Below are 57,671 nucleotides of genomic sequence, written 5' to 3' on the forward strand. Positions count from 1 at the left end.
AGCCCGGATAAGGCCGCAGGCCGCATCCGGGGTCGAGGCGCGTGCGATGCGGTTGCGAGGTGGTCCCCGGGTGCGCTGCGCTTACCCGGGCTACGTGGGTGAACGAGCGCGGGAGGCGTAGCCCGGATAAGGCCGACGGCCGCATCCGGGGTCGAGGCGCGTGCGATGCGGTGGCGAGGTGATCGCGGGTGCGCTGCGCTTGCCCGGGCTACGGATGAGGCAAGGTCATCGTAGTGGCCGCAGGCGTCAGCCGCGGCGGCGCACGCGGATACGGTCGGCGGGGAAGCTGGCCAGCTCACCGCCGGCATCGCGGATCGGCGCGCCGGGCTCCGGGGTCCAGGCCAGCGCCGTGATCACTTCCCAGCTCGCCGGCAGCAGCGCCGCCTGCGCGTCGGGCAGGCCGGCACCGCGGAGCGGTTCGTAGGCGGCGGCCGCCGCGGCGAAGCGCGAGCGGCCGGTGAGCGTATGCCGACGCGCGTGCAGCGCATTGGTGGCGCCGATCGCGCGCAGCTCGCGCATCAGCGCCGGCAGGTCGGGATGGCCGCGCATCAGCAGGTCGCGGTCGAGCACCGGATCGCGGAACCCCGCGTGCATGAGCGCGTCGCCGAACTGCGCGATCGAGGCGAACGGGCTCACGTGCGGCACCGCGTCGTCGGCGCGGGCGAAGGCCTCGCGCAGCTCCCACAGCGTGTCGGGGCCGAAGGTCGAGCACAGCAGCAGCCCGCCGGGGCGCAGCACGCGGCGGAAGCCGGCGAACGCGGCCGGCAGGTCGTCGATCCACTGCAGGCACAGGTTGGAGAACAGCACGTCGACGCTGGCATCGGCCAGCGGCAGCGCGCGCAGGTCGGCGCAGACGCGGTCGACGGGACGCCGCCGCGCGAGCGTGTCGCGCAGGCCGACGCGGTCGGGCAACTGGCGCAGCATCGCCTGCGACAGGTCCAGCGCCACCACCTGCGCCTTCGGCCAGCGCTTGCGCATCCCCTGCGCGGCGTGGCCGGGGCCGCTGCCGACGTCGAGCACCACGCCCGGCGACCAGTCGTGGCCGCGGCCCGGCACGAGCGCGAGCAGGTCCAGCGATTCGAGCAGCCGGGCCTCGACCTCGCGCTGCAGCGCCGCGGCCGACCCGTAGCCAGCGGACGCGCGCGAGAACGACCGCCGCACCTGGCGCGCATCGAACATGGGCTGCGGCGCGCGGCTCATCGCGGCGCCTGCCCCGCGTCGCGTGCGAACGCATCGAGCGCGGCGGCGACCTCGTCGGCATGGGTGAGGAACGGCGCGTGCCCGGCGTGTTCGACCACCACCACCTCCGCGCGCGGCACCTGCGCGGCCGCCTCGCGCATCGCGCGCGGATCGACCAGGCGGTCGCGGCGGCCGGCCAGCCACAGCGTCGGCATCGCCAGCGTCTGCAGCGCGGGGCGCAGGTCCGCGGTCTCGAGTAGTTCGAGGCCGTCGGCCAGCACGTGCGCCGCCGGCTGCCCGCGGGCGAACACTTCCTCGCGCAGCACCCGCATCTCGTGGCGCGCATCGTCCGAACCGAACGCCTCCAGCGCGATGAAGCGGTCCAGCGTCGCGCGCCAGTCCTGGCGCAGGCCCAGCGCGAAACCGCGGAAGATCTCCGGCGACATCCCCAGCCGCCAGTCCTCCCCGCGCACGAAGCGCGGGCTGGCGCACAGCATCGCCAGGCGGGCGACCGCGTGCGGGCGCGTGGCCGCCGCGTGCAGCGCGAACAGCCCGCCCAGCGACCAGCCCGCCCACAGCGCACGCGGCACGCGCGCCACCAGCGCCTCGACCACCGGCTCCAGCGCCAGCGGCACGGTGCTGTCGCGGCCATGGCCGTGCCCGGGCAGGTCGACCAGGTGCAGGGTGTAGCGCGACGCCAGCCGCTGCGCGAGCGCCTCGAACACGCCCGAGTGCATGGCCCAGCCGTGCAGCAGCACCAGGTCCGGACCCGCGCCGCGGGTCTCGATGTGCAGCCCGCCGCTCATGCGCCCTTGTCCGTGGGCAGCGCGGCCACATCGCCGCCGGCGCCCGGGCGCGCGACCACCCAGGCGAACGCGGCGATGCCCGCGACCACGATCGCGGCGCCGGCGAGCGTGCTGCCGGTCGGCCAGGCCTCGCCGAGCAGCAGCACGCCCAGCAGCACCGCGAACACCACCTCGCCGCCCTGCATCGCTTCCACCGCGCCCAGCGCCAGCGGCTGGTCGCGGACCATGCCGGTGGCCTGGAAGAACAGGATCGTGGCGATCACGCCCGCCGACAGCGCCACGCCCGCGGCCAGCCACACCTGCGCCGCGCTCGGCGGCCCGGCGGCGAACGCGGCGTACGCCGCCACCAGCAGCCACATCGGCTGGCTGGCGAGGGTGAGGCCGAACACGCGCTGGGTCGCGCTGAGGGCTTCGCCGCTGCGCTCCAGGTGCAGCAGCAGCAGGCGGTTGCCGAGCGGATAGGCCACCGCCGAGACCAGCACGCAGCCCAGCGCGATCCAGGCCGCGCGGTCGAGCGCGCCGCTGGCGTGGCCGAACTGCATCAGCAGCACGCCGGCGATGATCAGGGCCGCGACCGCGATCCCCGCCGCCGGAATGCGCCGCCGCGCGTCGCGGTACAGCAGCGGCGCGCACAGCATCCCGGCGATCACCGTGAACTGGAAGGAGCCGGCCACCAGCCACGACGGCCCGCTCGATGCGGCGAACGAGAGCAGCACATAGAACAGCACGAAGCCGATCCCGGCGCAGCGCAGCCAGGCCCACGGGTGCGCGGCGATCGAGCGCAGCACCGGGCGCATGCCGCCCTGGAAGCGCATCAGCGGCAGCATCAGCGGCAGCGTGATCAGGTAGCGCAGCGACGCCAGCCACGCCCAGTGCCCGCCGCCCGACGCGCTGGCGCGGTTGAGCACGTAGGTCATGGTAAAGAACAGCGCCGACAGCAGCGCCAGGCCGACCGCCGCGAGCGCGACGCGGCCATGTGCGCGGGCCGCGGTCATGCGGCGTGGCTGGGCGCGGTGTGCGCCGCGCGGTCGCGTGCGACCGCCAGCGCATCGGCCAGCGCGTCGACCTGCACCGGCTCGTGCGCCGCGGTGACGGTGACGCGCAGCCGCGCCTGGCCCTCGGGCACGGTCGGCGGGCGGATCGCGGCGACCCAGTAGCCGTCGCGCTCGAGCGAGTCCGCCATCGCCAGCGCGTTGGCATTGCTGCCGCACAGCACCGGCTGGATCGGCGTGTCGGAGGGCATCAGCGACAGCCCGTGGCCCTCGGCGCGCACGCGGAAGCGCTGCACCAGGTCCTGCAGGCGCTCGCGCCGCCAGTGGTCGCGCCGCGCCAGCTTCACCGCCGCCAGCGCCGCGGCCGCCTGCGCCGGCGGCAGCGCGGTGGTGTAGAGATACGGTCGCGCGGTCTCGGCCAGATGGTCGACCAGGTCGGCGTCGCCGGCGACCACGGCGCCGTGGCTGCCCAGCGCCTTGCCCAGCGTGACCAGGCGCAGCGGGACCGCCTTCGCGTCCAGCCCGGCTGCGGCCACCGAGCCGCGCCCGTCCGGCCCCAGCACGCCCGCGCCGTGCGCATCGTCGACGTACAGCAGCGCGTTCTGCACCCGCGCGGCGATCGCCAGCTCGCGCAGCGGGGCGAGGTCGCCGTCCATGCTGAACACGCCATCGGTGGCGAGCATCGCCGCGGATTCGGCCATGCTGCGCAGCTGGCGCAGCGCGCCTTCCACGTCGCCGTGCGGATAGCGGCGCAGGCGACAGCCGGCCAGGCGCGCGGCGTCGATCAGGCTGGCGTGGTTGAGCCGGTCCTGCACGCACAGGTCGTCGTCACCCAGCAGCGACTGCAGCACCGCCAGGTTGGCCGCGTAGCCGCTGTCGAACAGCAGCGCGCGCGGCACCTCGAGCCACTCGGCGATCTCGCGTTCGAGCGCGCCGTGCAGCGCGTGGTGGCCGCACACCAGGTGCGACCCGGTGCCGCCGGCGCCGTCGCGCGCGGCCGCGTCCTGCAGCGCGTTCACCACCGCAAAATGCTGCGACAGGCCGAGGTAGTCGTTGCTGCAGAAGTTCAGCAGCGTGCGGGGGCTGACGTCGGCGCCGGCGACCTCGCAGCGCACGCCGTCGCGGCGCAGCACCTCGCGCCGCGTGCGGCGGGCGGACGCCGCGGCACGCTGTTCGCGCTGCGCGGCCACGCGGGCATGCAGGTCGGGACGATCCACTGGCATGGCTTGGCTCCCCTCAACCGCGGCCCCCTGCCGCGCAGGCATCCGGCTCCGGGGCGGCCTCGCGCCCGGCCGAGATGTCGGCATGTACGGTACCACCGTGGTCGTGGCCGTCGGCATCCACCGCCACGTGCATCGCGCGCAGGCCCAGGCGTTCGAACAGGGCCTGGTCGTGGTCCACGTCCGGGTTGGGCGTGGTCAGCAGCTTCTCGCCGTGGAAGATCGAGTTGGCGCCGGCGCTGAAGCACAGCGCCTGCAGTTCGTCGGACATCGTCTCGCGCCCGGCCGACAGCCGCACCATCGAGCGCGGCATCACGATCCGCGCCACCGCGATCGTGCGCACGAACTCGAACGGATCCAGCTCGGCGCTGCCGTGCAGCGGCGTGCCCTGCACCTGCACCAGGCGGTTGATCGGCACCGAGTCCGGGTGCGCGGGCAGGGTGGCCAGCGCGCGCAGGAAGCCGGCGCGCTGGGCGCGGGTCTCGCCCATGCCGACGATGCCGCCGCAGCAGGTCTTCATGCCGGCGTCGCGCACGTGTTCGAGGGTGTCGAGCCGGTCCTGGAAACCGCGGGTGTGGATGATGTCGCCGTAGTAGCCGGGGTCGGTATCGAGGTTGTGGTTGTAGTAGTCCAGCCCGGCCTCGCGCAGCGCATGCGCCTGCGCGCCGCTGAGCATGCCGAGCGTGGCGCAGGTCTCCAGCCCCAGCGCCTTGACCTCGCGGATCATGGCCGCGACCTTGGGGATGTCGCGGTCCTTGGGCGAGCGCCAGGCCGCGCCCATGCAGAAGCGCGAGGCGCCGGCATCGCGCGCGCGCCGCGCCTGTTCGACCACCGCCTCGGTCGACATCAGCTTGGTCGCCTCGACCCCGGTGTGGTAGCGCTGGGCCTGCGGGCAGTAGCCGCAATCCTCCGGGCAGCCGCCGGTCTTGATCGACAGCAGGGTGCTGACCTGGACCTCGGCCGGGTCGAAGTGGCGCCGGTGCACGCCGGCGGCGCGGTACAGCAGCTCGGGGAACGGCAGGTCGAACAGGGCCTCGATCTCGTCCTGGCGCCAGTCGTGGCGGACGGCATCGGCGGGCGGCTCGGCCGCGGGGCGGAGCGGGCTGACGGCAGGCATCGGGGTTTCCTGACAGACGGACGCGGGCTGGCCGTTCAGTCTGGAAAGCATGCCCGGGCCTGTCAACCGAATCGAGCGCGCGCCGGTTGACGGCTGGTGGCGCAGGCTGGGCGCCCGGCTGTGCCCGCCGCGCTGCCTGGCCTGCGGCGAAGCCGCCGCGCCGGGCACCGACCTGTGCCCGGCCTGCGCGGCCGGCCTGCCGTGGAACGCGGCGGCCTGCCCGCGCTGCGCGATGCCGCTGCCGGGCGCGTCCTCGCCGGTGCCGCCGTGCGGCGCCTGCCAGCGAAGGCCGCCGCCGCTGGATGCCGCCCACGCCGCCTTCGTCTACCGCGCCCCGCTCGACCGCCTGCTGCCGCGCTTCAAGTTCCATCGCGACCTCGCCGCCGGCCGGCTGCTGGCCGACGCCATGGCCGCGCGCTTCGCGTCCCTGCCGCGCCCGGACGCGCTGCTGCCGGTGCCGCTGCATCCGGGCCGCCTGCGCCGCCGTGGCTACGACCAGGCGCTGGAACTGGCGCGGCCGCTGGCGCGCGCGCTGCGCCTGCCGCTGCTGGACGGCGTGCTGGTGCGCACCCGTGCCACCACGCCACAGTCCGAACTCGACGCAAGCGGGCGCCGGCGCAACCTGCGCGACGCGTTCGCGGTGCGGGGCGAGGCGCGGCTGCCGGCGCACGTGGCGCTGGTCGACGACGTGATGACCACCGGCGCCACCCTGCACGCGGCCGCCCGCAGCCTGCGCCGCGCGGGCGTGACGCGGATCGACGCCTGGGTATGCGCGCGGGTGCCGTGAGCCGCGCGGGAACCGCGCGAGATCACCCGGTCGCGGGTGCGTCCGCAGCGCAAAGCCCTTCGCCCGGGTCAGCACAGCGCAGCCGGGACCGCCAGTGCATCAGGGGGCCGCGGGCGCAACGGCGGGACGCGCCATCCCCGTAGCCCGGGTAAGCGCAGCGCACCCGGGACCGCGGGCGCATCCGGGGCCGCCGGCGCAATGGCGTCCTGCGCACGGGGTGAACGCCAAGGGCGGCGATGTGGCCGGCGGACGTGGGCGACGTGTCCCCGGATGCGCTTCGCTTATCCGGGCTACGACCGCACCAGCGGGACGCGCCATCCCGTAGCCCGGGTAAGCGCAGCGCACCCGGGGCCGCTGGCGCATCCGGGATCGCGAGCGCACCCGGGACCGCTGGCGCGACCGCCTCCTGCCCGCGGGGTGAACGCCAAGGTCGGCGGATGTGGTCCGCGGACGCGGGCAACGTTTTCCCGGATGCGCTGCGCTTACCCGGGCTACGACCGCCCCGGCGGGACGCGCCATCCGCGTAGCCCGGTTAAGCGCAGCGCACCCGGGGCGGCCGGCGCTGCGACGTCCTGTGGGAAGCCGCTGCGGGAACGCGGTCCCGCCCCCCGCGACCCGCGCTCACCGCAGCGCGAAGTCCAGCGCGATGCCCGCGAAGATCGTCGCCCCCACCCAGTGGTTGTGCAGGAAGGCGCGGAAGCAGGCCGCGCGGTCGCGATAGCGCGCGATGCCGAACTCCCATGCCACCAGCAGCGCCGCCAGCCCCAGGCCGGTCCAGTACGCCGTGCCCAGCCCGGCCTCGCGCCCGACCAGCGCCAGAGCCGCGAACGCCAGCGCGTACAGCACGCCCTGCGCCACCAGGTCGAGTTCGCCGAACAGGATCGCGGTGGACTTGGCGCCCATGCGGATGTCGTCGTCGCGGTCGACCATCGCGTACCAGGTGTCGTAGGCGGTGGCCCAGAAGATGTTGGCCACGTACAGCACCCAGGCCACCGGCGGCACCGTGCCCTGCACCGCGGCGAAGCCCATCGGGATCGCCCAGCCGAACGCCAGCCCCAGGTACACCTGCGGCAGGTAGGTGTAGCGCTTGAGGTAGGGATAGCTGGCGGCCAGGAACAGGCCGACCACGCTCATCCACACCGTCAGCCGGTTGAGCGTCAGCACCAGCGCGAACGCGGCCAGCATCAGCACCAAGAACACCGCCAGCGCCTCGCGCCCGGAGACCGCGCCGGTGGCCAGCGGCCGGTCCCTGGTGCGCTCGACGCTGCCGTCCAGCCAGCGGTCGGCATAGTCGTTGACCACGCACCCGGCCGAGCGCGTCAGCCACACGCCCGCGGTGAACACGAACAGGATCCACGGCGGCGGGACGCCGCCGGCGGCGAGCCACAGCCCCCACCAGGTGGGCCAGAGCAGCAGCAGCCAGCCGATCGGCCGGTCGCCGCGGATCAGGGTCCAGTACAGCGGCAGGCGCTCGCGCCAGTGCGGCCGCGACGGCACCGGCGGCGAATAGCGTTCGTACGACATGGACGCAGGTTACCAGCGGCGCACGTGGCTGCCTGCGCGCCGCACCTCGCCGGCTTCGGCCGGCCACGCCGGCTGGCCGCATCCCCCGGATGGGTGACATAATCGCCGGCCGGCCGCCGTTCGTAGTGCGGCCGCGCGACACGGCGCCCGCGGGCACCGACGCCGCACAACGCGCCTGTAGCTCAGCCGGATAGAGTAGTGGCTTCCGAAGCCATTGGTCGGGGGTTCGAATCCCTCCAGGCGCGCCATTTCCCCGTCCGTGCATGGTTCACGTGCCCGTCGCGGCTGCGCCGGGCAAGCTGTGGCCATGGCAGCGCCCCGCACCCCGCCCTGGAAGAAGCGCAACCCGGTGAAGCCGGCCGCGCGCACGGCCCTGACCGAGCTGCAGAAGGAGCTGGCGCGCGACCGCGCCGAAGCGGCCGGGCGCCGCTATCCCAACCTCATCGACAACATGTGGGCGGCGCAGCAGGCGAAGGCCGCGGCGCAGCAGTCGCCCGCCCACGCGCGCGGCCCGGACGAAGATGCGGACGACGACGGGGACGCGGACCGCTGACGCGGGGCGTCGCCGTCTCAGCGATCGCCGAACCACAGCGCCAGAGCCCAGACGAGCATCGCGAGTTCCACCGCGCCCAGCACCAGCGTCGGGCGGCCCACCGGGCCGAACGCGGCGATGCCGATCCAGCGGAACGGCACGACCGAGGCGTAGAGCACCAGCGCCACCAGCAGCCCGGTGCGGTGCTGCTCCGGACGCAGCGCGAACAGCGCGAACACGATCGCCAGCGCCAGCTGCAGGCCGCCGTAGATGCTCAGGTATTCCGAGCGGCCGCCGCCGTCGAGCTGGACGTAGCCGATCGCGGCCGAGGTCGAACGCCAGCGCAACGCGCACCATGCGGCGAGCACGAGGTAGGCCACGGCGTTGAGCCACAGATAGAAGACGGTCATCGCGGCGGCTCCGGTGCGGATCGCGGCACGGTCGCGCAGGCACGGTCTTCGTCGCGTGAGGAGGGCGCCGCGAGGACTTGTAGCGGCAGATCGAAGTCGCGTAGCCCGGATAAGCGCAGCGCATCCGGGGCGCATCACGATCGAACACGCGCGAGATCGCGGGGCAGATGCACCCTGCCACCTCACGTCGTGCGGGCACCAGTGTGATGCGTGTTGGGTTCGAAGCGGCCGGGAACCCGGGTGCGCTGCGCTTACCCGGGCTACGGGGCGGGCTGCGGGCGGGGCAACGAGGGTCGATGGTAGCGGATGCCGGCGCGGGGCCGGCATCCGCGCCCGGGTCAGAAGTCGAAGCGCACCTGCACCTGGGCGGCGTCGACGTCGAGGTCCTCGACCTCGCTGCGGGTGTATTCGCCGCGCAGCGCGACCAGGTCGTTGAAGCGGTACTGCAGGCCGACGCCGTAGACCGGGTCGGTGCCGTCGTCCTTCGCGGTGCCGGTCAGGCCGGGGATCGCGCCGTCCAGTTCCCAGCGCTGGAAGCCCGCCTTCGCGTAGCCGGAAAAGCGCTCGGTGAAGGGCAGGATGCCCACCGCGGTCAGCGAGGCCGAGCTCAGTTCGAGGTCGGTGCCGGCGACGTCGGGTTCGAGGCTGCCGAAGTCGGTGTAGCCGGCCTCGAGCGCGAAGTTGCGATGGAACTGGTAGCCGCCGAAGACGGAGAACGCGGTGTCCTCGTCGTCGTAGGCGCGCTCGTCGACCAGCGCCTGGCCGGCGCCGACGCCGGCGTAGAACCCGCTGTCCTGGGCCTGGGCCCCGGAGGCACCGGCCAGTAGCACGGCGGCGAGGGTGGTGGTGAGCAGCTTGGAACGCATGGAAATCTCCTGAAGTGGGGGAACGGGCGCCGGGCCCGTCGCCGCGCGGCATCGGGAAGTGCCCGTCCGCGTCGGCGTGGTCAGGAGATGGGCGTTCCATCTGCGCATCAAAGACCTTGTTTCTGGATTCTTTATCCCATGATCGGGACCAATCAGATTCAACGCAGGCGCGTGCGCTCACCAGCGGACCGGACCCGGTTTTTGCGGCCGGCCTGCCCGGAACGCGGGCGATGGGGCGGACCGGGTTGGCGACGGGCTCCTTGGCGCGGCGCGCGATGACCCGCCGGGTCCCCGGGTGCGCTGCGCTTACCCGGGCTACGGCGCCGGTTTGCGGGTGCGGCGTCGCGATGCGGCACCGGTGCGTCGCTATCCCAGCCGCAGCAGCTGCCGCCCGTTGCACAGCACGCTGCCGGCGCTGTCCGCGCGCGGTACGGGATGGCCGCCGGTGAAGGCGGAGAACGCCGGCAGCACGGTGATCCCGGGCCGCAGCCAGAACAGCGGGTGCCGGCCCAGCGGCGGCAGCCGCAGCACTGGGTGCACGTGGCCGCACAGCACGTGCCGGTCGGAGGCGGACACGTCCGGCGGCGCGTGGCGGAACTCGAACGGAAGATCCACGTGCCCCTCGCGCACCCGCGCCACGCCCGCGGCCTCCGCGTCGAACGCACGGTCGTGGTTGCCCGGCACCACCGCGATGGCCACGTGCCCGTGGGCGTCGCGGAACGCGCGCCAGGCCGCGTCCACCGCGCGGTGGCGACGCGCATGCAGGAAGTCGCCGAGGATCCAGAGCTCGGCGGCGCCCGTGGTCGCGAGCAGCGTCGCCAGTCGCTGGAGATCGTGCGCGGTGCCGCCGCTTGGCACGGCAATGCCCGCGGCGCGGAAGGTATCGCCCTTGCCCAGGTGCAGGTCGGCGATGCACAGGCGGCCGCGCGCGGGCCAGTACAGCGCGCGGTCGGCGAGCAGGCGCACGGGTTCGCCGGCGAGGACAAGATCGAGGACGTCAGCCATCGCGTGGCCGGCGGGACGTCGGCGCGCGTGCATCGGCGTGGGCGGCTTTGGACGAACCTGCCGGTCTGTCGCCGGCGCTTTGGGGTCGGTGCGGGGTTGCGGGTGTCTGGCGGGCCTGGGCCGTGTCGGCGGCGGGGCGCGTGTGGGACGCGGAGGTCTGGCGCGAAGAGGCGGTCGCAGTTGACGGGTTCGCGGGCGAGGCGCCACTGGGCTTCGGAAGGTTGCGTGGGGTCCCGGATGCGCTTCGCTTATCCGGGCGACGGAAGTGCGCGTTGGCGGGGCCTGGGCGCTTCCGGGACGCGGACATCCGTTGGGGGGATGCGGTTGAAGCGGGCGTTTCCGCGGGAGCGGTGCGCTTGGCGGTCGAAACATCGCGCGGGACCCCGGATGCGCTTCGCTTATCCGGGCTACGGGGGCGGTGGCGATGTTCGAGGCGCTCGGCGGCGCGCTGCACGCGGGTGCGCCAGTCCTCGCTGCTGTGGGTGCCGCGCATGGCGTCGGCCCAGAGCGGGAACGACAGCGGCGTGAGCGTGTCGGGCCGCTGCAGGTCGAGCGGCTGGGCATGGCAGCGTTCGAGCACCGCCTGCAGCGCACGCACTTCCAGCTGGGCCTCGAACACTTCGCGCTCGGCCTGTTCGAGCAGCAGGTGGCCGGGGTCGTGCCGCTGCAGTACGTCGAACAGCAGCCCGCTGGAGGCCTGCAGCTGGCGCAGGCTGCGCAGGGCGCGGCCCGGCAGCGACGGCGGCAGCAGGCCGGCCACGCGCGCGATCTCGCGGAACTGGCGACGCGCGAGTTCGGCCAGGTTGGCGCCGGCCTGCAGGTCCTCGACCAGGCCCTGCGGCGCGAGCAGGGCGTGCACCAGGTCGGCATCGAGCTCCGGCTGCGCCTGCGCGGTCAGCGCCAGCCCGTAGTCGTTGACCGCGAAGGCGAAGGTGTTGGGCGCACGCCGACCCCAGCGCAGCGCCAGCAGCGCGGCCAGGCCCTCGTGCACGCCGCGGCCGGCGAACGGATACAGGAACAGGTGCCAGCCTTCGCGCGTCTTCACGAATTCCGCCAGCAGGCGTCCCGGCGCGGGCAGCGCGGACAGCCGCGCCTGCAGGTCGAGCAGCGGGCCCAGTGCGCGGAGCTCGGGGCTGTCGCGCGGGCCGGCCAGCACCTGCGCCACGCGCGCGCCGAGTTCGCCCGACATCGGCATGCGCCCGCCCTGCCAGCGCGGCACGATGCCGTCGGCCTGCCTGGCGATGCGCACGTACGCGGTCATGTCCTGCAGGCGCACCAGCTCGAGTGTGCGGCCGGCGAACTGGAAGCGTTCGCGCGGGCGCAGGCGCGCGAGGAAGCTCTCCTCCACGCTGCCCAGCGTGCCGCCGCGCATCAGCTTCACCTGCAGCGCGCCGTCGCTGGTGATGGTGCCGATCGACAGCCGGTGGCGCTGGGCGATGCGGCGCTCGTGCACGCGGTAAACGCCATCGTCGTCGAGCGTGACGCGGGTGTATTCGGGATAGTGCTGCAGCGCCTCTCCACCGCGCACGATGAAAGCCAGCACCGCCGCCCACTGCGCGTCGGTGAGCGCGGCGAAGGCGTGGGTGCCGCGCACTTCGCGCAGCAGCGCGTCTGCGCGAAAGCCGCCGCCGAGCGCGAGGGTGACGCAGTGCTGGGCGAGCACGTCCAGCGACAGCCGCAGCGGCACGCGCGCCTCGATCTGCCCGTCCGCCAGCGCCGCGCGCGCGGCGGCGTATTCGGCCAGCTCCAGCGCGTGCGTCGGCACGCAGACCACGTGTCCGGCCTCGCCCGGACGATGGCGCGCGCGGCCGGCGCGCTGCAGCAGCCGCGCCATGCCCTTGGGACTGCCGAGCTGCAGCACCTGGTCCACGGCCGGGAAGTCGACGCCCAGGTCGAGGCTCGAAGTGGCGACCACGCAGCGCACGCGCCCTTCGCGCAGCCCCTGCTCGACCGACGCGCGCAGCTTCGGGTCGAGCGAGCCGTGGTGCAGGGCCAGGGTCTCGGGCGCGTCGAGCCAGGTCGCGGCCAGGGCGCGGTGCCAGAGCTCGGCCTGCGAACGCGTGTTCGCGAACAGCAGCGTGGTGCCCGCCGCCTGCAGCTGCGCGGCGACGCGCTGCACCTGCGACAGGCCGATGTGCCCGGCCCAGGGAAAGCGCTCGCCGGCCTCGGGCAGCAGGGTGTCGAGCGTCAGGCTGCGCGGTTTCGCCGCGTGCAGGATCGCGGCGCCGGGCGCGTGCGGCAGCAGCACGTCGCGCGCCTGCTCGAGGTTGCCGAGCGTGGCCGACAGCCCCCAGGTGCGCGCCTGCGGCGCCCACGCCCGCAGCCGCGCCAGGCACAGCTGCAGCAGCACGCCGCGCTTGTTGCCGAGCAGTTCGTGCCATTCGTCGACCACGATCCCGCGCAGGCCCGCCAGCTGCGCGGCGGTGTCGGGATAGCTCAGCAGCAGCGCCAGCGATTCGGGCGTGATCACCAGCGCATCCGCGCGCCCCTGCCGCGCCAGGCGCCGGTCGCGCGAGGACGCATCGCCGGTGCGCATCGCCACGGTCCAGTCCAGGCCCAGCGCGGCGATCGGCTCGCGCAGCGCGCGCACGGTGTCATTGGCCAGCGCGCGCAGCGGCGTGATCCACAGCAGCCGGGTGCGGCCGGCGGTGGACACGCCGGCGCGGCGCGTGGAGCGCGATGCGGGCGGAACGGGCGCGGCGCGGTCGCCTGCGTCCATCGCGCCGGGCGGCGCGATGACGGCCTCGGGTGCCCCGGTGTCCGATGTGGCACGTGGTGCCGCCCGGTCGGACGCAGCGGTTGTCGAGGCAGTCGCGGCCGGCGCGCCGCCCTCGTGCGTTGCAGGCGCGTCGTCCGCCGTGCCGACGGCGCGTGTCGCCACGGCGCGCACGCCGCGCGACCTCGCCGGTGTTTTCGCTTTCACCTTCGCCCTGGCCGATGCCGCCCTGGCCTGCGCCGCCTCGGCCAGCGCATCGAGCAGCGGGCCGCCGAGCGCCGCCAGGGTCTTGCCGCTGCCCGTGGGCGTGACCAGCAGCCCCGATTCGCCGCGGCGCCAGCGGCGCCAGGCCTCGTGCTGGAACGGCGCCGGCGTCCAGCCCTGCGCGGCGAACCAGTCCGCCAGCGGCGCGTCGAAGCGCGTGCGCGACCCGGGCGGACTCATCGCGCCAGCGCCCGCAGCGTGTCGAGCCGGTCGGCCTCGGCCGCGGGCTTGTCCTGGCGCCAGCGCAGGATGCGCGGGAAGCGCACCGCGATGCCGGACTTGTGCCGGGTGGAGCGGTTCACCGCCTCGAAGCCGAGTTCGAACACGTGCACGCCCGGCACCGAGCGCACCGGGCCGAAGCGTTCCAGCGTGTGGGCGCGGATCCAGCGGTCGAGCCTGAGGATCTCGGCATCGTCCAGCCCGCTGTAGGCCTTGGCCACCGGCACCAGCGCATCGCCGTCCCACAGGCCGAAGGTATAGTCGGTGTAGAGCGTGCTGCGGCGGCCGTGGCCGGACTGGGCGTAGATCAGCACCGCGTCGACGGTGAGCGGATCGATCTTCCACTTCCACCAGTCGCCGCGCCTGCGTCCGCCCTGGTAGGGCGCGACGGCGCGCTTGAGCATCAGGCCTTCCACGCCGCGCTCGCGCGCCTGGCCTCGCAGCGCGGCGGCGTGCGCCCAGTGGTCCACGTCGACCAGCGGCGAGAGCACGATGCGCGGATCGTCGTGGGCGTCGAGCAGCGCGGCCAGGGCCTCGCGCCGTTCGCGCTGCGGACGCCCGCGCCAGTCGACGCCGTCCAGTTCCAGCAGGTCGTAGGCCTGCACCCGCACCGGCGTGTCGGCGAGCGTCTTCGGGCCCGGCTTGCGGCGCTGGATGCGCGTCTGCAGCGCGGTGAACGCCAGCGGCGCGTCCTCGCCCGCGCGCCAGGCGAGCAGTTCGCCGTCGAGCACGCAGTCGCGCGGCAGCGCGCGCGCGGCGTCCTCGATCTCCGGGAAGCGGCCGTCCAGGCGTTCCTCGCCGCGCGACCACAGCGCCACCTCGCCGCCGCGACGGATCAGCTGCAGGCGGATGCCGTCCCATTTCCATTCCAGCAGCCAGTCGTCCACCGGCCCCAGCGCGCGTTCGATCGCACCGGGATCGTTGGCCAACGCGGTGGTGGAGTCGGTTGCGCCGCCCGGATCCGCGTCGGCCTCGAGGGCGCGATCGCCGGGGTCTCCCGTCGCCGCCGATCCGGCATCGGCAGGCTCCGGCGCCTGGCCTTCGGATGCGGTCGTGCCCTGCCCGTCTTCGGCCGGTGCCTCCGGCCGCAGCGCGGCCTCGATCGGGGTGGCGAGGAAGAACGGATACGGCTGCTGGCGATCGCTTTCCAGCGCCTCGTGCGACAGCAGGCGCTCGAGGAAGGCCGGCGTCGGCGACCACTCCCCGAGCATGCGCTGGGCGATGCGGGCGATGTCGACCCCGCTCATTTCCGCCAGCGCCTGCTGCACCAGTCGCTGCGACACGCCCACCCGCAGCGCGCCGGTCAGCAGCTTGTTGAACAGCAGCCGCTCGTCGAAGCAAAGCGTGCGCCAGGCCTCCACCACCACCGCGCGGCGCACGTCCTCGTCGCGGTTGGCGACCGGCAGCAGGCGGCGTTCGATCCACTCCGACAGCGGCACGTCGGCCGCGCGCTGCGCCGGATCGTCGAGCAGCAGGGCCAGGGTCTCCGCCAGGTCGCCGACCTGGTCGTAGCTGTCGTCCACCAGCCAGTCGGGCAGGCCCGCCTCGGCGGCGATCCACGCGCGCAGCTCGCGGGTGTTGGCGATACGCTTCTTCGCGCCGGCCACCTTGCCGCCGGCCAGCAGGTGCAGCGCCCAGGCGGCATCGCGCGGCGGCGCTTCGCGGAAGTAGCGCACCAGCGCGGCGCGCTTGTCGAGCGTGGCGGTGCTGCGGTCGAGCTCGCGGTAGAGGGTGGCGAAGCGGCGCATGCGGCGCTCAGTCCTCGTCGCCGTAGCCGGTGCGGAAGGCGCCGGCGTCCATGCCGTCCTCGCACAGCGCGCGCACGATGGCGTCGGTGTTGCCGTGGGTGGCAATGATGCGGGTGGCGCCGGTCTCGCGCACGGTGCGCATGAGGTCCGGCCAGTCGGCGTGGTCGGAGACCACGAAGCCGCGGTCGTAGTTGCGGCGCCGGCGGTTGCCGCGGATGCGCATCCAGCCCGAGGCGAAGCCGGTCTGGGCGCGGCGGAAGCGGCGCAGCCACGCGCTGCCCGCGGCGGACGGCGGCGCCAGCACCAGGCGGCCGGCGAAGTCCGCGCCCTTGGCGAGGTCGGAGACGGGTTCGGTCGGCGGCAGGGCGATGCCGGCGCCGCGATATACGTCGACGCCGCTGGCGATCGCGCCGTGCAGCAGCACCGGCGTGTCGACGTGCGGGGCCAGTTCGGCCAGCACCCGCTGCGCCTTGCCCAGCGCGTAGCAGAACAGCACCGCGGCCACGCCCTCGGCCGCGCAGTCGCGCTGCCACTCGGCGATCTCGTGCGCCACCTCGCCGGTGTCCGGCCAGCGGTACACCGGCAGACCGAAGGTCGCCTCGGTGATGAAGGTGTCGCAGGGCACCACCTCGAACGGCGCGCAGGTGGGGTCGGGCTGGCGCTTGTAGTCGCCGGAGGCCACCCACACGCGGCCGTCGGCCTCGATCCGCACCTGGGCCGAACCCAGCACGTGCCCGGCCGGGTGCAGCGACACCCGCGCGCGGCCGAGGTCGAACGCCTCGCCGTAGTCGCGCGCGTGGTAGCGCTGCGCGCCGAGCCGCCACTCCAGGATCGGCAGGCTCTCGCGCACGCAGTGGTATTCGCCCATGCCGCCGCGGGCGTGGTCGCCGTGGCCGTGGGTGATCACCGCGCGCGGCACCGGCCGCCAGGGGTCGATGTGGAAATCGCCGGCGGGGCAGTACAGGCCTTCGGGCCGCAGTTCGACCAGGTCGCGCACGGACGCCATCGTCAGCCCGCGGGGGCCGGCGGCGGAGCCGGAAAACGGGACGCGAGCGGGAGCGGGGACATCGGACGACGGCGGCGGCGGACGGGACTCTGGAGACTGCACGGCGGCGCGTGCAGGCCGGGCGAACGCACGGGCCTGAACGCGGTCGCGGCGATGTTCATGATCGCCGCGGCCGCGTCTCACGGATTGAGACTGGCGCCGCCCACCCTGCAGCGATGGAAACTGCCCGCAAACTGGCCATCCTCGCCGATGCCGCCAAGTACGACGCCTCCTGCGCCTCCAGCGGCGCCGGGAAGCGGCATTCGCTGGGCAGCGGCGGGATCGGCAGCACCGAGGGCATGGGCATCTGCCACAGCTACACGCCCGACGGGCGCTGCGTGTCGCTGCTCAAGATCCTGCTCACCAACTTCTGCGTCTACGACTGCGCGTACTGCGTCAACCGGGTCTCGAGCAACGTGCCGCGCGCGCGCTTCACCGTCGACGAGGTGGTGCAGCTCACCCTCGACTTCTACCGCCGCAACTACATCGAGGGGCTGTTCCTCTCCAGCGGCATCATCCGCAACGGCGACTACACCATGGAGCAACTGGTGGAAGTGGCGCGCTGCCTGCGCGAGGAGCACCGCTTCGCCGGCTATATCCACCTCAAGACCATTCCCGAGGCCTCGCCCGAACTGCTGGCCGCCGCCGGCCGCTACGCCGACCGGCTGTCGATCAATGTCGAGCTGCCCACCGAGGCGGGGCTGGCGAAGTTCGCGCCGGAAAAGCGGCTGCCGGCGATCCGCGGCGCGATGGGCGAGCTGCGCTGGCGGATCGAGGAGTCGAAGCAGGCCCGCGCGCCGAAGCCCAAGGCCGCGACCACACCCGCCGCCGCACCGAAGCGGCGCGCCCCGCGCTTCGCGCCCGCCGGCCAGAGCACGCAGATGATCGTCGGTGCCGACGGCGCGGACGACCGCGCGATCCTGACGATGGCCGACAACCTGTACGGCAACTACCGGCTGCGGCGCGTGTACTACTCCGCCTTCAGCCCGATCCCCGACGCCAGCCGCGCGCTGCCGCCGCAGGCGCCGCCGCTGCTGCGCGAACACCGGCTGTACCAGGCCGACTGGCTGCTGCGTTTCTACGACTACCGCATCGACGAGATCGCCGGCGGCCGCGGCGACGGCATGCTCGACCTCGACGTGGATCCCAAGCTCGGCTGGGCGCTGCGCCATCCCGAGCGCTTCCCGGTCGACCTCAATACCGCGGCGAAAGAGCTGCTGCTGCGCGTGCCCGGCCTGGGCGTGCGCAACGTGCAGCGGGTGCTGGCGGCGCGGCGGCACGGACGGCTGCGGGTCGCCGACCTGGCGCGCCTGCGCGCGCCGCTGACCAAGCTGCTGCCGTTCGTGCAGCTGGCCGACCACCATCCGCGGCGGTCGCTGGACGATCCGCAGGCGCTGCGCGCGCGGCTGGCGCCGCCGCCGCGGCAGGGATCGCTGTTCGACGCCGCCGCGGCGGCCTGAGTGGAGCGCTGGTCGGCGCGGGTCGACCCGCCGTGGGACATGGCGGCCTGGCGCGACGTCGCACGCGCGGCGCTGCGCGCCCAGGTGCCACCCGACGCGCTGGACTGGCTCGAAGGCGATGCGCCGGCGCCGCTGCTCGCCGCGCCCGACGTCGCCGACGCACCGGCGCGGGACGACGCGCCGCGCGTGCCGAAGGCGCTGCTCGAGCTCGCACCCGCGCTGCTGTGCCACCGCGAACCGCAGCGCCTGGGGCTGCTCTACCGGCTGCTGTGGCGCGCGACGCACGGCGAGCCGGCGCTGCTGTCCAATCCCGCCGACGCCGACGTGCGCCGCGCGCAGGCCTGGGTGCAGGCCGTGCGCCGCGACGCGCACAAGATGAAGGCCTTCGTGCGCTTCCGCGCCGTGCCCGGCGACGACAACGCCTTCATCGCCTGGTTCGAACCCGAGCACCGCATCGTCGACCGGGTCGCGCCGTTCTTCGCGCGCCGCTTCGCCGGCATGCGCTGGGCGATCCTGACGCCGTACCGCAGCGCGCACTGGGACGGCGCGGCACTGGCGTTCGGCGACGGCGCCGTGCGCGCCGACGCGCCGCCCGACGATGCGCGCGAGGACCTGTGGCGCACCTACTACGCGCACATCTTCAACCCCGCCCGGCTCAACCCGCGGATGATGCGCCAGGAGATGCCGGTCAAGTACTGGAAGCACCTGCCCGAAGCGCAGCTGCTGCCGGGCCTGGTGCGCGAGGCCGGCGTGCGCGTGCGCGAGATGGCCGAGCGCGAGCATCAGGCGCCGCGACGCAGGCTCGCCGGACAGCCGGCGATCGACCCCACCCCCGCGCCCGTCGATCCGCGCACCGCTGCCGCGCCGACGCTCCAGGCGCTGCGCGACGCGGCGCGCAGCTGCCGCGCCTGCCCGCTGTGGGAGCCGGCGACCCAGGTGGTGTTCGGCGAAGGGCCTGCACACGCGCGCATCGTGCTGGTCGGCGAACAGCCCGGCGACACCGAGGACCTCACCGGGCGCCCGTTCACCGGTCCCGCCGGCCAGCTGCTGGACCGCGCGCTGGCCGAGCTCGGCATCGACCGCGCGCAGCTGTACCTCACCAATGCGGTGAAGCATTTCCGGTTCGAGCAGCGCGGCAAACGCCGCCTGCACCGCAATCCCGAGGCGGGCCACGTGCAGGCGTGCCGTCCGTGGCTGGCACGCGAGCTTGCGCTGCTGCAGCCCGAGGTGGTGGTGTGCCTGGGCGCCACCGCCGCGCTCGCGCTGATGGGCCGCGGCTTCCGGCTGATGGACGAGCGCGGGCGCTGGCACCGGCTCGCCGATGGCGGCCGCATGCTGGCCACCGTGCACCCGGCCTGGATCCTGCGCCAGCAGGACGACGCGGCGCGCGAAGCGGCCTATGCCGGTTTCGTCGCAGACCTCGCAGCCCTAGCCGGCGTCGCCAGCGCGCCAATCGCGCCGAGGTCCGCTCCCGAAACCCGCCCCACGTAGCCCGGGCAAGCGCAGCGCACCCGGGGCCATCTTCACCCCGCATCGCACATCGCGCATCGACCCCGGATGCGGCCTTCGGCCTTATCCGGGCTACGCGTCTCGCGCTCTTCCACATGCGTAGCCCGGGCAAGCGCAGCGCACCCGGGGACCATCCCGCATCCTTACCGCACACCGCGCCTCGATCCCGAAAGCGGCCTGCGGCCTTGTCCGGGCTACGCGTTGATCCGGGCGACGCGCTCCTTTTCCACGGCCGGCCGGATTATCGGCGGCATCTGCAAGAACGGAACGTCGTCGACACGAGCGCCCGGCATGCGCCACTTCCGCCCGCCGGCGCTTCGCGCTAGCGTGCGCGGTTTCCGCATGGAGTGACACGCCGTGGCCGACGATGCCGGTGCCCAGGACTTCCTCGTGCTGTCGCGCGGCCAGTGGCGCCGCGATGCGTCGGCGGACGAGATCCAGTCCGCGATCGACGCGTTCTACGTGTGGATCGAGGACCACATTGCCGCCGGCCGGATGAAGACCGGCGAACGCCTCGCACGCGCCGGCGCCACGGTGTCGGCGAAGGGCGTGACCCTCGACGGTCCGTTCGGCGAGACCAAGGAGCTGGTGGGCGGCTACTGGTTCGCGGTCGCGCCGTCGCTGGAGGACGCGGCGGCGCTGCTCGCCACCAGTCCCACGCTGGCCTGCGGGCTGTTCTTCGAGGTGCGACCGCTGGAGCTGGAACGCGCGAGCGCGCACGTGCGCAGCAACGAAACGCCCGACTGATCCCGCACCCCTCGACGCGCAGCGCGCGGTCCGCACCGCACGCGCGCCAAGCCGAACGAGAGCCCCGCGTGCCTGCTGCGCCCGCCACCCGCCACGCCACCCCCGCCGACACGCGCGCCGCGGTCGATGCGCTGATGGCCACGCTCACGCATCCGCACAAGGCCTCGATCGAGGCCCTGCGCGCGGCGATCCTGGCGGTGGATCCGTCGATCGCCGAAGGCGTGAAGTGGAACGCGCCGAGCTTCCGCACGCACGAGTACTTCGCCACCTTCCACCTGCGCGCCAGGGGATCGTCCTGATCCTGCACCTGGGCGCGAAGGCGCGCGACCTGCCGGCGGGTGGACTGGCGATCGACGATCCCGACAACCTGCTGCGCTGGCTCGGGCCGGACCGCGCGCAGGTGACGTTCGCCGACGCCGCCGACGCATCGCGACGCACCTCGTCGCTGCAGGCGCTGCTGCGGCAGTGGATCGCATACGTCTGAGCGTCCGCCGCGGCTGAGCTGCGCGACGCCCGCGAGGATGGTCCCGGGCTCACGGTCGGCCACTCGGCGCGCACCATGGCCAGCCAGGCCAAAACGCCGCCACCAGGGGCCGGCGCTCGCCGATCCGCACAGCGGACGGGACGCCGGCAGCGTCCAGTGCGCAGCGGCGAGCCGTGGATCCCGGCTTGGACATGGCGCTTCGCGCCGAAGCACCACGACCCGACATCGCACACCGAAGACGCGACGCGACCCGCCCGCGTCGCCGCGGCAGCGAGGACGCGCTGCGCTCGCACGATGAAGCCGCATATGCCCACGTTCCGCGCCCGGGCGACGGGCCCGAATGCTGCCGCGCACGGACCGTCCGGCATTGGCGTCGCCACCGCGCTTTGGGTCACACTCGCCGCCTGCCATCACCCGGACGTCCCGCATGCGTTTCGATTCGCCGCTGTTCCTCACGTTTTCCGCCTACCTGCTGCTGATGGTCGGCATCGGCTTCATCGCCTGGCGGCGCACGCGCACGTTCGACGACTACATCCTCGGCGGGCGCTCGCTGGGCAGCTACGTCACCGCGCTGGCGGCGGGCGCGTCGGACATGAGCGGCTGGCTGATGATGGGCCTGCCCGGGGCGCTGTACCTGGGTGGCGCGTCGGAAGCGTGGATCGCGATCGGGCTGGTGCTCGGGGCCTGGGCCAACTGGCGCTTCGTCGCCGGGCCGCTGCGCGTGTACACCGAGCGCGCGAACAACGCGCTCACCCTGCCCGACTACTTCACCCACCGCTTCGAGGACCGCAGCCGCCTGCTGCGGATCCTCTCGGCGGTGGTGATCCTGGTGTTCTTCGCCATCTACTGCGCCTCGGGCATCGTCGCCGGCGCGCGGCTGTTCGAGAGCATGTTCGGCCTGCCCTACGGCCAGGCGATGCTGTGGGGTGCGGCGGTGACCATCGCCTATACCTTCATCGGCGGCTTCCTCGCGGTGAGCTGGACCGACACCGTGCAGGCGACGCTGATGATCTTCGCCCTGCTGCTGGTGCCGGTGTTCGCGATCATCGGCGTCGGCGGTCCCGGCGAGGCGCTGGCGGTGGTGGAACAGGTCGATCCGTCGCGGCTGGAATGGGTGGGCACCGGCGGCGTGATCGCGATCGTCTCGCTGCTGGCCTGGGGCCTGGGCTACGTGGGCCAGCCGCACCTGCTGGCGCGCTTCATGGCCGCCGACAGCCTGGCCACGATCCCGCGCGCGCGCCGGATCGCGATGACCTGGATGGTGCTGTGCCTGGCCGGCGCGATGGCAACCGGCTTCTTCGGCATCGCCTGGTTCGCCGCGCATCCGGAGGTCGCCGGGCCGGTGGACGCCAACCCCGAGCGCGTGTTCATCGCGCTGTCGGAGCTGCTGTTCAACCCGTGGATCGCCGGCGTGCTGCTGTCGGCGATCCTGGCCGCGATCATGAGCACGCTGGCGGCGCAGCTGCTGGTGTGCTCGAGCGCGCTCACCGAGGACTTCTACCGCGGGTTCCTGCGCCCGCGCGCCGGCCACGGCGAGCTGGTGTGGTTCGGTCGCGCCATGGTGCTGGGCGTGGCCCTGCTGGCGATGTGGATCGCGCGCGATCCGGAGTCGCGCGTGCTGGGGCTCGTGTCGTACGCCTGGGCCGGCTTCGGCGCGGCGTTCGGCCCGGTGGTGGTGCTGTCGCTGTTCTGGAAGCGGATGACGCGCAACGGCGCGCTGGCAGGCATGCTGGCCGGCGCGGTGACGGTGATCGCGTGGAAGCAGACCGGCAGCGCGCTGTACGAGATGGTGCCGGGCTTCATTGCCGCCGTGGTGGCGATCGTGGTGGTGAGCCTGCTCGGCCGCGCACCGTCGCCGCAGCTGCAGGCGCGGCATGAACAGGTGCGGGCAACGTTGTCCGAGAACGGGTACTGATCGGAGGTTGCGCGGGGCCCCGGATGCGGCCTTTGGCCTGATCCGGGCTACGCGGTGCAGGTGAGACGGCGTCGGCCTCGTAGCCGGATAAGCGCAGCGCATCCGGGGACCAATGCGTCTCGTAGCGCGGACACGCGCAGCGCATCCGGCAACCGATCAGTTCGACGGCCCACGCCCCGCGCTATGCGCCCCGGCGCCCGCTCCTCGGGAGGAGTAGCGTCCGCACCCTGCGACGCTCCGGCGGGGCAGGCGTCGCCGACTGGGGGCTGCTACCGCGGGTGTTGCGGATGCGGGCGTCAGCCCGATCCGGCTACGCCAGCTGCGCCGCCCGGACGCGCCCGCACGACCATGCCGACATCCGGGCCGTCCTTCGGCGACTGGCCCGACTCGTGGAACCGCGCATTCGTGCTGGTGATGTCCGCGTGCGGAATCCCGACCGTCGCGCGTCACTCCCCGCCGAGCGCGCGCGCCGCGTCCACCACCTCCACGCCCTGCAGCTGGCCGAGCAGGCGATCGAACCAGGCCTTGTGCGAGGCGCCGACGATCGACAGCACGCGCGCACCCGGCCGCTCGCGGAAGGTGCTGGCGATGTTGGCCACCATGCGCAGGTTGCGCGTGTCCCAGCCGGCGACGTACTGGCGGCCGAAGCGCTGCGGCGACGGCTCCGCCAGCGCCAGCGCGAAATCGCACCTCATCGGCATGGGCTGGTAGTCGGCGCCATTGGTGTGGCGGTACAGCGGCAGCAGGTCCGGCGCGTCGCGCAGGGCCTGGTCGCGCGCGCGCAGCGCCTTGCATGCGTCGGGCGCGCTGTCCCAGGCGCCGCGGATCGCGGTCGCGAACCCGTCCAGGTCGTCGATGCGCACGTTGTCGCCGGTGTGGTCGTCGACCGGATGCACGCGCTGCAGCCCCAGGCGCACCGCCAGCGCGACGGCGATCACCGTGTTCTCGTTGTCCGAGTCGGCGCGCTTGCGCAGGCTGGCGACCAGCGCGTCGTCGAGGCCGTCGCCGGCGTGGCGCTGCGCCTCATCCAGGTGCAGCCACTGCACCAGGGCCGAGTTCGGATCGCCGGCGGCGAGGAAGGTCGCGGCCAGGCGTCGCCGCTGCGCGGGCGTGGGCGCATCCGGCCAGTCGCGGAGCTGGCGCTCTACCGCGGCGATCGCCGCCGGCACGTCAAGCCCGGTCGAGGCCTGCGCGGCGGCGGCGTCCGGGCAGTACTGCGCGCGCCCCTCGGGATCGTAGACCTCCGGATGACGCGCCATCAGGTCGCAGGTCTCGCCGGGCATCGCCTCGATGGTGATGATCTGCGGATCGAACGCGGCCAGCTGGCGCAGTACCGGTTCGATCGCCGCGGACGTGACCTTGCCGCCGCCTTCCTGCGCCAGGTGCACGGTACCGAGCACCAGCACGCGGGTGGGGTCTCCGGACAGGCGCGCGGCGGGCGCATTGGCGGTCGCGAAGGAGGCCGATGGGCCCGATGCTGCGGTTCCGGGGACCGTGACGGCCGCCCTGTGCGATGCGGGATCCGCACCTGAGGTAGCGCCGGGCGTCGCGCCTGTTGCCGCCTGCGTCGTCACGACTGCGGTGGTGCCCGTCGCGACGGCTGCCGTTGCGAAGCTCGGCACGGCGGTGGCAGACGTTGCAGCGGCCGTGGTGCTCCTGCGGGCGGGAGCGGTTGCGGCGGTCGCGGCGGCTTCTGCGACAGCGGCAGGCGCGTCAGGCGCGTGGGAACCCTGCGCCAGCGCAGCGGACGCGGGCGCAAGGACGAGCAGCAGGACGGGCAGCAGCGGGCGATGCATCACGGCCTCCGGGCGATGGCGATGGAGCCGCAGAGGGGCATCGGCGCGGCGGCGCCATGACACGCGAACGGGGCCGGGAAATCATGGCCGGATGGTCACGGTGACCATCGAGCGGGGAGCGCCGCCGCGTCCGCGGTCATGCGCCGATCCCTCTGCCGCGCGTCGGTAGAGGGATCGGCTCGCGCGGGACAGCCGCGTCACGCCTGCTCGACCGCGCTTCAGAAATCCCAGCGGCCCGACAGCGTCACCGGCACCGACACGCGGCTGCCGGTGTCGTTGATGCTGGCCAGGCCGAGGCCGCCGATGGCGCTGTCGTCGTCCTTCAGGTCGCCGGTGTAGCGCACGCCGCTGGCGAGTGTGACGCTGAAGGTCTCCGACACGGGCATGATCACGCCGACGTCCAAGCCACCCGTCGGCGACCAGCCGGACTCGTAGAACGGCGCATTGGCGATGGTGATGCCCGCATCCGGGATTTCGAACGTCGCGCGGATCTCGTCGGTGCGGGTGGCGCCCAGGCGCGCGCCGACGAACGGACGCGCGCTGCCGGCGGTGCCGAAGTAGTAGCGGTAGCCGACTTCCGCCGACAGCGCCTCGTAGTCGCCGAAGGTGCCGTACACCGGCAGCGTGGTGTCCAGCGCCGGCACGAACGCGCCGCCGACCATGACCGTGCCCTCGTCGGCGCTGGTCTGGCGCACCTGGCCGACGATCTCGCGCCGCTCGTCGAACGCGTAGGCGAACTCGAGGCCATAGGTGGTGGCAAGGTCGTAGATGCGATCGTGGCTGCGCGACTCGATGCGCAGTTCGGCGTCGACGCCGGCCAGCGCCGGGTTCAGCGGGCCGAGGTCGGGCACCGCGGCGGTGGCGCCGTCGTGCACGTCGCCGCTGAGCGGCACGTCGACGCCGCCGAAGACCGACATGGACCAGCGCCCTGCCTCGGGACCGGCGGCATGCGCCGTGGTTGCGAACAGGGCGGTGAAGGGAATGGCGAGCCAGGTGCGCATGGGACTGCTCCGTAGAGGTTTGAGGTGGGGCCTCATCGAATGGCGATGGTGCGGAAGCGACGCTAGGCAGCGCGCCGTTACACAATCGTCAAACGCCGACTTGTACGAAGGCTGTACATCCCGGCCTTGGGACCGGGGCCCCACCCGCCGTCAGTCGGTCCATCACTCCTCGACGTCCCGACCACCGCACAGCGGCAGTCCTGCCAGCCGGCGGCACACCTGGCATGGGCGGCCGCGTTGGGCCCCGGCAGTGGGCCGTCCCGCCGGACTGCCCAAGGCCGCCCCGCTCGCGCGCCTGTGCCTGGTCTGGTGGACGCCCCCCGTCGCGTGCCGCGGCGGTCGCCACCCAGCCGTCGTCCGCCCTCAGTCCGCCCGCAGCCGTACCGGCAGGTCGGTGGCGCCGATGGCGCGGTTGCCCGCCGCGTCCACGCCGACCGCGCGCACCAGGTAGTCGCCCGCCGGCAGCGGCGCCGGGTCCCAGCGCGCTTCGGCGACGGTGTCGCCGCGCACGATGTTGCTGGGCACGTACAGGAAGCGCGTGCGCGCCGCGCCGTGCACGGTGATGCCGCTGTCGGCGGCATAGGCGGTCAGCACCGCCTCGGGGTGCGCGGGCATGCGCGAGAAATCGAGGTTCATCCGCGGCGCCTCGAACCCGGGCGCGGGCGTTCCGTCGGCGTGCAGCACCAGGTAGCCGATGCGGTGCAGGCCGAGCCGCCGCCGCGGCAGGTTGCCGTCCACCTGGTCCCAGGCATCGACCACCACCTGCAGCCCGCCACCGCCGCGCGGCACCAGCACGCGGCCGTCCTCGCGCGCGGCCAGCGGCATGCCGGCATTGTCCAGCAGCGACACGCCGTCGATGCGTGGCGGCACCGTGTCGCGGTAGCCGTGGAAGCCGAGCCGGATCGCGTTGTGCTGGTGTCCGTACGGGCCGACGATCAGGTGCGTGTGCGCCTGCGGGTTCACCGTGCCGAGCGCGTCGCCGGCCGCGAACCGCGTGCCGCGCAGGATCCGCACCAGCGACGGCCGGCCGTCGTCGCCCTGTTCGATCAGGAAGCGCGACGGGTCGAGGTTGCGCCCCTGCGCGGTGCGGCCGACGCGCATGTGCAGGAACGTCAGCTCGTCGACCGACACGCCCTCGGCCTGGCCCCCGAAGCTGAAGGCGGCCAGCGGGCTGGTGACCTTGGCGTCCATCAGCGCGCGCACCGGGGTGCCGATGTCGGCGCGCACGTCCAGGCCGTTGTGCAGGTGGCTGCGGCTTTCGCCGCTGAAGTTGCCGCGCACCTCGCCCAGGGTGCCCACCACCTCGTGCCAGCCGTCCTGCGGCGCGAACGGCCAGCGCCGGGCGGTGTCGGGCAGCGGGCGCTCCGGGCGCGGGCCGACGGGTCCGTCGCCCGGACCGTCGGCGCCACGGGGCACGATGCGGTGCAGGCGATGGCCCGCCGCATCGGCCAGCAGCAGGCTGCCGTCGGCCTCCAGCCACAGGCCCGCGGCGCGCGCGGCCCACTGCGCGGGCGCGGCGCCGGTGAGCACGCGCGCACGGCCATCGGGGCTCACCTGCAGCACCCGGCCCGGCGAGAGCGTGCCGACGTACAGCACGCCATCGTGCGTGACCGCCAGCGACAGCGGGCGGTCGATGTCCACCGCGTCCCACGCCGTGGGCCGCCAGGTGTGCACGCGGCCGTCGGGGTCGATCCGGCGCAGCGCGCGGTTGCCGGTATCGGCCACCCACACCGTGCCGTCGCCGGCCACCGCCAGCGCGGTCGGGGTGTCGAAACGCGCCTGCGCACCAGAGCCGTCGGCGAAGCCGCGCGCGCCGCCGGCCAGCGTGCGCACGCGGCCGCCGGCTTCGATCACGCGGATGCGGTCGTTCCAGGTATCGGCCACGTACACCCGGCCGACCGCGTCCACCGCCACGCCCATCGGGCCGCGGAACTGCGCCAGCGCGGCGTCGCCCTCGCGCAGGCCGGCGACGCCGGTGCCGGCCAGCGTCGTCACCGCACCATTGCGTGCGATGCGGCGGATGGCGTGGTTGCCGGTGTCGGCCACAAGCAGCGCGCCGAAGCGGTCCACCGCGAGCGACGCGGGCGTGTGGAACCTGGCCGCGGCGCCGATGCCGTCGCGGAAGCCTTCGCCCGACCCGGCGAACGTGGTCACCGCGCCATCGGGCGCGATCCGCCGGATCCGGTTCGCGGTACCGCCATCGGCCACGAACACGCTGCCGTCCGGCCCCCGGACCACGCCCCAGGGTTCATCGAAGCGCGCGTCGAGCACGTGGCCGTCGCGTGCGCCGCGCAGGCCGGTGCCGGCGAGCGGGACGAGGCGCGCGGTCCAGTCGAAGGCGGTCGGCGCCGGCGGCGGCAGCGGCGGTCGCAGCCAGTCGCGCAGCGCCGGCCAGAACGTGGCCGCCAGCGCCAGCGCGGTGAGCGCGGCCACCGCCCACAGCGCGCGCCGCACGCCGCGCGGCGCGCGCGGCGCCACCCGCCGGTTCAATCCAGCACGCGGCAGAACACCGCCTTGAGGTAGCGCGATTCCTGCACGTGGGCCAGGAACGGATGGTCGGGGCCGGCGCCGGACACCTTCAGCACCTGCACCGTGCGTCCGGCGTAGAACGCGGCGCGGCGCAGCATGTCGAGGAACTGCTCCTCGCTCACCAGGCCGGTGCACGAGAACGTGGCCAGCAGGCCGCCGGGCTTCACCACGCCCAGCGCCAGCTTGTTCATGTCCAGGTACTTCTTCAGCGCGTTGATCACCTGCTCGCGGTCGCGGGTCATCTTCGCCGGATCCAGCACCACCACGTCGAACTGCTCGCCGTTGTTCGCCGCATCGCGCAGCCACGGGAAGATGTCGGCCTGCACGAAGCGCGGGCGCACGTGGTTGAGCCTGGCGTTGGCGCGGGCGATCTCCAGCACCGCCTCGTCGATGTCGATGCCCACCACCTCGGCCGCGCCGCGCACCGCGGCGTACACGCCGAAGCCGCCGGTGTTGCAGCACAGGTCGAGCACGCGCTGGCCGGCGCAGCGGTGCGAGAGCCATTCGCGGTTGTCGCGCTGGTCGGCGAAGAAGCCGGTCTTGTGGGCGCCGGCCGGATCGGCCAGGAAGCGGATGCCGTGCTCGGTGATGGTGGCCGCTTCGGTGCCCGAGGTGCCGTGGAAATCGAACGATTCCTGCTTCTGCACGTGTTCGTCGGCGGCGGCGTGGAAGCGGCAGCCCGGGAACTGCGCGCGCAGGGCGTCGAAGATCCACTCGCGGTGACGGAACATGCCGGCGCTGAAGAACTCCATCACCAGCAGGTCGTCGTAGCGGTCCACCACCAGGCCCGACAGCCCGTCGCCCTCGCTGTGCACCACGCGCCAGGCATTCGAGATCCCGTCCAGGCGCAGCACGTCGCGCCGCAGGCGCACCGCCCCGGCGATCTTGGCGGCGAACCAGGCCGCGTCCACGGCCACGTCCGGGTCGGTCTCCAGGATCCGCAGCGCGATGCGCGAGTGGCCGTTGTAGAACCCGCGCCCGATCCAGACCCCGTCCTGGCCGACGATGTCGACGATGCTGCCCGGCTTGGGCCGCGGAGTAGGCTTGTCCACCAGCTTCTGGAAGATCCAGGGGTGGTTCGACCGCCAGGCGTTGCGCAGGCGGATGGTGGGGATGGCGTCGGTCATCGCGCCAGTGTATCCGCCCGCTTGACCGGGCCGGCCGGGCGCCCCCAGAATGCGCGCCGAAGGGGAGTAGCTCCCAGCGCGCCGGCCGTCATTTCGAGCAGTCATGCTCCGGTCCCGCGGCAGCCCATACCGGGCTGTGAGCAAGACCTTCGCCGCGTCGGCGAAGGTGCGTTCCCGGAATCCCGTGCATGGACTCCGCGCCGCCAGCGCCCGCGGCCGTCCTCCACCTTTCCCACGGATTCCTCGATGGACACGATCGGCAACGTCTGGCTGTGGTCCGGTTTCACCGGCCTGGTCCTGCTCGCGCTCATGGTCGACCTGGTGCTGATGCGCCACGGCGGCGCGCACAAGGTCACGTTCAAGGAGGCGGCGTGGTGGAGCCTGGGCTGGGTGGCCCTGGCGCTGGCCTTCAACGCCGCGCTGTGGTGGTACATCGGCCAGGACGCGGGGCCCGACGAGGCGCGCCGCATCGGGCTGGAGTTCCTGACCGGCTACCTGGTCGAGAAGGCGCTGGCGGTCGACAACATCTTCGTGTTCCTGATGCTGATGACCTATTTCGCGGTGCCCGAGGAGCAGCGCCAGCGGGTGCTGGTGATCGGCATCCTGCTGGCGATCGTGCTGCGCGCGATCCTGATCTTCGCCGGCGCGGCGCTGATCGCGAACTTCCACTGGATGCTCTACGTGTTCGGCGCGTTCCTGCTGCTGACCGGCGTGAAGATGTGGTTCGCCGCCGGCAAGGAACCGAACCTCGAGAACAACCCCGTGCTGCGCTGGCTGACGGGGCACGTGCCGTTCGTGCGCCGCTACTACGGCAGCGCGCTGTGGCTGGGCAGCGGCCGCCGGCGCAAGTTCACCCCGCTGTTCATCGTGCTGGTGATGATCGGGATCACCGACGTGATCTTCGCGGTGGATTCGATCCCGGCGATCTTCGCCATCACCACCGACCCGTTCATCGTGCTGACCTCGAACGTGTTCGCGGTGCTCGGCCTGCGCGCGATGTTCTTCCTGCTGGCCGGCATGGCGGAGCGCTTCCACCTGCTGCCGTACGGGCTGGCGATCGTCCTGGTGTTCATCGGCGCGAAGATGCTGCTGATCGACATCTACAAGATCCCGGTGCTGTGGTCGCTGGGCGTGGTGGCGGTGATCCTGGCCTGCACCGTGGCGCTGAGCCTGGCGCGGCCGCCGCGACCGCTCGCGGGGCACTGAACCGGGCCGGCGGCCCGGGCGCCGCCGCCTCGGCGCCGTGCGGGCCGCGGCACCAGCCCTTGCATCGCCACGATTCGACGCCACCTCCCGACGATGCACCTGCCCACCCCCGACGATCCGCTCGACCCCGAGGCCCAGCGCGCGGCCGACAAGCGCCGGCTGGCCTCGGCGGCGAAGGGCAGCGTGGTGTTCGTGCTGGCCCTGGTGATCGTGTTCGGCCTGCAGGGGCTGGGCGACTACCGCGCGTTCGCGGTCGAGCCGCGCGTGCTGGCCGGGCTGCCGGGGCTGTTCAGCGCGCCGCTGCTGCATGGTTCGCCCGAACACCTGGTGGCGAATGCGACCGCGCTGCTGCTGCTCGGCACGCTGGCGCTGGCGGTGTATCCGCGCGCCACCCTGCGCGCGCTGCCGCTGATGTGGCTGGGTTCGGGCCTGGGCGCGTGGCTGCTGGGCGATGCGGGCTCGTTCCACCTCGGCGCCAGCGGCGTGACCCACGGGCTGATGTTCCTGGTGTTCGTGCTCGGCCTGCTGCGACGCGACCGGCCGTCGATCGCCGCGGGCATGATCGCGTTCCTGTTCTACGGCGGCATGCTGCTGACGGTACTGCCGCAGGAGCCGGGCGTGTCGTGGCAGTCGCACCTGGGCGGTGCGGTGGGCGGTATCGTCGCCGCATTCCTGCTGCGTCGCGCCGACCCGGTGCCGCCGCGGCGACGCTACAGCTGGGAGATCGAGGAAGAAGAAGCCGAGCGCCTGGCGCAGGCCGAACGCGACACCTTCGAACCCGGCTCGCCGCAGGACGTGCCGGTCCTGTGGAAGCGCGAGCCGCGCGAGGACGAGGAGCGCGGCGTGGTGCTGCGGTTTCCGCCGAGGGAGCGGTAGGCGGTAGGCGGTAGGGGGTAGGCGGTAGGCGATTGGCGATTGGCGGCAGGAAGCTGGTCGTTCTCCGCGATGATCGCGACGTGCGCCTCCGTTCGGTTCGTGGCCGATCGTCACGATGGAAGCCTTACGGACCACTTTACGCCGTCGCCTCGAAGCTTCGTTCGTCGCGGCCTTCGGATGTCGGGGCTTCGGATCGCCGCCGCGTCCTGGCGGCCGGGAATCGCTCTCCGCTCGATCAGGGCCGGCCCGGCGCAGCGCGCCGGGCGTTCACGCGGATGTGCGGCATGCCGCACAGGCGATCCGCGCTCACCCTGACTCGCGCGCAACACATCAATGTGTTGCTCGACGCGATCCCCGGCCGCCAGAACACGGCTCCCGAAGGCTGGTGTCGCGATGCCTTGGTCGGACTGTTCCTGCTTGCGTGGGCGCTTCGCGGCACTATGCCGATGGGTCACGCCGTGGCCTGCAACTGCGTAGCCCGGATAAGGCCGAAGGCCGCATCCGGGACCCCACGTCAATGAGCTGACTCCGAACGCTCGTCGCCTTTCGTCGCGCGATACCAGAACATCCGCCTCTCCACTCTCGCGTCCGCCCTCCTCGCCTCTGCTCGCCCGAATCGAAGGCGTCGCTCGACATTGTGCGGTACGGACCGCCCTGGCGACGTCGCGCGACTCGCGGGCGCCGATGCGAGCGGGGCAAATGCGCTTGGCCTGTGCCGGCCTCGACGTACAACATGCCGCCCCGAAGGAGCGCGGCGCGCCGCCGCGTCGATCGTGTACGGTGTCGCCTCCCCGAAACGGAGAGGGCGACATGCGGCGATCCTGGTGGCTGGGCATGGCGGCGATCGTGTGGTTCGCCGCGACCGCAAGCGCGGTGGTGGCGGCGGAGCCCAACGAATCGATCGCAAGGGACACGCCGCGCGCCCCGCGCCTGGTCGCCTACCTGCTCGACCGCGACGCGCCGCTGCCGGCCATCGATGCCGGCAAGCTCGACACCGTCGTGTACTCGTTCGCCGTGGTCGATGCCGACCACCGCGTGCACCTGCCGCGTGCCGGCATGGCCGAACGGCTGACGCAGCTGGCCGAACGCCACGATGGAGTCCCACGTGCCGACGTGCTGCTGGCCATCGGCGGCTGGGGCGCGGACCACTTTTCCGAAGCCGCCGCCAGCGAGGACGCACGCCGCACCTTCGCCGATACCGCGGTGGCGCTGGTGCGCACGCACGATCTCGACGGCCTCGACATCGACTGGGAATACCCCGCCCTGCCCGGCCCCGGCATCAGCCACTCGCCGGCCGACCGCGACAATTTCCCGCTGATGCTGCAGGCATTGCGCGAGGCGCTCGACGCGCTCTCGGCGCAGACCGGCCGCCGCTACCGGCTCACCATCGCCGCCGCCGACGGCGAGGCCGCGGCCGGGCTCGACCTGCCGCGCATCGTGCCGCTGGTCGACGCCATCCACCTGATGACCTACGACTTCTTCGGCGCCGGCAGCGCGCGCACCGGCCACCATGCCGGGCTGTACCGCTCGGCGGGCGCGAGCGGTGCGGCCGATCGCGACACCACGCGCGCGGTCGACGAATTCCTGGCCGCCGGTGTGCCGCCGCACAAGCTCGTCCCCGGCGCGGCGTTCTACGGCAAGGCCTTCCGCACCACGACCACCGAAGGCGCCGGCCTGCACCAGCCGTTCGACGGCGAGGTGTCGTTCGTGACCTGGGCCGAGCTGCAGCAGGGGTACCTCGACACGCCCGCGTTCGAACGCCATCTCGACCCGCAGGCGCAGGCCGCGTGGCTGTGGAACCCGGGCACGCGCAGCTTCGTCAGCTACGAAAGCCCGGACACCGTCCGCGCCAAGGCCGCCTACGCACGCCTGCGCGGCCTGGACGGGCTGATGTTCTGGGACCTCGGCGGCGACGACGCGCGCGGCACGTTGCTCGAGGCCGCGCATCGGGGGCTGCGCGGCGGAGACGACTGAGGACGAGACTTGCGATCGAGGCGGTATCCCGATCACGTGAGGTCCCGGATGCGGCCGTTGGCCTTGTCCGGGCTACGCGGCCGGCCGGCGGTGTGCGCACTGATCCGGGGTCAATGCGGCCGCGTCGCTACAATCGGCCCATGCGCACCGCCGCCCTGCTGCTCTCCTGCCTGCTCGCGGCCTGTGCCAGCGGAGGCGAGACGATGCAGTCCACGGCCGAACGGGTCGATTCGATGATGGCGGCGTACGACGGGCCGGTGCCTGGCGCGGCGCTGCTGGTGCTGCGCGACGGCGTGCCGGTGGTGCGCAAGGGCTACGGCCTGGCCGACCTGGAGCGCGGCATCGCGGTCGGCCCGGACACGAACTTCCGCCTGGCCTCGGTGAGCAAGCAGTTCACCGTCGCCGCGATCCTGCTGCTGGCGCAGGACGGCGCGCTGTCGCTGGACGACCCGGTGCGGCGCTGGCTGCCGTCGCTGCCCCCGTCGGCCGACGCCATCACCCTGCACCACCTGCTCACCCACACCTCGGGCCTGGTCGACTACGAGGACGTGATGCCCGACGCGATCGACGGCCAGCTGCGCGACGCCGACGTGCTGCGCCTGCTGGAAGCGCAGGATCGCCTGTACTTCGCGCCCGGCAGCGGCTACCGCTACAGCAACAGCGGCTATGCGCTGCTCGCGCTGGTCGTCGGCCAAGCCTCAGAACAGGATCTCGCTACGTTCCTGCGCGAACGGATCTTCAAGCCGCTGGGCATGGACGGCACGCTCGCGTTCGAGGACGGCATCTCCACCGTGTCCCGCCGCGCCTACGGCTACAGCGCCGCCGGCGACGGCTGGACCCGCACCGACCAGAGCAGCACCAGCGCGGTGCTCGGCGACGGCGGCCTCTATTCCTCGATCGACGATCTGGCGAAATGGGACGCCGCGCTGCGCGACGACCGCCTGCTGTCACACGCCTCGCGCGCGCTCGCCTTCACCGCCCACACCGCCACCGACGAGGCCGACGTGGACGGCTATGGGTACGGCTGGCGCCTCCATGGGGAGGGCGCGGACCGGCTGGTGTGGCACTCGGGCGAAACCATCGGCTTCCGCAACGTGATCCTGCGCTGGCCGGAGCGGGGGCTGACGGTGGTGCTGCTCACGAATCGCAACGACCCCGAGCCGTACGGGCTGGCGCGGCGGATTGCGGAAGAATTTCTGGCGCAAGAATTCGCACCGGGGCAGACATAACGTGCTCCCGAACCTAGGGAATCCAGCCCCCGTCCCCTCTTTTCGCTGTCGTGCGTGCTTGCCCTGCGCAGGATAGTCGAGGCGTTCGTCCATCGCCATTCTCTGGGATGCAGGCGGATCCGGTGTCGCTCCTGCCGTCAGTCGAACGGACAGGGGGCGACTCCTGATGAAGCTCTATTCTCGCCGCATGGGGGAACTTCCAATAGAGTCCCGCCAACACAATTCTCACGCCCAGCTGCACCACCGAACCTGCAGGAAATGAACGCGACCCTTTCGCCACAGGTGTGGGACCGGCCTTCCGGCCTAGCCTGCCCTGCTCCAGCTGGCGTCACCGGAACATGCGCATGATCGAGGACATCCGCTATCTCATTGCATTTGCCAAAGTCGCCGAGGCCGGTTCGTTCTCGACTGGGGCAAAAGCGCTGGGTCTTTCGACTGCAGCGACCAGTCAGTACATATCCAGGCTCGAGAAGAGCCTGGGCGTTCCGCTGTTCTACCGGAGCACGCGTCGCTTGTCCCTCACGTTCGATGGTGCCCAGGTGCTGCAAACCGCCCAGGAAATGCTCGGCCTGTATCAGGACGGGATCGTTCATCTCAAACAACGACCCAGCGCCAGTCGCAAGATCAGGATCACCATTCCCGCCGTGCTCGTACGCAGTGACCTGATGACGCAGATCGCGAACTTCATTCGCGAACATCCCGACGTCGATATCAGCATCTCGTGCAGCGACACCCGCTACGACATTATCGGTGAAAGCTTCGATCTCGCCTTTCGGATTGGCGAACTTCCCGACAGTTCACTCAGAGCCCGTCAGGTCCACTTCTTGCCCCGGGTCGTCGTTGCGAGTCATGCCCTGCTGGCGGCCTATCCACCGGTGGCACATCCGAGGGACTTGTCGAGCCTAGCCTGGATCGGCCTCACCATGCGTCCGAACCATCGGACGCTGCGGCATGCCAACGGCGAAACATGCGAGATCAGGTACTCGCCGCGCATCAAGGTCGACAGTATCGAGGCGGCGTACCAGCTAACCAGACAAGGCCTGGGCCTGTCGGCACCGCCGACATTCCTGGCCAGGAACGAGCTGGATCAAGGCGTACTCAGGTTGGTGGTCCCGGGATGGTCGTTGGAGCCGCTGAAGGTGCACGCCGTCTGGCCCTCCAATGTCCCGGCGACCAGCCCCGTGCATGCCCTGGTCAAGTCGCTTGGCCACGCGCCCGGACCCCTGGATCAATCCATTGACTGAAAGACCTGTACATGGACCAGATAAATGGCCGTCGCAATCAGCAGGCCGCCCATGGACAAGTTGAACAGCCGCATGCGGCTCTCACTGTTGAGGTACATCGCGGCACGGTCGCCCAGCAGCGCCCAGGCAGCGAGCGAGATGTAGCACACCAGGAAGTAGACGACCGCGAACACCAGCAGCGGCGTGGTTGTCTCTGGATTGGAGAACAGAGCCGCACCCGAGGCGCAGGCCATCCATGCCTTTGGATTTAGCCACTGCAACGTAAACCCTTGCATGAAGGTCGGGGCGCTCTTCTGGCCCGCCGCGAGCTGCGGGCGGGCCGAGGCGATCCTGTAGCCGATGTACACGATGAATGCCGAGCCCAGCACCGCAAGGCTCTTCATGAAGATCGGATGGCGTACGACAAGATGAAGCAATCCGAAGCTCACGAATATCAGCAGCAACGTAAAGCCGATGGTTGCACCAGAGACGTAGGGGATGGTGCGACGAAAGCCGTGATTCGCGCCCGACGAGACGATCACCATATTGACCGGACCCGGAGAGATCGACAGGGCCAGGGAGAACAAGCACATCGATACAAGCAGGGACATCATGGCGCTTTGCGGTGCCTCGGCTGACGGTATGCGCATGCTTCGGACACGGATGCCGAGGCCCTTCGCAGGCGCTGGGAAGACCAGGCCTCGCAACCGATTCTATTGCTGGGGACCAATGCCGATAAGCACCGGAATCGTGAAATGAATCTTTAGATATTCGTCACCGGTGGAACGCTCATCGAGACGGAAAGCAGAGGCGCGGACGAAATGTCGCTCGCGGCTGGAGCACCGATCCGCAGTTCGCACAGGATCACGCTTGCGTGGGGACTGCAGCGGGTGCGTGCGCGCAACGGGATCGGGGGGAACCACTTCGCTTCGGTCCCTCACGGGCAACGTCAGTCCACACCGAGGTGCCATGGCGCGGCTGCATCCATCTAGGCAGCGGCGGCGTGCGTCCACGTGTAGCGATCGGCAGGCAGCATCCCCGCCACGTCCAGCGTTTCGCCGCGGCAGATGTCGCCCAGCGCCCTCGTCTTCGCCGGTCCATCATCGATCCGCCGCAGCACTCCCGGCCTCGGACTGAGCCGCGTATGGATGAAGATCACGCGCGGCAGCCCCGGCGATTCGAGAAGGGACGGGGCAATTGAATGCATTGGCTCCTTCCGCCCCTGATCACTCTCAGGTCAGGAGGTGGAGAGCACCTCGTAGTGCGTCACGAAGGGCTCCCGCTCCAGCAGGTAGTCGTCGTCTTCCGGGTAGTATCGTGCGCGCTCGTAGTCCGGCCCGGCGAATGCGCGGATGGCATCCAGCGAATCCCACAGCGTGATGAGCAGGAAGTGCGTGATCTCCCCTTCGGTGCGCCGCAGCACCTGCACGCCGCGATTGCCCGGGGTGGACGCGTAGTCGCCCAAACCGGTGCGGAGCAGGTATGCGTGGTAGGCGTCGGCCTGCGCGCCGGCAACGCGGCCATGCCAGGTTCTCGCGATCATGACGCCTCCTCGTGCGGTTGCCCCGGGGTGTGGAACTCGATTCTAGCGACGCCGGGAGGCCGGAGCCTGCCCGCCAACGTCGCGACGCGGCGGCGTGCGTTGGCGCCCGGTGAGTTCATCGCGCGCCGGCTTTCCACTGCTCGCAGTCCTTGGATATTTCCCGCCCCGCACCGATCGGCTTGATGCACCGACGCATCCGAGACCGGGCCCGGGCTCCTATCCGGCGACGCCTGCCGCCGCCTCCACCGCATGCATCGCCGTGCAGCGATTGGCGAGCAGCATCCCGGCGACGTCCAGCGTGCCGCCACGACTGATATAGCCCAGCGCCCGCGTTTTCTTCGGGCCACCGTCGATCCGCCGCAGCAGCCCCAGCATCGGTTCCGGTCGGGTATGGGTGAGGACCACCCGCGGCAGTCCGGGCGGGAACAGCGCGTGCAGCCGGGCGTCGTCGAGCACGAACTCCTGTTCCAGTTCATCGCGCGGGATGCGCAGCCGCCCGGGTTCGATGATCACGCTGACGCATGCGTCCAGCCCGCGTTCGGCGAGGTGCGCGCGCGCCTTCAGCGCTTCCTCCAGCTGGTAGGCGCCGATGGCGACCAGTTGCACCTTCGCCGTCGCCGGGTCGCCGACCACGTGCGCCGCGCCGTCGCGCACCAGCGCCTGCGCGGCCTGCGCATCGAAGTGGTGCGGCACCTCGCGCTTGGACACCACCAGGCAGGCCAGCTGCCCGCGGCCGGCGTAGACGTCGCGCAGTGCGGCGACGGCGGTGTTGCCGTCGAGCGGGAACAGCACGCGCGCGGTGTCGGACATCTCGCCGAGCAGGGCCTCGCCGATGGTCGGGTCCTGGTGCGACTGTTCGTTCTTGGCGTTCTCCCAGGTGTGCGAGGTGACCACCAGCGGCACGGGCAGCCAGCCCGGGGCCTGGCCGGCCTCGCGCTGGTGGCGGGCGAAGATGATCTCCTGGCGCAGCAGGCCGAGCATCTTCATGGCGAAGGCCTCGTAGCTGACGATCAGGTTCAGCCCGCCCTTGTTGCCGAGCGCGGCGGCGGCCACGGCTTCCTCGTTGAGCGCGGTGATCACGGCGCCGTGCAGGTCCTCGTGCACGCCGGGCTCGGGCGCGTTCACGCGGTGGCGCAGCAGCGCAAGGGTGTCGCCCATCTTGTTGCTGGCCAGCTCGTCGGGATTGCCCACGCGCACGCGCAGCGACGGGTTGGCGCGCACCAGGGCGACGAACCAGCGGTCGAGCGCGGCCATGGCGCTGCTGGCGCCGCCCAACGGTTCCCACCCGGGCTCGGGCAGCACCGGCGCCGGGGGATGGCGGCGCGCCATCGGGTGCGCGCTTTCGGACGGGCGCTGCTGCGCGTGGTGCACGGCGAAGGCCGCGAGCGCGTCGTCGAGCTCGACCGGCGGCACGCGCAGGGCGGCGGCGCCCTGGTTGAACAGCGCGCGCGCGGCGGCGTCGCGGTGCGGGTTGCCGCCCAGCGGCAGGTTGTGCGCGGCGTTGGTGCCGGCGCCGGGGAAGCCGTAGCCCTTTTCGGTCTCGGCGATCACGTAGGGCAGCGGTGCGGGGTAGCGGTGCTGCGGGTCGTCGGCGAAGGCGCGCAGCGCGTCCTCGGCCTCGACGATCGCGCAGGCGATGGCGGCCGGATCGCGGCCGTCGACGATGCGCGGGTCGAAGCCGTTGTGGCGCACGTCCTCGGCCAGCCACGGCGCACCGCCTTCCTGCACGATCTGGGTGCGCTGCTCGATGCGGCGGCCGTTGAGGATCATCACCGGGATGGCGAAGCCGCTGTCTTGCGCGCGCCACCAGCGCGGAGCCCAGTCCGCGCCGCGCTGCTCCTCGAACGCGCCGTCGCTCAGGAAGGCCACCAGCGATTCGCCCGGCAGCGGCATATGCACGTACTGCAGGCCGGCGAAACCGAGATACCCGCCTTCGGATACCGCGCCGGCGGTGTTGGGGCCGGCGTGGCTGCCCAGCGGCACGGCCGGGCGGCCCTGCGCGTCGATGGCGTAGGAATAGAAGTCGGCGCACAGGCGCGACAGGCCCGCCGCGCTGCGGTCGTAGCGGCCGCGCTGGCGGGGCGAGACATCGCCGGTGAGCGCGTTCACCGCCTCGATCGCGGCCACGCAGTGGCCCTGGCCCATGATCCAGCCGCGGGTGGTGGCGGTGAGCGCATTGGCCAGCAGGTAGCCGACGAAGGCCGGCACCATGTTGAGCGACCCGCCGGTGTGGCCTTCGGGCGCGGGCTTGAAGTCGTCGGGCTGCAGCGGCGCGCCGTCCGGGTCGAAGCGGCGGGCGTAGGTCATGTGCGCGACCACGTTCATCGCCACGCAGGCCAGACGGTCGGCGGCGGCGAACAGGCGCCAGGCGGCGTCGGCATCGTCGAGGCGGCCCTGCGCGACCAGGCGCGCGACCAAGGCCTCGCTGGCGGCGACGGTGGCCTCGCGGTGGACGATGGGGCCGTGGCCGGCGCGCCAGCGCGTGCGTGGGGTGTGCGGGGTGTCCATGGGTCGGGCCTCCTGTGCGGGGTGGCGGACGGGAAACGGGCTCAGGGCCGCGGCTGGGGTCGAACGCCCCTGCGCGTCGGTGCGGCGGGCGCTTGCCGGGGTGACGCCGGGGTCCGACGCCTGGCCCGAGCCGGCGCGTGCGGAGGGCGTCCCGGGTGGGCGCGGCTCACAGCCGCACCTTGTCCAGGATCAGCAGCACCGCGATCAGGGCGGCCATCGCGACGAACAGCACCCCGCCCCACGCCAGGCCCACGCCGCCGCGGCGGCGCAGGGCGAGGTTCAGCAGCCCGACAGTGGCCAGCGGCACCAGCAGCAGCGCCAGCAGGATCTTCCACAGGTCGGTGTCGAGGCCGAGGAGCAAGGGGCTTCTCCGGAGCGGTGGGAGCAAAACCGGGGTCAGAGTCGAACTTTCCCTCGGGTATCGATGGAGATTGAACATGCGGGGGAAATTCGACTCTGACCCCCGTTTTTCCGGTCAGCCCGCCGACGCCCGGAGCACCGCGAGGGCGTCGCGGGCGGCGACCCATTCCTCGTTGGTCGGCTCCACGCCGACGCGCACGCGGCTGTCGCCGGTGGAGATGATCGCCGCATCGGCGGCGTTGGCGCCTTGATCCAGCGCAATCCCGAGGAAGGTGAGGCCCTGGCACACGCGCTCGCGCACGAAGGCGTTGTGCTCGCCCACGCCGGCGGTGAACACCAGCAGGTCCAGCCCGCCCAGCACCGCGGCCATGGCGCCGATCTCGCGCACGATCCGGCGCACGTACAACGCCAGTGCCAGGCGCGCGCGTTCTCCCGCCTCGCCTGCGTCGCCCTCGTGGCGCACGATCACGCGCGGTTCGGACGAGAGGCCCGACACGCCGAGCAGGCCGGAGCGGTGGTAGAGCGTCTGCGCCACTTCTTCCAGCGAGAGTTTCTCGATCTCCATCAGGTACAGCAGCGCGCCGGGATCGAGCGCCCCGGTGCGGGTGCCCATCATCAGCCCGTCGAGCGCGGAAAAGCCCATGGTGGTGGCGACGCTGCGCAGGTCCTGCATCGCGCACAGGCTGGCGCCGCTGCCCAGGTGCGCGACCACCACGCGGCCGTTCGCGAGTGCGCCATGGCGCTCGGGCAGCGCGGTGGCCATGTACTCGTACGACAGGCCATGGAAGCCGTAGCGGCGCAGGCCGCGCTGCCAGGCGTCCCAGGGCAGCGGCAGGAGTGTTTCCACGTCGGGCAGGGTGTGGTGGAAGCCGGTGTCGAAGCAGGCCACCTGCGGCAGGTCGGGGCGTTCGCGCAGCAGGATGTCGATCGCCTCCAGCGCGAACGGCTGGTGCAGCGGCGCGAGCGGGATGTAGCCGCGCAGGTCGTCCAGCACGCCGGCGTCGACGCGCACGGGTTCGAAGTAGCGGCTGCCGCCGTGCACCACGCGGTGGGCGACGGCCGCGAGACGACGTCCGCCGAGGCGCGCGACCACGCCTTCGCGGATGCGCTGCAGCGCGGCCAGGTGCGGATGTTCGCCAGCGAGGTCCGCCGGCGCGGGATCGATGCCGGTCTCTCCATAGGTTGGCGACGGGCCGCCGATGCCCTGCACCTTGCCATTCCACGCGGGCTTGCGCGGCAGCGGATCGACGCCGGCATCGAACAGCGCGAACTTGATGCTGGACGAGCCGCAGTTGAGCACCAGCACGAGGTCGCCGCGGGTGGCGTCACGGTCGTCCGTTCTCGAACTCATGCCGCAGCCTCCCGCGGCGACTCCGCGATTGCAAGCCGCTGGCCGCGCAGGCGCAGCGCGTTGCCGACCACCGAGGCCGAACTCAGGCTCATCGCCAGTGCCGCGATCATCGGCGACAGCAGCAGGCCGATGAACGGATACAGCACGCCCGCCGCGATCGGCACGCCCAGGCCGTTGTAGGCCAGCGCGAACCACAGGTTCTGGCGCATGTTGCGCACGGTGGCCTGCGACAGCGCGCGCGCCGTCGCAATGCCGCGCAGGTCGCCCTTGACCAGGGTGACCTGGGCGCTGTCCATGGCGACGTCGGTGCCGGTGCCCATGGCGATGCCCACGTCCGCCTTCGCCAGCGCCGGCGCGTCGTTGATGCCGTCGCCGGCCATCGCCACCACGCGTCCTTCCGATTGCAGGCGTTCGATGAGTTTCAGCTTGTCCTCGGGCCGCACCTCGCCATGCACCTCGTCGATCCCCAGGCGCGCGGCCACGGCGTTGGCCGTGGTCAGGCCGTCGCCGGTAGCCATGACGATGCGCAGGCCGGAATCGCGCAGCGCGGCCAGGGCGTCGGGCGTGCTGGCCTTGACCGGATCCGAGACCGACAGCAGCCCGGCCAGCGCGCCGTCGACGGCGAGGAACATCACGCTGGCGCCCTCGCCGCGCAGCGCCTCGGCACGCGCGGCCAGCGGCGCCGGGTCGATCCCCACCTCGCGCATCAGCGCGGTGTTGCCCAGCGCCAGTTGCCGGCTTTCGACGCGGCCGCGCACGCCGATGCCGGAGCTCGATTCGAACTCGTCCACCGGCGCCAGCGCCATGCCGCGTTCGCGCGCTGCGGCGACGATCGCGTCGGCCAGCGGATGCTCGCTGCCCTGGTCGAGGCTGGCGGCCAGGCGCAGGACCTGATCGGCGTCGAAGCCGTCGGCGGCGTGCGCTTCGCCGAACGCCGGCCGGCCCTCGGTGAGGGTGCCGGTCTTGTCCACCACCAGGGTGTCGACCTCGCGCAGCCGCTCGATCGCCGCGGCATCGCGGAACAGCACGCCGCGGGTGGCGCCGCGACCGGTGGCGACCATGATCGACATCGGCGTCGCCAGCCCCAGCGCGCAGGGACAGGCGATGATCAGCACCGAGACCGCGGCGATCAGGCCGTAGACCCAGCCGGGTTCCGGCCCGAACAGGCCCCAGCCGAAGAACGCGGCGACCGCGACCGCGACCACGCCCAGCACGAAGCGCCCGGCGACCACGTCGGCCAGCCGCTGCATCGGCGCCTTCGACCGCTGCGCCTGCGCCACCATCTGCACGATCTGCGCCAGCAGGGTGGCCGCGCCGACGCGCTCCGCGCGGATCACCAGGGCGCCTGCGGTGTTGAGGGTGGCGCCGATCACGCGGTCGCCCTGGGCCTTGCGCACCGGCAGCAGTTCGCCGGTGAGCATCGATTCGTCGATGCTGCTGCCGCCTTCGACCACCTCGCCGTCGACCGGCACCTTCTCGCCCGGACGCACGCGCAGGCGGTCGCCGACGTGCACGTGTTCGAGCGGGATGTCCTCCTCGCTGCCGTCGTCGCGCAGGCGGCGCGCGGTCTTCGGCGCCAGCCCGAGCAGCGAGCGGATCGCGGCCGAGGTCTGCGCGCGCGCCTTCAGTTCCAGCAGCTGGCCCAGCAGGGTGAGCGAGATGATCACCGCCGCGGCCTCGAAGTACACCGACACCCGGCCCATCGACGCGAACGCCGCCGGGAACACGCCCGGCGCGAGCGTGGCGACCACGCTGTACAGATACGCCGCGCCGGTGCCAAGCGAAATCAGCGTCCACATGTTCGGGCTGGCGTTGCGGATCGACTGCCAGCCGCGGACGAAGAACGGCGCGCCCGCCCACAGCACCACCGGCGTGGCCAGCACCAGTTCGACCCAGCTCTGCGTGGCCATGCCGAACAGGTGCAGGCGGTGCCCGAACATGGCCAGCACGAACACCGCGGCGGTCAGCGGCAGGGTCCACCAGAAGCGGCGCGAGAAGTCGCGCAGTTCGGGATTGTCGTCGTCCTCGAGGCTCGGCAGTTCCGGTTCCAGCGCCATGCCGCACCTGGGGCAGGTGCCGGGGTGGTCCTGCCGGATCTCCGGGTGCATGGGGCAGGTGTAGATCGTGCCGGCGGGGAGCGGTTCGGGGCGCGGAGGCCGGGGGGCGGCGTGTTCTCCGTGGCTGTGATGATCGTGGCTGCCGTGGCTGCCGTGGCTGCCGTGGCTGCCGTGACTGTCGTGACTGCCGCAGCAGGATGCGGATCCGGTGGCGCCCGTGTAACGGGCGGGCTCGGCGGCGAACCTCTCCGCGCAGCGCGCGGAGCAGAAGCGCCAGCTGCGGCCGGCGTGTTCGACGCGATGCGGCGAATCGCGGCCCACCGTCATACCGCAGACCGGATCGCGCAGCGGCGCGTCGTGGCCCTGCACGGCATGGGGCGTGTCGCGGGTCATGGCGCGTCCTCGCCGGCCAGCGCATTGAGGATCGGACAATCTTCGGCGCGGCCATGCCCGGGGCAGGCCGTCACCAGCGCCTGCAGCCCGCTGCGCACCCGCTGCAGTTCGGCGATGCGGGCGTCGACGTCGGCAAGCCGCAGCTGCGCGGCCTGGCGGATGCTGGCCACGTCGCCGCGCGCGCCCAGGCCGAGCAGGTCGCGGATGTCGTCGAGCGGGAAACCGAGCGCCTTGGCGCGGCGGATGAAGCGCAGCCGTTTGAGTTCGGCGGCGCCGTAGCGGCGGTAGCCCGAGGCCAGGCGGCCGGCGGGCGCGAGCAGCGCGTTGCGTTCGTAGTAGCGCACGGTGTCGATCGCGACCCCGGCCTGCTGCGCGAGTTGTCCGATGCTCATGCTCGACATGGGGGCACTCCGATGCGGGAGGACGGCCAGTCTGCACCCTGGACCCGGGTCCAGAGTCAAGGCCCCGACGGTTCCGACTCCCGCTTGCGGGAATGGATGCCCGCCGGGGTAGAAGGTGCCGAATACGGATGAGGGCGCGCCAGGGCGCGGCGCGTGCTGGGTTTCGTGCCTACACGTAGCCCGGATAAGCGGAGCGCATCCGGGGGCCTGGCGCGACCACCACACATCCGCGGCAACACCCACCGTGGCGGCAGGTTTGAACCCGCGGACCGCAGACGCAGCGCATCGGGGTGATGCGGGTCCCCGGATGCGCTGCGCTTATCCGGGCTACGGCCACCGTCGGATCAGGGCGGGTCGGTGCGGTAGCGGTGCGCGAGCATCAACGCGATGGCGCAGGAGGCCAGGCGCGATTCGCGGGCGTCGGCGCGGCTGGTGAGCACGATCGGCACCCTGGCCCCGAGCACGATGCCGGCGCTGGCCGCGTCGCCCATGAACATCACCTGCTTGGCGAGCATGTTGCCGCTCTCCAAGTCCGGCACCACCAGGATGTCGGCCTGGCCGGCGACGTCCGATTCGATGCCCTTGGTGCGCGCGGCGGCGGGCGAGACGGCGTTGTCGAAGGCGAGCGGGCCGTCGAGCACGCCGCCGGTGATCTGGCCGCGGTCGGCCATCTTGCACAGCGCGGCGGCATCGAGCGTGGCGGGCATCGATGGCGTCACCGTCTCCACCGCGGCCAGGATCGCCACCTTCGGCGCATCCACGCCGATCACGTGCGCCAGGTCGATCGCGTTGCGCACGATGTCGGCCTTCTGCGCGAGATCGGGCGCGAGGTTGATCGCCGCGTCGGTGACGATGAACGGACGCGGATAGTGCGGCGTCTGCAGCACGAAGCAGTGGCTGACGCGGCGCTTGGTGCGCAGGCCGGAGGCGGACGACACCACCGCCGACATCAGCTCGTCGGTGTGCAGGCTGCCCTTCATCAGCGCTTCCACCTCGCCGGCGCGCGCCAGTTCGACCGCGCGCGTGGCGGCGGCATGGCTGTGCGCCACGTCCTCGATCGCGACGCCGTCGAGCGACACGCCGGCCTCGGCCGCCGCGGCTTCGATCCGCGCGCGCGGGCCGACCAGCACCGGCACGATCAGCCCCGCCTCGCGCGCATCCAGCGCGCCGGCCAGGCTGAGCGCATCGCAGGGATGCACCACCGCCACGCGCACCGGCTCCAGCGGCGCGACATGCGCCAGCAGGCGCTGCAGCCCGTCGTTGCCGGTGGCGTCCAGGCGGATCCCGGGCAGCGCGGTGCGCGGGCGTTCGATGCGGCGGTCGGGCGCGAGCACCTGCGCCTCGCCGTCGATGACCACCGCGCCGTCGTGGTTGAGGCATCGGCACGCCAGGGTCACGCGTCGCGACGCCGGTTCAAGCGCGGTCACCTCGACCTGGATGCGCAGCCGGTCGCCGGGGCGGATCGGCGCATGGAAGCGCAGCGTCTGGCCCAGGTACACGGTGCCCGGGCCGGGCAGGCGCGTGCCCAGCACCGCCGAGATCAGCGCGCCGCCCCACATGCCGTGCGCGATCACGCCGCTGTCCGGGGTGGAAGCGGCGAAATCGGGATCGACGTGGGTCGGGTTGAGGTCGCCCGAGAGCAGCGCGAACAGCTGGATGTCCTGCACCGAAAGCGTGCGCTCGATCGCCGCAGTGTCGCCCACGGCAAGCTCGTCGAAGGTCCGGTTGCGCAGGATGCGCAGCGTGTGCGCGTCGGCGGTCGTCATGGACGCACCACCAGCATGTCCGCGCGCACCGTGGTCAGCATGCGCCGCGCGACGCTGCCCACCAGCAGCTCGTGGATGCCGCTGCGGCCGTTGGTGCCCAGCACCACCAAGTCGGCGCCGACGCTGTCGACGTACTGCTGCACCAGCCGCGCCGGATCCCCGTGCTCGACCAGCAGCTCCACGCCGTCGTCGACGCCGGCCTCGCGCAGGAAGGCCCGGCCCTCCTCGCGCAGCCGCGTGGCCGCATCCGCGATGGCCTGGTCGCGGCTGCTGTCGAGCAGGCCCAGCATCGGCACCGAGTAGCCGTGCAGCACGGTGAACTTCGCGTCCGGAAACTGCGTCCGCGCGCGCTGCAGCGCGGCGGCGCACGGCGCGGAGAAATCGCTCGCCAGCAGCAGGCGGCGGTAGGCCCGGTGCACGCGTTCGTGCACCATCAGCAGGGCGATGCCTGGGCGGCGCAGCAGGCGGTCGAGGGTCGAGCCCAGCACCACCGGCGGCCGCGCCGTGGCCTGCACCGGGCCGGTGACCACCAGCGCGGGGGCGATCGCGTCGAGCAACCGGGCCAGCTGCTCGCCCGCCGCGCCTTCACGCACCTGCACCTCCCAGGCGCGCGCGGCGGCCGCGAACTCGGGCTCCAGCCGCTGGCGCGCGAGCTGCGCGTCGCTGGGTTCGGTGTACCAGCCCGGCAGGTCGTGCCGCGGCACGTTGCGCGCGGTGCGTTCGGACGGCTCGACGACGGTGGCGGCGACCGCGCGTCCGCCGAGGCCGCGAGCGAGGGCGAGGGCGCGGTCGGTGGCGCGGTCGCAGCGCGGCGCGAGGTCGGTGGCCAGCAGCAGGCCGGAGCCGGGGGTGGTCATGCGCTCGGGTCCAGTGGCGTGGGCTGCGATCGTGCCACGGACTGCAGTTCCTCGAACACGCCGAGCCGCCGCAGCAGCCACTTCTCGCCCTCCAGCAGCGCCAGCAGTGCGACCCCGGTGGCGACGATCACCACGCCTTCGAGCAGCGGGACCGGGCGGCTGTCGAACAGCGCATGCATCCACGGCAGGTAGGTGAAGGCCAGCTGCGCCAGCACCACCGCCGCGATCGCCCACAGCACCGCCGGCGTGCCGCGCAGTCCGCGCAGCGAGAACGAGGTGCCGTGCAGGTAGCGCACGCTGAACAGGTAGAAGATCTCGAGCACGCAGAACATGTTCACCACCATGGTGCGCGCGGTGGCGACGTCGTGCCCGCGCGCCTGCGCCCAGGCGAACACGCCGAACGCGCCGGCACTGAACAGCAGCGACACCAGCACGATCCGCCACAGCATGAAGGGCGAGACCAGCGGTGCCTCGCGCCGGCGCGGCGGCCGCGCCATCACGCCCGGTTCCGGCGGTTCGAACGCCAGCGACAACCCCAGGGTGATGGTGAGCACCATGTTGATCCACAGGATCTGCGGCGGCGTCATCGGCAGCACCCAGCCGAAGGCGATCGCGAGCACCACCGCCAGCGCTTCGCCGCCGTTGGTGGGCAGGGTCCAGGCCACCACCTTGCGGATGTTGTCGTAGACCGCGCGGCCCTCGTGCACGGCGGCGGCGATGGAGGCGAAGTTGTCGTCGGCCAGCACCATCTCGCTGGCTTCCTTGGCCGCCTCGGTGCCCTTGTGGCCCATCGCCACGCCGATGTCGGCCTGCTTGAGCGAGGGCGCGTCGTTGACGCCGTCGCCGGTCATCGCCACGGTGTGGCCGCGCGACTGCAGCGCGCGCACGATGCGCAGCTTGTGCTCGGGCGTGGTGCGGGCGAACACCGTGGCGCGCTCGGCCAGCGCCGGCAGCGCGTCGTCGGCCACGTCCTCCAGCGCGTGGCCGGTGACCACGCGGATCCCGTCGGCCAGGCGCAGCTGGCGGGCGATGGCCTCGGCGGTCGCGGCGTGGTCGCCGGTGATCATCTTCACCGCGATCCCGGCGGCGCGGCACGCGGCCACGGCCTGCACCGCCTCGTCGCGCGGCGGATCGATGAAGCCGACGATGCCGGCGAACACCAGGTCGCGCACATCCTCCTGCGCCAGCCGCTCCGGCACCTGCGGCAGCCGGCGCCAGGCGAAGCCGAGCACGCGCTGGCCCTGGGCTCCCGCGGCGTCGATCGCGGCGCGCCAGGGCGCGTGGTCGAGCGCTTCGGGCTCGCCCGTCGCGCCGGCCTGCGCGCTGCACAGCGCAAGCACCTGTTCCGGCGCACCCTTCACGCACAGCAGCGCGTGGCCGTCCTCGGTGTCGGCGTGCAGGGTGGCCATGTAGCGGTGCGCGGCGTCGAACGGCACCTCGTCCAGGCGGGGGTACGCGCTGCGCAGCGCGGCGTCGTCGAAGCCGGCGCGCGCGGCCAGTGCGAGCAGCGCGCCTTCCATCGGATCGCCGTCCACCCGCCACTGCCCGTCCTCGTCTTCGTGCAGGCGGGCGTCGTTGCACAGCAGGCCGATGCGCGCCACGCGCTGGGCGGAGGCGAGCGCGACATCGCCGCCGTCGCGCGCCAGCAGGGCGCCGCTCGGCGCGTAGCCGCTGCCGCCGGCGTCCACCGTCCCGGCGCGGGTGGCGATGCTGCGCGCGCTCATCTCGTTGCGGGTCAGCGTGCCGGTCTTGTCGGAGCAGATGACGGTGGTCGCGCCCAGGGTCTCGACCGCGGGCAGGCGACGGACGATGGCATTGCGCGCGGCCATGCGGCGCACGCCGATCGCCAGCGTGATGGTGATCACCGCCGGCAGGCTCTCGGGCACCGCACCCACCGCCAGCGCCACCACCACCATCAGCGCGTCGAGCCAGGCGTAGCCGCGCGCGACCACCGCGAACACGAACAGCGCCGCGGCCGCGGCGATGGCCAGCGCGGTGAATGCGCGGCCGAAGCGCCGGATCTGCTGCAGCAGCGGGGTGGCCAGGCTGTCCACCTGCCCGAGCAGTGTGCCGATGCGGCCCATCTGGGTGGCGACGCCGGTGGCCACCACCAGCGCCACCGCCTGGCCGGCCGCGACCAGGGTCCCGGAGTACAGCATCGACACGCGCCCGCCGAGGTCGGTGGCGGCGTCCACCGGGTCGGCCTGCTTGTCGACCGGGACCGACTCGCCGGTCAGCACCGCCTCGTCCACGCGCAGGCCGCGGGCGCGCAGCACCCGCGCATCGGCGGGCACCCGGTCGCCGGCCTCCAGCAGCAGGATGTCGCCCGGCACCAGCGATTCCACCGCGACCGCCTCGCGCGCGCCGCCGCGCAGCACCCGCGCCGTCGGCGCCAGCATCGACCGCAGCGCCGCCAGCGCCTGCTCGGCGCGCCCTTCCTGCACCACGCCCACGACCGCGTTGACCAGCACCACGGCGCTGATCACCGCGGCATCGACCAGGTGCCCCAGCCCCGCCGCGAGCACCGCCGCGGCGAGCAGGAACAGGATCAGCGGGTCGTTGAACTGGCGCAGCAGGCGGCGCCAGCCGGGCACCGCGCGTGCGGCCGGCAGCGCGTTGGGACCGTGCGCCCGGAGCCGGCTGGCGGCCTCGTCCGGGGCCAGGCCATCGGGCGCGGAGCCCAGGCGCGCGAGCGCGTCATCGGCGGCGATCGCGTGCCAGGCCGGAACCGGCCCCGGCGCCGGGGTCGCGACCGCCGCCGGGTCAGCCGCCACGCCCGCGCGATCCCTTGCCCGGGGCGCGCTTGCGTGGGGCGGCCGCCTTGCGGGCCGCGGACGTCCGCGCGGCCGCGGCAGGCCTGGTGGGGGGCGGAGATGCGGCAGCGGTGCGGGCGGGCGCATCGTGGCCCGCATGCTCGCGCCCGCCGCGCGGCGGCGCGCTTGCACGCGGGCGCGCGCCGGCCGCGCCCGGCACCAGATCCGCGAGGGCGGCCTGCCAGCCGCGCAGCAGGTCGTTCCAGGCTGCGCCGGGGTCGGGCAGGCCGGTCGCGGGGGCGCCGCCGGACCAGGCGGCGGCCAGCTGCGACTGCCAGTCTCCCAGCGCTTCGGCCAGTCCGCGCACGAAATCCTCCTGCGCGCGCAGCACCAGCTGGTTCAGGGCCTGGCCGTCGCCGACCCGCTGTTCGGCCTGGCGCCAGAAGGCCTCCACCGGCAGCGCCGCGAGCGCCTGCCAGTTGCCGCCGTGCAGCAGCCGACGGGCCTCGGCTTCGATCTCGGTCGCGCCCTCGCCCGCTGCGCGGGTGCCGAGGTCCATCCAGTCGCGGGTGCTGTCCTGCAGCAGGCGGCCGATGCGCAGCTGCAGGTCGAGGTTGGCTTTCCACAGGGCCATGGGCAGGTCGGGGGCGGCGGGCATGGCATCACCTCTTGGCGTGGGCGGGCGGAGGCCGCGGCGGAGATCGACGCGGCGGGGGAGCGGAGTCGGCGCGCACTGCGTCGCCGGCCGGGACGGCCTGTCGCAGGTGATGATCACGGAGCCGGCCCGGGGCCGCATTGACCGCGATCAATCCGCGCGACGCGTGGCCGATGCAGGCTGCGCGCGGGGGATGGCGGCCGGATGACACCCGCCACGCCGCGCGCACGGCCCGCGCAGGACGGGCGGCGCGCGCGTTGGCGCGCGCGCGCGGGCGGTGCTAGCGTCGGTCGCCCGCCTGTCGCGACCGCCGATGCCGATGCCGCTGCCCACGCTCCGTTCCGCCTGCCTGCCGCTGCTGTGCGGCCTGCTGCTGGCCGCCTGCCAGCGCGACGCCGCGCCGCCGGCCCCCGCCGCGCCAGCCGAACCCGCGGCCGACGCGGCCGCCCCGCCCGCCACCCCGCCTCCACCCAACGACACCGCGGCCGGCCAGCGCATCGAGGCCGACGTGCGCGCCCTGGCCGACGACGCGATGGAGGGCCGCCGCACCGGCACGCCGGGCTTCGATCGCGCCGCGAACTACGTGGCCTCGCAGTTCGAGGCGATCGGACTGGCGCCCGCCGGCGACGACGGCAGCTGGTTCCAGGCGGTGCCGCTGCTGCAGGCGACGGTGCAGTTCGACGGGGCGCGGCTGGACATCGTCCGCGACGGCGGGACCATCGCGCTCGAACCGCGCAGGCAGTTCCTGCCGCTGGCCAACTTCCACGCCGCCGAGGCCGCGGTCGACGCGCCGGCGGTGTTCGTTGGCCAGGCCGTGCATGCGCCGGACCTGGGCCACGACGATTTCGCCGGCGTGGACCTGGACGGCCGCATCGCGGTGATGTTCGGCGGTGCGCCGGCACGCTTCGAACCCACCCAGCGCGCGTTCCACTCGTCCACCCGCGAAAAGCTGCGCAACGTGGCCGAACGCGGTGCGGTGGGCGTGGTGTACGTGAACACCGCCGACGACGAGGTCCGCAACCCGTGGGCGCGGTCGGTGCAGAACGCCACCCAGCCCTCGATGCGGCTGCGCGGCGACGACGGCGGCGCGATCGACGCCTGGCCGCAGCTGCGCGCCAGCGCGGTGGTCAGCGCCACCGCCGCCGACGCACTGTTCGCCGGCGGCGACCGCACCGCGGCGCAGCTGTTCGACGCCGCGCGCGCGGGCGAGCTGCGCAGCTTCGCCCTGCCCGGCACGCTGCGGCTGGCCGGCCGCACGCGCATCGAGCCGCTGGCCTCGCGCAACGTGGTCGCGCGCCTGCCGGGCGCGGACCCGGCGCTGGCCGCCGAGCACGTGGTCTACACCGCGCACCTGGACCACATCGGCACCGGCGAACCGGTGACCGACGCGCAGGGGCGCGAGGACCGCATCCGCAACGGCGCGATCGACAACGCCCTGGGCGTGGCGATCCTGCTCGAGGCCGCGCGCGAGCTGCAGGGCGGGCCGCGGCCGAAGCGCTCGATGGCGTTCGTCGCGCTCACCGGCGAGGAACAGGGCCTGCTCGGCGCGGAGTGGTTCGCCAACCGGCCGTCGGTGGACGGCGAGGCGGTCGCGAACATCAACATGGACATGCCGATGCTGACCGCACCGACCACCGACGTGGTGCCGATCGGCGTCGACCATTCCTCGCTCGGCCAGGTGCTGGAGACCGCCGCAGCCGAAATCGGGGTGACGCTCTCGCCCGATCCGTTCCCGGAGGAGACCGTGTTCGTGCGCAGCGACCAGTACGCCTTCGTGCGCGCCGGCGTGCCCGCGGTGTACCTGATGGCCGGCGTGGTCGGCGCCAATCCCGACCAGGACCCGCGGGTGGCCGCCACCTGGTTCCTGCGCAACTGCTACCACCAGCCCTGCGACCAGGTGGACCTGCCGATCCAGTACGGCGACGCCGCGCGCCTGGCCACGCTCAACGCCCGCATCGGCCGCATCACCGGCGACGCCCCGCAGCGCCCGCGCTGGAACGACGGCGACTTCTTCGGCGAGCGTTTCGGGAAGCCGGGTCCGCAGTAGCGCGGCGTGCGGTGGGCCGGGCGGAGCGGGTCTGGCGCCGCTGGACCGAGGGGCATCGCATGGGACGTCCGTCCCCCGTTCAACGGGGCATCGCGCGCTTCACGGGTGGAAGGTGCCCCGAAGGGGCGGATGGGGGCGGCCCGCCGCGCCAGTCCCTCCTGCATGCCGACCAGGATGCCGGGACCGTGGCCGGGTCGAGCCCTGGCGCGACCCTCAGTCCAGCGTTTCCGCCGGCACCCGCACCGCGCCCTCCATCAGCACCCGCGCCGAACGTGACATCACCGCCTTCGTCACCGTCCAGCGCCCGTCCACCTGGGCCACCGCCGCACCGACGCGCAGCGTGCCCGACGGATGCCCGAAGCGCACCGCCTCGCGCGTGCCGCCGCCGGCGGCCAGGTTCACGAGTGTGCCCGGCACCGCGGCCGCGGTGGCGATGGCGACCGAGGCGGTGCCCATCATCGCGTGGTGCAGCTTGCCCATCGACATCGCGCGCACGTTGAGGTCGATGTCGCCTGCCGCGATCGCCTTGCCGCTCGATGCCACGTAGGCCGCAGGCGGCGCGACGAACGCGACCTTCGGCGTGTGCTGCCGCCGGATCGCCTCGTCGGCGTGCGCGATCAGGCCCATGCGCAGCGCGCCGGCCACCCGGATCGCTTCGAGCTTCGCCAGCGCGGCGGGGCGGTCGTTGATCGCCGGCTGCAGTTCGGTGCCGTCGAGGCCGATGTCGGCGGCGTCGACGAACACGGTGGGGATGCCGGCGCTGATCAGCGTGGCGCGCAGCATCCCCAGACCGGGTACGTCGAGCGTGTCGACCAGATGACCGGTGGGGAACATCGCGCCGCCGCCCTCGCCCCCCGCCTGCGCGGGGGCAGGCTCGTCGGAGGGATCGAGGAACTCGAGCACGATCTCCGCCGCCGGGAAGGTCACCCCGTCGAGTTCGAAATCGCCGGTTTCCTGCACCTGCCCGTCGGCCATCGGCACGTGGGCGAGGATGGTCCTGCCGATGTTGGCCTGCCAGATGCGGACCGTGGCGGTGCCATCCCGCGGCACGCGCGCGGGATCGAGCATCCCGTGCGCGATCGCGAACGGCCCCACCGCCGAGGACAGGTTGCCGCAATTGCCGCTCCAGTCGACGAAGGCGCTGTCGATCGAGACCTGGCCGTAAAGGTAGTCGACGTCGTGGTCCGGGCGCGTGGACGGCGCGATGATCACGCACTTGCTGGTGCTCGAGGTCGCCCCGCCCATGCCGTCGGTGTGCTTGCCATAGGGGTCGGGCGAGCCGATCACCCGCAGCAGCAGCGCATCGCGCGCCGGGCCCGGCGTGCGCGCGGCCACGGGCAGGTCGTCCAGGCGGAAGAACACGCCCTTCGACGTGCCGCCTCGCATGTAGGTGGCGGGAATGCGGAGCTGGGGGCGGTGGGTCATGCGGATTCCTGTTCGCTTCTACGGGTCAGAAGAGAGACGGCTGCGACGTGCTCGGTGAGGCGGGGGACAGCATCCAGCGGCGAAGCGTCTCGTAGCGATACGGCTTCCCGCCGCCGACGACCAGTTCGAAAGCATCGATCGACACCTCGACTTCGGGAAGCCTTTGCAGGGACGGCATCCGACCATGGAAGGTGTAGCTCACCGTCAAGTGGGGGCGATGTCCGCCGCCCCTCGGCAGGCCCTGTCTGCAAACGCCGTCATTGATCGCAGTCACCAGCGTGGTCAGCGCTTCGCAGTCCGCCTTCATCCATAACTCGACATTGCGGCTTCCGCGCTCGTTGGGAGCGCACCGGAGGCGGTCGAGCGACAGGCTGAACGCCTGCGCGCGGACGCCGTCGCCCGCGCGCAACAATCGCCGACGGATCTCCGCAGTGTCCCTGTAGCGATCGGACAGACTCTGGTGAAGCAGATCGATCGGGCTCATCGAGGCGCCCAGCAGACGCGCTACGCCAACGGTTTCCAAGCGGGAGGTCACGACGCCAGCGCAGGCGGTCCGCAACCTGGCCAGGAAGAGCAGTCGTGGCAAACCGCTGCCCGCTGGCCACCAGGCGTCGGGAACGACATCGTCGGCAGCGTCGCCGTCGCTCCCGGACGGCCTACCCGAGCGCTCGTGACGCGATCCGTCAGGCGCCATCGGGAATCTCCGGCTCCACCAGCTTCGCCAGCAGTTCCAGCGATTCCTGCCAGCCCATGTAGCAGAAGTCCACCGGGATCGCGGCCGGGATGCCGGCCTGCTCGATCCGCAGTTCGGTGCCGGCGACGCTCTTGTCCAGGGTCACCGTCACCTGCATCTCGCCCGGCAACCCGGGATTGTCGAAGGTATCGGTCTGGCGGATGCGCTCGTTGGGCACCAGCTCGACGTAGCGCACGCGGAAGGCGTGGCTCGACCCCGTGCCGAAGTTGGTGAACGACATGTGGTAGCCGCCGCCGACACGCGGGTCGAACTCGTGCATGGTCGCGGTGAAGCCGTTCGGCGGCAGCCATTTCACCATCGCACCGGCATCGAGGAAGGCGCGGTAGACGCGCTCGGGCGGCGCGCGCAGCACGCGGTGCAGGCGGACGGTGCCGGTGGTCGGGGTGGCGTTGGCATCGGTCATGCTCGGTCTCCGGGTGGGCGGGTGTGCCTGCACGACGAGCCGCCGTGCCCGCGTTCGACATCCGCGTCGCACCGACCCACCGGCTCTATCACCGCGTCACCCGCGTCACCCGCGTCACCCGCGTAGCCCGCGTAGCCCGCGTAGCCCGGATAAGCGAAGCGCATCCGGGAACTCCGTGACAATCCGGACGCATCGCCCACCCGACGAGTGGATCGCCTGCTCACGACGTCCCGCATGTCCCGCGGGCGCGGCGCGCGGTCACCGGTGGCGCCGCGGCTACCCGGGCGACGGAACCGGGCGAGAGCGGCGCGATCCTGCGTGCGGCGTCCCGCACCTGCGCGGCGCCCCGGATGTGCTGCGCTGATCCGGGCTACGCGTGGGCGATGCATGGGTCAGGTGTTCGCCTGGGCGAGGAAATCCTGGGCGAAGCGCTGCAGCACGCCGCCGGCTTCATAGATCGACACCTCCTCGTCCGAATCCAGGCGGCAGGTCACCGGCACGTCGGTGGTGGAGCCGTCGCGGCGGTGGATCCTCAGCGTCAGCGTCGCCCCCGGCGCGCGCGTGCCCGTGACATCGAAGGTTTCCGTGCCGTCGATCCCGAGCGTCAGCCGCGTGGTGCCGGGCGCGAACTCCAGCGGCAGCACGCCCATGCCGACCAGGTTGGTGCGGTGGATGCGCTCGAAGCCCTCGGCCACGATCGCCTCCACGCCCGCCAGGCGCACGCCCTTGGCCGCCCAGTCGCGGGAGCTGCCCTGGCCGTAGTCGGCGCCGGCGATGATCACCAGCGGCTGCCTGCGCTGCATGTAGGTCTCGATCGCCTCCCACATGCGCACCACCGTGCCGTCCGGCTCGATCCGCGCCAGCGAGCCCTGGCGCACGCTTCCGTCGGCCTCGCGCACCATCTCGTTGAGCAGCTTGGGGTTGGCGAAGGTCGCGCGCTGCGCGGTGAGGTGGTCGCCGCGATGGGTGGCGTAGGAGTTGAAGTCCTCCTCCGGCACGCCCATCGACGCCAGGTACTCGCCGGCCGCGCTCGAACGCAGGATCGCGTTCGACGGCGAGAGGTGGTCGGTGGTGATGTTGTCGCCCAGCACCGCGAGCGGCCGCATGCCGGTGAGCGTGCGCTCGCCGGCGAGCGCGCCTTCCCAGTACGGCGGGCGGCGGATGTAGGTCGACTGCGGCCGCCAGGCGTACAGCGGGCTCACCCGCTCGCCCGAGTCGACCTTCAGCTGGAACATCGGCCCGTAGACGGCGCGGTACTGCTCGGGCTTGACGCTGGCCTTGACCACCGCATCGACTTCCTCATCGCTCGGCCACAGGTCCTTGAGCGTGACCGGATTGCCCTCGGCGTCCACGCCCAGCGCGTCCTTTTCGATGTCGAAGCGCACCGTGCCGGCGATCGCATAGGCGATCACCAGCGGCGGCGAGGCCAGGAACGCCTGCCGGGCGAACGGGTGGATGCGGCCGTCGAAGTTGCGGTTGCCGCTGAGCACGGCCACCGCGTACAGGTCGCGGTCGACGATCTCCTGCTGGATCTTCGGGTCCAGCGCGCCGCTCATGCCGTTGCAGGTGGTGCAGGCGAAGCCGACGATGCCGAAGCCAAGCGCTTCCAGGTCGTCCAGCAGCCCGGCCTCGCGCAGGTACAGCTCCACCGCCTTCGAGCCCGGCGCCAGCGAGGTCTTGACCCACGGCTTGCGCACCAGGCCCCGGGCCACCGCGTTGCGCGCCAGCAGGCCGGCGGCGATGACATTGCGCGGGTTGGAGGTGTTGGTGCAGCTGGTGATCGCGGCGATGATCACCGCGCCATCGGGCATGCGGCCGCCGGCTTCCTCGGCGCGGCCGGCGAGCAGCTTGCCCGCGTCGGCGATGCCGCGCTCGGCCAGCGCGCGCGTGGGCAGGCGCCGGTGCGGGTTTGACGGCCCGGCGAGGTTGCGCTCGACGCTGGAGAGGTCGAAGTGCAGCGTGCGCTCGTATCGCGCGTCGGCGAGGTCATCCGCCCACAGGCCCGCCGCCTTGGCGTAGGTGTCCACCAGCGCCACCTGCTCGTCGGTGCGTCCGGTCAGGCGCAGGTAGTCGAGGGTGTTGTCGTCGATGAAGAACATCGCCGCGGTGGCGCCGTACTCGGGCGCCATGTTCGAGATCGTGGCGCGGTCGCCCACGGTCAACGCCGCCGCGCCCGGGCCGCGGAATTCGAGGTAGGCGCCGACCACCTTCGACTGGCGCAGGAACTCGGTCAGCGCCAGCACCACGTCGGTGGCGGTGATGCCGGGCCCGGGACGGCCCGACAGCTCGACCCCCACCATCTCCGGCGTACGCATCCACGAGGCGCGGCCGAGCATCACGTTCTCCGCCTCCAGCCCGCCGACGCCGACGGCGATCACGCCCAGCGCGTCGACGTGCGGCGTGTGCGAATCGGTGCCGACGCAGGTGTCGGGGAAGGCGACGCCGTCCTGGACGTACACCACCGGCGACATCTTCTCCAGGTTGATCTGGTGCATGATCCCGTTGCCGGGCGGGATCACGTCGACGTTGCGGAACGCCTGCTTGGTCCAGTCGATGAAGTGGAAGCGGTCTGCGTTGCGCCGGTCCTCGATCGCACGGTTGCGGGTGAACGCGTCGGGGTCGGCGCCGCCGCATTCGACCGCCAGCGAGTGGTCGACGATCAGCTGCACCGGCACCACCGGATTCACCTGCGCGGGGTCGCCGCCCTGCTCCGCGATCGCATCGCGCAGCCCGGCCAGGTCCACCAGCGCGGTCTGGCCGAGGATGTCGTGGCAGACCACGCGCGCGGGGAACCAGGGGAAGTCGAGGTCGCGGCGGCGTTCGACCAGCTGCACGAGGTAATCGTCGATGCGCGCCGGATCGGCGCGGCGCACGATGTTCTCCGCGTGCACG

General features: G+C 72.8%; 44 protein-coding genes, 1 tRNA gene and 1 pseudogene (1 of these 46 running past the window's edge). 15 read left to right on the plus strand and 31 right to left on the minus strand.

Going from position 1 to position 57,671, the window contains the following annotated elements:
- Positions 1 to 246: 246 nt before the first annotated feature.
- The 5 genes from QFW80_RS00585 to bioB are packed head-to-tail and all read right to left on the minus strand — an operon-like array spanning position 247 to position 5,314.
- Positions 247 to 1,200, minus strand: coding sequence for a methyltransferase domain-containing protein (locus tag QFW80_RS00585; RefSeq protein WP_280598961.1), 954 nt, complete (start codon positions 1,198 to 1,200; stop codon positions 247 to 249).
- A complete protein-coding gene (gene bioH / locus QFW80_RS00590) occupies positions 1,197 to 1,973 on the minus strand; it encodes a pimeloyl-ACP methyl ester esterase BioH (RefSeq protein WP_280599046.1) in 777 nt (258 codons plus the stop codon). Before bioH ends, QFW80_RS00585 begins: the two co-directional genes overlap by 4 nt.
- An 8-nt stretch (positions 1,974 to 1,981) precedes the next feature.
- Complete coding sequence (locus QFW80_RS00595; RefSeq protein WP_280598962.1) at positions 1,982 to 2,980, minus strand: multidrug resistance efflux transporter family protein; 999 nt, start codon at positions 2,978 to 2,980, stop codon at positions 1,982 to 1,984.
- Complete coding sequence (gene bioF / locus QFW80_RS00600) at positions 2,977 to 4,317, minus strand: 8-amino-7-oxononanoate synthase (protein WP_425603473.1); 1,341 nt, start codon at positions 4,315 to 4,317, stop codon at positions 2,977 to 2,979. Before bioF ends, QFW80_RS00595 begins: the two co-directional genes overlap by 4 nt.
- Positions 4,214 to 5,314 carry a biotin synthase BioB gene (gene bioB / locus QFW80_RS00605; protein ID WP_280598966.1) on the minus strand — a complete coding sequence of 367 codons (1,101 nt, stop codon included), beginning with the start codon at positions 5,312 to 5,314 and terminating at the stop codon, positions 4,214 to 4,216. Before bioB ends, bioF begins: the two co-directional genes overlap by 104 nt.
- Before the next feature lie 49 nt (positions 5,315 to 5,363).
- Between bioB and QFW80_RS00610 the strand changes: the two genes are divergently transcribed.
- Positions 5,364 to 6,101 carry a double zinc ribbon domain-containing protein gene (locus QFW80_RS00610; RefSeq protein ID WP_280598967.1) on the plus strand — a complete coding sequence of 246 codons (738 nt, stop codon included), beginning with the start codon at positions 5,364 to 5,366 and terminating at the stop codon, positions 6,099 to 6,101.
- A 621-nt stretch (positions 6,102 to 6,722) separates the two neighbouring features.
- Here QFW80_RS00610 and ubiA read toward each other — a convergent pair.
- On the minus strand, positions 6,723 to 7,625 hold the full coding sequence (gene ubiA / locus QFW80_RS00615) for a 4-hydroxybenzoate octaprenyltransferase (protein WP_280598969.1): 903 nt from the start codon (positions 7,623 to 7,625) through the stop codon (positions 6,723 to 6,725).
- Positions 7,626 to 7,796: 171 nt separating this feature from the next.
- Between ubiA and QFW80_RS00620 the strand changes: the two genes are divergently transcribed.
- Together QFW80_RS00620 and QFW80_RS00625 are read left to right on the plus strand one after the other, a co-directional pair.
- Positions 7,797 to 7,873, plus strand: a tRNA-Arg gene (locus tag QFW80_RS00620).
- Between the two features lie 59 nt (positions 7,874 to 7,932).
- Positions 7,933 to 8,178, plus strand: a complete 246-nt coding sequence (locus QFW80_RS00625; RefSeq protein WP_280599053.1) for a hypothetical protein — start codon at positions 7,933 to 7,935, stop codon at positions 8,176 to 8,178.
- Positions 8,179 to 8,195: 17 nt separating this feature from the next.
- Here QFW80_RS00625 and QFW80_RS00630 read toward each other — a convergent pair whose 3' ends face one another.
- From QFW80_RS00630 to QFW80_RS00655, 6 genes and pseudogenes are all read right to left on the minus strand, one after another.
- Positions 8,196 to 8,567: a DUF4345 domain-containing protein gene (locus QFW80_RS00630; protein ID WP_280598970.1), complete on the minus strand. Its 372-nt coding sequence runs from the start codon at positions 8,565 to 8,567 to the stop codon at positions 8,196 to 8,198.
- A gap of 338 nt (positions 8,568 to 8,905) precedes the next feature.
- Positions 8,906 to 9,433 carry an outer membrane beta-barrel protein gene (locus QFW80_RS00635; RefSeq protein ID WP_280598972.1) on the minus strand — a complete coding sequence of 176 codons (528 nt, stop codon included), beginning with the start codon at positions 9,431 to 9,433 and terminating at the stop codon, positions 8,906 to 8,908.
- 366 nt (positions 9,434 to 9,799) lie between these two features.
- Entirely contained in the window at positions 9,800 to 10,438 is a 639-nt protein-coding gene (gene pdeM, locus QFW80_RS00640; RefSeq protein ID WP_280598973.1) for a ligase-associated DNA damage response endonuclease PdeM, read from the minus strand.
- A 412-nt stretch (positions 10,439 to 10,850) separates the two neighbouring features.
- Positions 10,851 to 13,598, minus strand: a pseudogene (locus QFW80_RS00645) (ligase-associated DNA damage response DEXH box helicase); the annotation flags it as partial.
- Positions 13,595 to 15,385 carry a cisplatin damage response ATP-dependent DNA ligase gene (locus QFW80_RS00650; RefSeq protein ID WP_280598974.1) on the minus strand — a complete coding sequence of 597 codons (1,791 nt, stop codon included), beginning with the start codon at positions 15,383 to 15,385 and terminating at the stop codon, positions 13,595 to 13,597. The pseudogene QFW80_RS00645 and the gene QFW80_RS00650, both read right to left, overlap by 4 nt.
- Before the next feature lie 7 nt (positions 15,386 to 15,392).
- Positions 15,393 to 16,391 (minus strand): ligase-associated DNA damage response exonuclease, encoded by a 999-nt coding sequence (locus QFW80_RS00655; RefSeq protein ID WP_280598975.1) that lies wholly within the window; start codon positions 16,389 to 16,391, stop codon positions 15,393 to 15,395.
- 215 nt (positions 16,392 to 16,606) lie between these two features.
- Here QFW80_RS00655 and QFW80_RS00660 point away from each other — a divergent pair, with 215 nt between their 5' ends.
- The 6 genes from QFW80_RS00660 to putP all read left to right on the plus strand — a co-directional run bounded on the left by QFW80_RS00660 (position 16,607) and on the right by putP (position 22,545).
- Positions 16,607 to 17,890, plus strand: coding sequence for a putative DNA modification/repair radical SAM protein (locus QFW80_RS00660; RefSeq protein ID WP_280598976.1), 1,284 nt, complete (start codon positions 16,607 to 16,609; stop codon positions 17,888 to 17,890).
- A gap of 39 nt (positions 17,891 to 17,929) precedes the next feature.
- Positions 17,930 to 19,381 (plus strand): UdgX family uracil-DNA binding protein, encoded by a 1,452-nt coding sequence (locus QFW80_RS00665; RefSeq protein ID WP_280599048.1) that lies wholly within the window; start codon positions 17,930 to 17,932, stop codon positions 19,379 to 19,381.
- Positions 19,382 to 19,756: 375 nt separating this feature from the next.
- Positions 19,757 to 20,146 (plus strand): YciI family protein, encoded by a 390-nt coding sequence (locus QFW80_RS00670; RefSeq protein ID WP_280598978.1) that lies wholly within the window; start codon positions 19,757 to 19,759, stop codon positions 20,144 to 20,146.
- Positions 20,147 to 20,214: 68 nt separating this feature from the next.
- Positions 20,215 to 20,445, plus strand: a complete 231-nt coding sequence (locus QFW80_RS00675; RefSeq protein WP_280598980.1) for a hypothetical protein — start codon at positions 20,215 to 20,217, stop codon at positions 20,443 to 20,445.
- Positions 20,373 to 20,630 carry a hypothetical protein gene (locus QFW80_RS00680; protein WP_280598981.1) on the plus strand — a complete coding sequence of 86 codons (258 nt, stop codon included), beginning with the start codon at positions 20,373 to 20,375 and terminating at the stop codon, positions 20,628 to 20,630. Before QFW80_RS00675 ends, QFW80_RS00680 begins: the two co-directional genes overlap by 73 nt.
- 427 nt (positions 20,631 to 21,057) lie before the next feature.
- On the plus strand, positions 21,058 to 22,545 hold the full coding sequence (gene putP, locus QFW80_RS00685) for a sodium/proline symporter PutP (RefSeq protein WP_280598983.1): 1,488 nt from the start codon (positions 21,058 to 21,060) through the stop codon (positions 22,543 to 22,545).
- 446 nt (positions 22,546 to 22,991) lie between these two features.
- Here the strand turns inward: putP and QFW80_RS00690 are convergent, their stop codons facing one another.
- From QFW80_RS00690 to QFW80_RS00705, 4 genes are all read right to left on the minus strand, one after another.
- Entirely contained in the window at positions 22,992 to 23,951 is a 960-nt protein-coding gene (locus QFW80_RS00690; RefSeq protein WP_280598984.1) for a DUF5694 domain-containing protein, read from the minus strand.
- Positions 23,952 to 24,559: 608 nt separating this feature from the next.
- Positions 24,560 to 25,342 (minus strand): hypothetical protein, encoded by a 783-nt coding sequence (locus tag QFW80_RS00695; protein ID WP_280598986.1) that lies wholly within the window; start codon positions 25,340 to 25,342, stop codon positions 24,560 to 24,562.
- A 363-nt stretch (positions 25,343 to 25,705) separates the two neighbouring features.
- Positions 25,706 to 27,820, minus strand: coding sequence for an NHL repeat-containing protein (locus tag QFW80_RS00700; protein WP_280598988.1), 2,115 nt, complete (start codon positions 27,818 to 27,820; stop codon positions 25,706 to 25,708).
- Positions 27,821 to 27,828: 8 nt separating this feature from the next.
- A complete protein-coding gene (locus QFW80_RS00705; RefSeq protein ID WP_280598990.1) occupies positions 27,829 to 28,998 on the minus strand; it encodes a class I SAM-dependent rRNA methyltransferase in 1,170 nt (389 codons plus the stop codon).
- Between the two features lie 246 nt (positions 28,999 to 29,244).
- Between QFW80_RS00705 and QFW80_RS00710 the strand changes: the two genes are divergently transcribed.
- From QFW80_RS00710 to QFW80_RS00730, 5 genes are all read left to right on the plus strand, one after another.
- Complete coding sequence (locus QFW80_RS00710; protein ID WP_280598991.1) at positions 29,245 to 30,204, plus strand: TerC family protein; 960 nt, start codon at positions 29,245 to 29,247, stop codon at positions 30,202 to 30,204.
- 93 nt (positions 30,205 to 30,297) lie between these two features.
- Complete coding sequence (locus tag QFW80_RS00715; protein WP_280598994.1) at positions 30,298 to 31,080, plus strand: rhomboid family intramembrane serine protease; 783 nt, start codon at positions 30,298 to 30,300, stop codon at positions 31,078 to 31,080.
- Positions 31,081 to 31,890: 810 nt separating this feature from the next.
- Positions 31,891 to 33,054 carry a glycoside hydrolase family 18 protein gene (locus QFW80_RS00720; protein ID WP_280598996.1) on the plus strand — a complete coding sequence of 388 codons (1,164 nt, stop codon included), beginning with the start codon at positions 31,891 to 31,893 and terminating at the stop codon, positions 33,052 to 33,054.
- 140 nt (positions 33,055 to 33,194) lie between these two features.
- Positions 33,195 to 34,283: a serine hydrolase domain-containing protein gene (locus QFW80_RS00725; RefSeq protein WP_425603474.1), complete on the plus strand. Its 1,089-nt coding sequence runs from the start codon at positions 33,195 to 33,197 to the stop codon at positions 34,281 to 34,283.
- A gap of 344 nt (positions 34,284 to 34,627) precedes the next feature.
- Entirely contained in the window at positions 34,628 to 35,527 is a 900-nt protein-coding gene (locus QFW80_RS00730) for a LysR family transcriptional regulator (RefSeq protein WP_280598997.1), read from the plus strand.
- Here QFW80_RS00730 and QFW80_RS00735 read toward each other — a convergent pair.
- The 11 genes from QFW80_RS00735 to QFW80_RS00785 all read right to left on the minus strand — a co-directional run bounded on the left by QFW80_RS00735 (position 35,512) and on the right by QFW80_RS00785 (position 50,153).
- On the minus strand, positions 35,512 to 36,120 hold the full coding sequence (locus QFW80_RS00735) for a LysE family translocator (protein ID WP_280598999.1): 609 nt from the start codon (positions 36,118 to 36,120) through the stop codon (positions 35,512 to 35,514). The two genes, QFW80_RS00730 and QFW80_RS00735, sit on opposite strands and share 16 nt — an antisense overlap.
- A gap of 623 nt (positions 36,121 to 36,743) precedes the next feature.
- The gene (locus QFW80_RS00740) at positions 36,744 to 37,049 is read right to left on the minus strand and encodes an antibiotic biosynthesis monooxygenase family protein (protein WP_280599000.1); all 306 of its coding nucleotides are present in this window, start codon (positions 37,047 to 37,049) and stop codon (positions 36,744 to 36,746) included.
- A gap of 216 nt (positions 37,050 to 37,265) precedes the next feature.
- Complete coding sequence (locus QFW80_RS00745) at positions 37,266 to 39,557, minus strand: phosphoketolase family protein (protein WP_280599002.1); 2,292 nt, start codon at positions 39,555 to 39,557, stop codon at positions 37,266 to 37,268.
- A 166-nt stretch (positions 39,558 to 39,723) separates the two neighbouring features.
- Complete coding sequence (locus tag QFW80_RS00750) at positions 39,724 to 39,918, minus strand: hypothetical protein (RefSeq protein WP_280599003.1); 195 nt, start codon at positions 39,916 to 39,918, stop codon at positions 39,724 to 39,726.
- A 114-nt stretch (positions 39,919 to 40,032) separates the two neighbouring features.
- Complete coding sequence (locus tag QFW80_RS00755) at positions 40,033 to 41,268, minus strand: acetate/propionate family kinase (protein ID WP_280599005.1); 1,236 nt, start codon at positions 41,266 to 41,268, stop codon at positions 40,033 to 40,035.
- Positions 41,265 to 43,718, minus strand: a complete 2,454-nt coding sequence (locus QFW80_RS00760) for a heavy metal translocating P-type ATPase (protein ID WP_280599006.1) — start codon at positions 43,716 to 43,718, stop codon at positions 41,265 to 41,267. Before QFW80_RS00760 ends, QFW80_RS00755 begins: the two co-directional genes overlap by 4 nt.
- Complete coding sequence (locus QFW80_RS00765; RefSeq protein ID WP_280599007.1) at positions 43,715 to 44,110, minus strand: MerR family transcriptional regulator; 396 nt, start codon at positions 44,108 to 44,110, stop codon at positions 43,715 to 43,717. Before QFW80_RS00765 ends, QFW80_RS00760 begins: the two co-directional genes overlap by 4 nt.
- A gap of 353 nt (positions 44,111 to 44,463) precedes the next feature.
- Complete coding sequence (locus QFW80_RS00770) at positions 44,464 to 45,885, minus strand: bifunctional enoyl-CoA hydratase/phosphate acetyltransferase (protein WP_280599008.1); 1,422 nt, start codon at positions 45,883 to 45,885, stop codon at positions 44,464 to 44,466.
- Positions 45,882 to 46,742 carry a universal stress protein gene (locus tag QFW80_RS00775; RefSeq protein WP_280599010.1) on the minus strand — a complete coding sequence of 287 codons (861 nt, stop codon included), beginning with the start codon at positions 46,740 to 46,742 and terminating at the stop codon, positions 45,882 to 45,884. The genes QFW80_RS00770 and QFW80_RS00775 overlap by 4 nt, the downstream gene beginning before the upstream one ends.
- Entirely contained in the window at positions 46,739 to 49,516 is a 2,778-nt protein-coding gene (locus tag QFW80_RS00780; RefSeq protein ID WP_280599011.1) for a cation-translocating P-type ATPase, read from the minus strand. The genes QFW80_RS00775 and QFW80_RS00780 overlap by 4 nt, the downstream gene beginning before the upstream one ends.
- Positions 49,506 to 50,153, minus strand: coding sequence for a phasin family protein (locus tag QFW80_RS00785; protein ID WP_280599012.1), 648 nt, complete (start codon positions 50,151 to 50,153; stop codon positions 49,506 to 49,508). The genes QFW80_RS00780 and QFW80_RS00785 overlap by 11 nt, the downstream gene beginning before the upstream one ends.
- A 310-nt stretch (positions 50,154 to 50,463) precedes the next feature.
- Between QFW80_RS00785 and QFW80_RS00790 the strand changes: the two genes are divergently transcribed.
- On the plus strand, positions 50,464 to 52,197 hold the full coding sequence (locus QFW80_RS00790; RefSeq protein WP_280599013.1) for a M20/M25/M40 family metallo-hydrolase: 1,734 nt from the start codon (positions 50,464 to 50,466) through the stop codon (positions 52,195 to 52,197).
- A gap of 213 nt (positions 52,198 to 52,410) precedes the next feature.
- On the opposite strand, the gene prpF is transcribed toward QFW80_RS00790, so the two are convergent.
- The 4 genes from prpF to acnD form a co-directional block, all read right to left on the minus strand.
- Complete coding sequence (prpF, locus tag QFW80_RS00795; protein WP_280599014.1) at positions 52,411 to 53,622, minus strand: 2-methylaconitate cis-trans isomerase PrpF; 1,212 nt, start codon at positions 53,620 to 53,622, stop codon at positions 52,411 to 52,413.
- Positions 53,623 to 53,647: 25 nt separating this feature from the next.
- Positions 53,648 to 54,316, minus strand: a complete 669-nt coding sequence (locus tag QFW80_RS00800; protein WP_280599016.1) for a hypothetical protein — start codon at positions 54,314 to 54,316, stop codon at positions 53,648 to 53,650.
- On the minus strand, positions 54,306 to 54,779 hold the full coding sequence (locus tag QFW80_RS00805) for an SRPBCC family protein (RefSeq protein WP_280599017.1): 474 nt from the start codon (positions 54,777 to 54,779) through the stop codon (positions 54,306 to 54,308). Before QFW80_RS00805 ends, QFW80_RS00800 begins: the two co-directional genes overlap by 11 nt.
- Before the next feature lie 392 nt (positions 54,780 to 55,171).
- Positions 55,172 to 57,671, minus strand: the 3' portion of a protein-coding gene (gene acnD, locus QFW80_RS00810) for a Fe/S-dependent 2-methylisocitrate dehydratase AcnD (RefSeq protein WP_280599019.1). The gene runs 116 nt beyond the window's last position; only the last 2,500 of its 2,616 coding nucleotides appear in the window; its start codon lies off the right edge, out of view — the gene reads right to left on this strand; its stop codon occupies positions 55,172 to 55,174.

Origin of the sequence: Luteimonas rhizosphaericola (assembly GCF_029888045.1) — a bacterium.
Taxonomy (GTDB): domain Bacteria; phylum Pseudomonadota; class Gammaproteobacteria; order Xanthomonadales; family Xanthomonadaceae; genus Luteimonas; species Luteimonas rhizosphaericola.

Coding starts and splice junctions, on each gene's coding strand:
- QFW80_RS00585 (WP_280598961.1), bottom strand. CDS start 1,200: ATGAGCCGCGCGCCGCAGCCCATGTTCGATGCGCGCCAGGTGCGGCGG.
- QFW80_RS00595 (WP_280598962.1), bottom strand. CDS start 2,980: ATGACCGCGGCCCGCGCACATGGCCGCGTCGCGCTCGCGGCGGTCGGC.
- bioF (WP_425603473.1), bottom strand. CDS start 4,317: ATGCCGACGGCCACGACCACGGTGGTACCGTACATGCCGACATCTCGG.
- bioB (WP_280598966.1), bottom strand. CDS start 5,314: ATGCCTGCCGTCAGCCCGCTCCGCCCCGCGGCCGAGCCGCCCGCCGAT.
- QFW80_RS00610 (WP_280598967.1), top strand. CDS start 5,364: ATGCCCGGGCCTGTCAACCGAATCGAGCGCGCGCCGGTTGACGGCTGG.
- ubiA (WP_280598969.1), bottom strand. CDS start 7,625: ATGTCGTACGAACGCTATTCGCCGCCGGTGCCGTCGCGGCCGCACTGG.
- QFW80_RS00625 (WP_280599053.1), top strand. CDS start 7,933: ATGGCAGCGCCCCGCACCCCGCCCTGGAAGAAGCGCAACCCGGTGAAG.
- QFW80_RS00630 (WP_280598970.1), bottom strand. CDS start 8,567: ATGACCGTCTTCTATCTGTGGCTCAACGCCGTGGCCTACCTCGTGCTC.
- QFW80_RS00635 (WP_280598972.1), bottom strand. CDS start 9,433: ATGCGTTCCAAGCTGCTCACCACCACCCTCGCCGCCGTGCTACTGGCC.
- pdeM (WP_280598973.1), bottom strand. CDS start 10,438: ATGGCTGACGTCCTCGATCTTGTCCTCGCCGGCGAACCCGTGCGCCTG.
- QFW80_RS00650 (WP_280598974.1), bottom strand. CDS start 15,385: ATGCGCCGCTTCGCCACCCTCTACCGCGAGCTCGACCGCAGCACCGCC.
- QFW80_RS00655 (WP_280598975.1), bottom strand. CDS start 16,391: ATGGCGTCCGTGCGCGACCTGGTCGAACTGCGGCCCGAAGGCCTGTAC.
- QFW80_RS00660 (WP_280598976.1), top strand. CDS start 16,607: ATGGAAACTGCCCGCAAACTGGCCATCCTCGCCGATGCCGCCAAGTAC.
- QFW80_RS00665 (WP_280599048.1), top strand. CDS start 17,930: ATGGCGGCCTGGCGCGACGTCGCACGCGCGGCGCTGCGCGCCCAGGTG.
- putP (WP_280598983.1), top strand. CDS start 21,058: ATGCGTTTCGATTCGCCGCTGTTCCTCACGTTTTCCGCCTACCTGCTG.
- QFW80_RS00695 (WP_280598986.1), bottom strand. CDS start 25,342: ATGCGCACCTGGCTCGCCATTCCCTTCACCGCCCTGTTCGCAACCACG.
- QFW80_RS00705 (WP_280598990.1), bottom strand. CDS start 28,998: ATGACCGACGCCATCCCCACCATCCGCCTGCGCAACGCCTGGCGGTCG.
- QFW80_RS00710 (WP_280598991.1), top strand. CDS start 29,245: ATGGACACGATCGGCAACGTCTGGCTGTGGTCCGGTTTCACCGGCCTG.
- QFW80_RS00715 (WP_280598994.1), top strand. CDS start 30,298: ATGCACCTGCCCACCCCCGACGATCCGCTCGACCCCGAGGCCCAGCGC.
- QFW80_RS00720 (WP_280598996.1), top strand. CDS start 31,891: ATGCGGCGATCCTGGTGGCTGGGCATGGCGGCGATCGTGTGGTTCGCC.
- QFW80_RS00725 (WP_425603474.1), top strand. CDS start 33,195: ATGCGCACCGCCGCCCTGCTGCTCTCCTGCCTGCTCGCGGCCTGTGCC.
- QFW80_RS00730 (WP_280598997.1), top strand. CDS start 34,628: ATGATCGAGGACATCCGCTATCTCATTGCATTTGCCAAAGTCGCCGAG.
- QFW80_RS00735 (WP_280598999.1), bottom strand. CDS start 36,120: ATGATGTCCCTGCTTGTATCGATGTGCTTGTTCTCCCTGGCCCTGTCG.
- QFW80_RS00740 (WP_280599000.1), bottom strand. CDS start 37,049: ATGATCGCGAGAACCTGGCATGGCCGCGTTGCCGGCGCGCAGGCCGAC.
- QFW80_RS00745 (WP_280599002.1), bottom strand. CDS start 39,557: ATGGACACCCCGCACACCCCACGCACGCGCTGGCGCGCCGGCCACGGC.
- QFW80_RS00755 (WP_280599005.1), bottom strand. CDS start 41,268: ATGAGTTCGAGAACGGACGACCGTGACGCCACCCGCGGCGACCTCGTG.
- QFW80_RS00760 (WP_280599006.1), bottom strand. CDS start 43,718: ATGACCCGCGACACGCCCCATGCCGTGCAGGGCCACGACGCGCCGCTG.
- QFW80_RS00765 (WP_280599007.1), bottom strand. CDS start 44,110: ATGAGCATCGGACAACTCGCGCAGCAGGCCGGGGTCGCGATCGACACC.
- QFW80_RS00770 (WP_280599008.1), bottom strand. CDS start 45,885: ATGACGACCGCCGACGCGCACACGCTGCGCATCCTGCGCAACCGGACC.
- QFW80_RS00775 (WP_280599010.1), bottom strand. CDS start 46,742: ATGACCACCCCCGGCTCCGGCCTGCTGCTGGCCACCGACCTCGCGCCG.
- QFW80_RS00785 (WP_280599012.1), bottom strand. CDS start 50,153: ATGCCCGCCGCCCCCGACCTGCCCATGGCCCTGTGGAAAGCCAACCTC.
- QFW80_RS00790 (WP_280599013.1), top strand. CDS start 50,464: ATGCCGATGCCGCTGCCCACGCTCCGTTCCGCCTGCCTGCCGCTGCTG.
- prpF (WP_280599014.1), bottom strand. CDS start 53,622: ATGACCCACCGCCCCCAGCTCCGCATTCCCGCCACCTACATGCGAGGC.
- QFW80_RS00800 (WP_280599016.1), bottom strand. CDS start 54,316: ATGGCGCCTGACGGATCGCGTCACGAGCGCTCGGGTAGGCCGTCCGGG.
- QFW80_RS00805 (WP_280599017.1), bottom strand. CDS start 54,779: ATGACCGATGCCAACGCCACCCCGACCACCGGCACCGTCCGCCTGCAC.